This is a genomic window from Promicromonospora xylanilytica (assembly GCF_054782895.1).
The window spans coordinates 1-57421 of the sequence record NZ_BAAGRP010000070.1 but is presented as its reverse complement, the minus strand read 5'-3'; the positions used below and the strand labels follow the sequence as shown (position 1 = coordinate 57421).

48 protein-coding genes (1 of these 48 cut by a window edge) are annotated in these 57421 nt (G+C 70.4%); 25 read left to right on the top strand and 23 right to left on the bottom strand.

Features of this window, described 5'->3' with window-relative positions:
* Window positions 1-2858, top strand: the 3' portion of a protein-coding gene (locus ACYVK7_RS20770; RefSeq protein ID WP_460889615.1) for a S8 family serine peptidase. The gene continues 1159 nt to the left of window position 1, outside the view; only the last 2858 of its 4017 coding nucleotides appear in the window; its start codon lies beyond the left edge, outside the window; its stop codon occupies window positions 2856-2858.
* A 132-nt stretch (window positions 2859-2990) separates the two neighbouring features.
* Here the strand turns inward: ACYVK7_RS20770 and ACYVK7_RS20765 are convergent, their stop codons facing one another.
* Complete coding sequence (locus ACYVK7_RS20765; RefSeq protein ID WP_460889614.1) at window positions 2991-6809, bottom strand: phosphodiester glycosidase family protein; 3819 nt, start codon at window positions 6807-6809, stop codon at window positions 2991-2993.
* A 129-nt stretch (window positions 6810-6938) separates the two neighbouring features.
* The gene (locus ACYVK7_RS20760; protein ID WP_460889613.1) at window positions 6939-8348 is read right to left on the bottom strand and encodes an MFS transporter; all 1410 of its coding nucleotides are present in this window, start codon (window positions 8346-8348) and stop codon (window positions 6939-6941) included.
* Between the two features lie 70 nt (window positions 8349-8418).
* Between ACYVK7_RS20760 and ACYVK7_RS20755 the strand changes: the two genes are divergently transcribed.
* Window positions 8419-8871: a winged helix-turn-helix transcriptional regulator gene (locus ACYVK7_RS20755; RefSeq protein ID WP_460889612.1), complete on the top strand. Its 453-nt coding sequence runs from the start codon at window positions 8419-8421 to the stop codon at window positions 8869-8871.
* A gap of 120 nt (window positions 8872-8991) precedes the next feature.
* Here the strand turns inward: ACYVK7_RS20755 and ACYVK7_RS20750 are convergent, their stop codons facing one another.
* From ACYVK7_RS20750 to ACYVK7_RS20740, 3 genes are read right to left on the bottom strand one after another with little or no spacing between them, the layout of a single operon-like run.
* Window positions 8992-9720 (bottom strand): aminotransferase class IV, encoded by a 729-nt coding sequence (locus tag ACYVK7_RS20750; protein WP_460889611.1) that lies wholly within the window; start codon window positions 9718-9720, stop codon window positions 8992-8994.
* 16 nt (window positions 9721-9736) lie between these two features.
* Window positions 9737-10378 carry a response regulator gene (locus ACYVK7_RS20745; RefSeq protein ID WP_460889610.1) on the bottom strand — a complete coding sequence of 214 codons (642 nt, stop codon included), beginning with the start codon at window positions 10376-10378 and terminating at the stop codon, window positions 9737-9739.
* Complete coding sequence (locus tag ACYVK7_RS20740; protein ID WP_460889609.1) at window positions 10375-11475, bottom strand: sensor histidine kinase; 1101 nt, start codon at window positions 11473-11475, stop codon at window positions 10375-10377. Before ACYVK7_RS20740 ends, ACYVK7_RS20745 begins: the two co-directional genes overlap by 4 nt.
* Before the next feature lie 112 nt (window positions 11476-11587).
* Here ACYVK7_RS20740 and ACYVK7_RS20735 point away from each other — a divergent pair, with 112 nt between their 5' ends.
* Together ACYVK7_RS20735 and ACYVK7_RS20730 are read left to right on the top strand one after the other, a co-directional pair.
* Entirely contained in the window at window positions 11588-12325 is a 738-nt protein-coding gene (locus ACYVK7_RS20735; RefSeq protein WP_460889608.1) for an ABC transporter ATP-binding protein, read from the top strand.
* Window positions 12322-13089: an ABC transporter permease gene (locus ACYVK7_RS20730; RefSeq protein WP_460889607.1), complete on the top strand. Its 768-nt coding sequence runs from the start codon at window positions 12322-12324 to the stop codon at window positions 13087-13089. The genes ACYVK7_RS20735 and ACYVK7_RS20730 overlap by 4 nt, the downstream gene beginning before the upstream one ends.
* A gap of 3 nt (window positions 13090-13092) precedes the next feature.
* On the opposite strand, the gene ACYVK7_RS20725 is transcribed toward ACYVK7_RS20730, so the two are convergent.
* From ACYVK7_RS20725 to ACYVK7_RS20695, 7 genes are all read right to left on the bottom strand, one after another.
* Window positions 13093-13947 (bottom strand): helix-turn-helix transcriptional regulator, encoded by an 855-nt coding sequence (locus ACYVK7_RS20725; RefSeq protein WP_460889606.1) that lies wholly within the window; start codon window positions 13945-13947, stop codon window positions 13093-13095.
* Between the two features lie 71 nt (window positions 13948-14018).
* Entirely contained in the window at window positions 14019-15041 is a 1023-nt protein-coding gene (locus ACYVK7_RS20720) for a zinc-dependent alcohol dehydrogenase family protein (protein ID WP_460889605.1), read from the bottom strand.
* Window positions 15042-15170: 129 nt separating this feature from the next.
* The gene (locus ACYVK7_RS20715; protein ID WP_460889604.1) at window positions 15171-16553 is read right to left on the bottom strand and encodes a glycoside hydrolase family 125 protein; all 1383 of its coding nucleotides are present in this window, start codon (window positions 16551-16553) and stop codon (window positions 15171-15173) included.
* Window positions 16541-18838, bottom strand: a complete 2298-nt coding sequence (locus tag ACYVK7_RS20710; RefSeq protein ID WP_460889603.1) for a glycoside hydrolase family 3 protein — start codon at window positions 18836-18838, stop codon at window positions 16541-16543. Before ACYVK7_RS20710 ends, ACYVK7_RS20715 begins: the two co-directional genes overlap by 13 nt.
* Window positions 18835-19686: a carbohydrate ABC transporter permease gene (locus tag ACYVK7_RS20705; RefSeq protein ID WP_460889602.1), complete on the bottom strand. Its 852-nt coding sequence runs from the start codon at window positions 19684-19686 to the stop codon at window positions 18835-18837. The genes ACYVK7_RS20710 and ACYVK7_RS20705 overlap by 4 nt, the downstream gene beginning before the upstream one ends.
* 32 nt (window positions 19687-19718) lie before the next feature.
* On the bottom strand, window positions 19719-20657 hold the full coding sequence (locus ACYVK7_RS20700; RefSeq protein ID WP_460889601.1) for a carbohydrate ABC transporter permease: 939 nt from the start codon (window positions 20655-20657) through the stop codon (window positions 19719-19721).
* A 29-nt stretch (window positions 20658-20686) separates the two neighbouring features.
* Window positions 20687-21970, bottom strand: coding sequence for an ABC transporter substrate-binding protein (locus ACYVK7_RS20695; protein ID WP_460889600.1), 1284 nt, complete (start codon window positions 21968-21970; stop codon window positions 20687-20689).
* A gap of 155 nt (window positions 21971-22125) precedes the next feature.
* Here ACYVK7_RS20695 and ACYVK7_RS20690 point away from each other — a divergent pair, with 155 nt between their 5' ends.
* The 5 genes from ACYVK7_RS20690 (at window position 22126) to ACYVK7_RS20670 (ending at window position 27684) form a co-directional block, all read left to right on the top strand.
* A complete protein-coding gene (locus ACYVK7_RS20690; RefSeq protein WP_460889599.1) occupies window positions 22126-23175 on the top strand; it encodes a LacI family DNA-binding transcriptional regulator in 1050 nt (349 codons plus the stop codon).
* A gap of 57 nt (window positions 23176-23232) precedes the next feature.
* Complete coding sequence (locus ACYVK7_RS20685) at window positions 23233-24486, top strand: glycoside hydrolase 5 family protein (protein WP_460889598.1); 1254 nt, start codon at window positions 23233-23235, stop codon at window positions 24484-24486.
* 8 nt (window positions 24487-24494) lie between these two features.
* Complete coding sequence (locus ACYVK7_RS20680; protein WP_460889597.1) at window positions 24495-26105, top strand: N-acyl-D-amino-acid deacylase family protein; 1611 nt, start codon at window positions 24495-24497, stop codon at window positions 26103-26105.
* Between the two features lie 88 nt (window positions 26106-26193).
* Complete coding sequence (locus ACYVK7_RS20675) at window positions 26194-27219, top strand: 1-aminocyclopropane-1-carboxylate deaminase (protein ID WP_460889596.1); 1026 nt, start codon at window positions 26194-26196, stop codon at window positions 27217-27219.
* Window positions 27220-27273: 54 nt separating this feature from the next.
* Window positions 27274-27684 (top strand): DoxX family membrane protein, encoded by a 411-nt coding sequence (locus ACYVK7_RS20670; protein WP_460889595.1) that lies wholly within the window; start codon window positions 27274-27276, stop codon window positions 27682-27684.
* A 12-nt stretch (window positions 27685-27696) separates the two neighbouring features.
* On the opposite strand, the gene ACYVK7_RS20665 is transcribed toward ACYVK7_RS20670, so the two are convergent.
* The 3 genes from ACYVK7_RS20665 to ACYVK7_RS20655 all read right to left on the bottom strand — a co-directional run bounded on the left by ACYVK7_RS20665 (window position 27697) and on the right by ACYVK7_RS20655 (window position 31498).
* Complete coding sequence (locus tag ACYVK7_RS20665) at window positions 27697-28935, bottom strand: MFS transporter (protein WP_460889594.1); 1239 nt, start codon at window positions 28933-28935, stop codon at window positions 27697-27699.
* Window positions 28936-29030: 95 nt separating this feature from the next.
* Complete coding sequence (locus ACYVK7_RS20660) at window positions 29031-30275, bottom strand: MFS transporter (protein WP_460889593.1); 1245 nt, start codon at window positions 30273-30275, stop codon at window positions 29031-29033.
* A gap of 29 nt (window positions 30276-30304) precedes the next feature.
* A complete protein-coding gene (locus ACYVK7_RS20655; RefSeq protein ID WP_460889592.1) occupies window positions 30305-31498 on the bottom strand; it encodes a Bcr/CflA family efflux MFS transporter in 1194 nt (397 codons plus the stop codon).
* A gap of 85 nt (window positions 31499-31583) precedes the next feature.
* On the opposite strand from ACYVK7_RS20655, the gene ACYVK7_RS20650 reads away from it, so the two are divergent.
* Window positions 31584-32147: a CGNR zinc finger domain-containing protein gene (locus ACYVK7_RS20650; protein ID WP_460889591.1), complete on the top strand. Its 564-nt coding sequence runs from the start codon at window positions 31584-31586 to the stop codon at window positions 32145-32147.
* Window positions 32148-32196: 49 nt separating this feature from the next.
* On the opposite strand, the gene ACYVK7_RS20645 is transcribed toward ACYVK7_RS20650, so the two are convergent.
* Window positions 32197-32670 (bottom strand): MarR family winged helix-turn-helix transcriptional regulator, encoded by a 474-nt coding sequence (locus ACYVK7_RS20645; RefSeq protein WP_460889590.1) that lies wholly within the window; start codon window positions 32668-32670, stop codon window positions 32197-32199.
* 90 nt (window positions 32671-32760) lie between these two features.
* On the opposite strand from ACYVK7_RS20645, the gene ACYVK7_RS20640 reads away from it, so the two are divergent.
* Complete coding sequence (locus ACYVK7_RS20640) at window positions 32761-33384, top strand: NADPH-dependent F420 reductase (RefSeq protein WP_460889589.1); 624 nt, start codon at window positions 32761-32763, stop codon at window positions 33382-33384.
* Window positions 33384-34298 (top strand): VOC family protein, encoded by a 915-nt coding sequence (locus tag ACYVK7_RS20635; RefSeq protein ID WP_460889588.1) that lies wholly within the window; start codon window positions 33384-33386, stop codon window positions 34296-34298. Before ACYVK7_RS20640 ends, ACYVK7_RS20635 begins: the two co-directional genes overlap by 1 nt.
* Window positions 34299-34329: 31 nt before the next feature.
* Here ACYVK7_RS20635 and ACYVK7_RS20630 read toward each other — a convergent pair whose 3' ends face one another.
* The gene (locus ACYVK7_RS20630; RefSeq protein WP_460889587.1) at window positions 34330-34929 is read right to left on the bottom strand and encodes a TetR/AcrR family transcriptional regulator; all 600 of its coding nucleotides are present in this window, start codon (window positions 34927-34929) and stop codon (window positions 34330-34332) included.
* A gap of 119 nt (window positions 34930-35048) precedes the next feature.
* Here ACYVK7_RS20630 and bdeA point away from each other — a divergent pair, with 119 nt between their 5' ends.
* Complete coding sequence (bdeA, locus tag ACYVK7_RS20625) at window positions 35049-35927, top strand: bis(hydroxyethyl) terephthalate hydrolase (RefSeq protein WP_460889586.1); 879 nt, start codon at window positions 35049-35051, stop codon at window positions 35925-35927.
* Between the two features lie 99 nt (window positions 35928-36026).
* On the opposite strand, the gene ACYVK7_RS20620 is transcribed toward bdeA, so the two are convergent.
* Window positions 36027-36482 carry an SRPBCC domain-containing protein gene (locus ACYVK7_RS20620; protein ID WP_460889585.1) on the bottom strand — a complete coding sequence of 152 codons (456 nt, stop codon included), beginning with the start codon at window positions 36480-36482 and terminating at the stop codon, window positions 36027-36029.
* Between ACYVK7_RS20620 and ACYVK7_RS20615 the strand changes: the two genes are divergently transcribed.
* Window positions 36481-36750 carry a hypothetical protein gene (locus ACYVK7_RS20615; protein WP_460889584.1) on the top strand — a complete coding sequence of 90 codons (270 nt, stop codon included), beginning with the start codon at window positions 36481-36483 and terminating at the stop codon, window positions 36748-36750. The genes ACYVK7_RS20620 and ACYVK7_RS20615 overlap by 2 nt on opposite strands.
* A 33-nt stretch (window positions 36751-36783) precedes the next feature.
* Here ACYVK7_RS20615 and cutA read toward each other — a convergent pair whose 3' ends face one another.
* Window positions 36784-37119 (bottom strand): divalent-cation tolerance protein CutA, encoded by a 336-nt coding sequence (gene cutA, locus ACYVK7_RS20610; RefSeq protein WP_460889583.1) that lies wholly within the window; start codon window positions 37117-37119, stop codon window positions 36784-36786.
* Window positions 37120-37300: 181 nt separating this feature from the next.
* Complete coding sequence (locus ACYVK7_RS20605; protein ID WP_460889582.1) at window positions 37301-37702, bottom strand: hypothetical protein; 402 nt, start codon at window positions 37700-37702, stop codon at window positions 37301-37303.
* A gap of 277 nt (window positions 37703-37979) precedes the next feature.
* Between ACYVK7_RS20605 and ACYVK7_RS20600 the strand changes: the two genes are divergently transcribed.
* A complete protein-coding gene (locus tag ACYVK7_RS20600) occupies window positions 37980-40415 on the top strand; it encodes a glycoside hydrolase family 9 protein (RefSeq protein ID WP_460889581.1) in 2436 nt (811 codons plus the stop codon).
* Between the two features lie 66 nt (window positions 40416-40481).
* Here the strand turns inward: ACYVK7_RS20600 and ACYVK7_RS20595 are convergent, their stop codons facing one another.
* On the bottom strand, window positions 40482-42284 hold the full coding sequence (locus ACYVK7_RS20595) for a galactose-binding domain-containing protein (RefSeq protein ID WP_460889580.1): 1803 nt from the start codon (window positions 42282-42284) through the stop codon (window positions 40482-40484).
* Window positions 42285-42601: 317 nt separating this feature from the next.
* Here ACYVK7_RS20595 and ACYVK7_RS20590 point away from each other — a divergent pair, with 317 nt between their 5' ends.
* The 5 genes from ACYVK7_RS20590 to ACYVK7_RS20570 all read left to right on the top strand — a co-directional run bounded on the left by ACYVK7_RS20590 (window position 42602) and on the right by ACYVK7_RS20570 (window position 44804).
* On the top strand, window positions 42602-43171 hold the full coding sequence (locus ACYVK7_RS20590; protein ID WP_460889579.1) for an exonuclease domain-containing protein: 570 nt from the start codon (window positions 42602-42604) through the stop codon (window positions 43169-43171).
* Window positions 43172-43353: 182 nt separating this feature from the next.
* Window positions 43354-43569, top strand: coding sequence for a hypothetical protein (locus ACYVK7_RS20585; protein WP_460889578.1), 216 nt, complete (start codon window positions 43354-43356; stop codon window positions 43567-43569).
* Complete coding sequence (locus tag ACYVK7_RS20580; protein ID WP_460889577.1) at window positions 43566-44138, top strand: AAA family ATPase; 573 nt, start codon at window positions 43566-43568, stop codon at window positions 44136-44138. Before ACYVK7_RS20585 ends, ACYVK7_RS20580 begins: the two co-directional genes overlap by 4 nt.
* Window positions 44139-44163: 25 nt before the next feature.
* On the top strand, window positions 44164-44391 hold the full coding sequence (locus ACYVK7_RS20575; protein WP_460889576.1) for a hypothetical protein: 228 nt from the start codon (window positions 44164-44166) through the stop codon (window positions 44389-44391).
* Window positions 44392-44492: 101 nt separating this feature from the next.
* Window positions 44493-44804, top strand: coding sequence for a hypothetical protein (locus tag ACYVK7_RS20570; RefSeq protein ID WP_460889575.1), 312 nt, complete (start codon window positions 44493-44495; stop codon window positions 44802-44804).
* Between the two features lie 398 nt (window positions 44805-45202).
* On the opposite strand, the gene ACYVK7_RS20565 is transcribed toward ACYVK7_RS20570, so the two are convergent.
* Window positions 45203-45844, bottom strand: a complete 642-nt coding sequence (locus ACYVK7_RS20565) for an NUDIX hydrolase (RefSeq protein WP_460889574.1) — start codon at window positions 45842-45844, stop codon at window positions 45203-45205.
* Window positions 45845-46348: 504 nt separating this feature from the next.
* Here ACYVK7_RS20565 and mobF point away from each other — a divergent pair.
* The 4 genes from mobF to ACYVK7_RS20545 all read left to right on the top strand — a co-directional run bounded on the left by mobF (window position 46349) and on the right by ACYVK7_RS20545 (window position 53759).
* Window positions 46349-49864: a MobF family relaxase gene (mobF, locus tag ACYVK7_RS20560; protein ID WP_460889573.1), complete on the top strand. Its 3516-nt coding sequence runs from the start codon at window positions 46349-46351 to the stop codon at window positions 49862-49864.
* A gap of 218 nt (window positions 49865-50082) precedes the next feature.
* The gene (locus ACYVK7_RS20555) at window positions 50083-51180 is read left to right on the top strand and encodes a hypothetical protein (protein WP_460889572.1); all 1098 of its coding nucleotides are present in this window, start codon (window positions 50083-50085) and stop codon (window positions 51178-51180) included.
* A 177-nt stretch (window positions 51181-51357) separates the two neighbouring features.
* Complete coding sequence (locus ACYVK7_RS20550; protein ID WP_460889571.1) at window positions 51358-52350, top strand: hypothetical protein; 993 nt, start codon at window positions 51358-51360, stop codon at window positions 52348-52350.
* On the top strand, window positions 52347-53759 hold the full coding sequence (locus ACYVK7_RS20545) for an ApeA N-terminal domain 1-containing protein (protein WP_460889570.1): 1413 nt from the start codon (window positions 52347-52349) through the stop codon (window positions 53757-53759). The genes ACYVK7_RS20550 and ACYVK7_RS20545 overlap by 4 nt, the downstream gene beginning before the upstream one ends.
* 22 nt (window positions 53760-53781) lie before the next feature.
* Here the strand turns inward: ACYVK7_RS20545 and ACYVK7_RS20540 are convergent, their stop codons facing one another.
* Window positions 53782-54528: a hypothetical protein gene (locus ACYVK7_RS20540; protein WP_460889569.1), complete on the bottom strand. Its 747-nt coding sequence runs from the start codon at window positions 54526-54528 to the stop codon at window positions 53782-53784.
* A gap of 400 nt (window positions 54529-54928) precedes the next feature.
* Between ACYVK7_RS20540 and ACYVK7_RS20535 the strand changes: the two genes are divergently transcribed.
* The gene (locus tag ACYVK7_RS20535; RefSeq protein WP_460889568.1) at window positions 54929-57403 is read left to right on the top strand and encodes a DUF4365 domain-containing protein; all 2475 of its coding nucleotides are present in this window, start codon (window positions 54929-54931) and stop codon (window positions 57401-57403) included.
* Window positions 57404-57421 lie beyond the last annotated feature (18 nt).

Below are 57421 nucleotides of genomic sequence, written 5' to 3'. Positions count from 1 at the left end.
AGGTGCGCTCCTCGGTGCCCGGCGGCGAGTACGCCTCGTTCAGCGGCACGTCCATGGCGTCCCCGCACCTCGCGGGCGCCGTCGCGCTGCTCTGGAGCGCTGCTCCGGTGCTGGTGGGCGACATCGAGGCCACGCAGGAACTCCTCGACCAGACCTCCGTCGACGTCGCGGACGACTCCTGCGGCGGCACGCCGGAGGACAACAACGTGTGGGGCGAGGGCAAGCTGGACGTCCCCGCGCTGGTCGGGAACGCCCCGATCGACGGCTACGGCTTCGTCGGGGGCACCGTCACGGGGCCGGACGGCGAGCCGGTCGGCGGGGTCCGCGTGACGTCGGGCGACCGCTCCGACACCACGGACGCCGACGGCGCCTACCGCCTGGGCCTGGAGGAGGGCGCGCACGAGCTGAGCGCCTCCGCCTTCGGGTTCCTGGACGTGACCGCGCAGGCCGACGTGGTCGAGAGCGAGACCACCACCCTGGACCTGACCCTCGAGGCCGCGCCGACCACCACGGTGAGCGGCACCGTCACCGACGGGTCCGGGCACGGCTGGCCGCTCGACGCCAAGGTCTCCGTGCAGGGCGCTCCCAGCAGCGTCGTGGCCTGGACCGACCCGTTCACCGGTGAGTACTCGTTCGAGCTGCCGCAGTCGGCCACGCACACGCTGGTGGTGCAGCCGTCCGTGACCGGCTACGGGACGGCGACGCAGGCGGTCGAGGTGGGCACCGAGCCGGCCTCCGCCGACTTCGCGGCGTCCGTGCTCGCGCAGTGCACGGCGCCCGGGTACGCCCTGACCGGCGCGGGCGACGGGGTCGAGGAGTTCGAGTCCGGCGGCGTGCCGGAGGGCTGGACCGTCGAGGACCTGGCGGGCACCGAGCAGGTCTGGACCTTCGACGACACCGCGGGCGCGGGCAACCAGACCGGCGGCGAGGGGCTGTTCGCCGAGGTGAACAGCGACGCCTACGGTCCGGAGGGCACGCAGGACACGACCCTGACGTCCCCGGCCCTCGACCTGACCGACGTCGAGACGCCGCTCCTGACGTTCGACCAGAGCTACGTCGCCCTCGGTGACTACGCCGACGTGGACGTCAGCCTCGACGGCGGCGAGACGTGGGAGACCGCGCTGCACCAGACCGCCGAGGCCGAGGGCCGTACGGCCGTCCCGCTCACCGGTGCGGGCGGCCGGTCCGACGTGCGGGTCCGGTTCCACTACGGCGACGGCGCGTGGGCCATGTGGTGGCAGGTGGACAACGTCTCCGTCGGTGAGTGCCTGCCCGTCGACGGCGGTCTCGTGGCCGGGTTCGTGCACGACCTCAACACGGGCGACGGCGTGAACGGCGCCACCGTGACCGCGGCCGCCGGCGAGGAGTCCGGCTCCGGCGACCCGGAGAACCCCACGGTGGGCGCCGGCTACTACTCGCTGTTCACGACGGCGACGGGTGAGCAGCAGGTCGCCTACGCGGCGAAGGACTACACGAGTACCGAGGCGGCCGTGACCGTCACCGCCGACGCGATCACCCGCCAGGACGTGGAGCTGGCGGCCCCGCTGCTCACCGTCTCCCCGGAGGACCTGACCCGGCAGGTGCGGCTGGGCGGCACCAGGTCGGGCACGTTCACCGTGACGAACGAGGGCACCGCGCCCGCGGACGTCGAGGTGGCGCCCGCGTCGTCCGACTTCGAGATCCTCGGGTCGGCGGCCGGCAGCGGCGTCATCAAGGGTGCCACGGGAGACGTGACCGAGGTGAGCACGGCGTCGTCGGGCACGTCGTCGGGCACCGCGTCGTCGGGCACCGACGGGGCGCGGGCCCAGGCCGCGCAGGGCGACGACAACCTGGCCCGGAACGGCAAGCGTCCCGGCCGGACCGTGACACCGTCGGCCCCGCCGTCCCTCCTCGCGGAGGGCACCACCATCACGCACTCCTCGTCGCAGGACGTCACGCTGGGGAACTCGGTGGCCTGCACCGGTGGCCAGACGCAGTGGCTGCGCACCTTCACGCTGGAGGACTTCGAGATCCAGGGTGAGCTCGCCGTGACCAACGTGTCCTTCGGGGTGGAGATGGCCGCGGCGGACGCCGAGGTGACGGTCAACCTGTACGAGCTCGACGGCGACCTCGCGTACGCCAACATGACGGAGATCGGCTCGGCCACCGTGACCCTGGAGGCGCAGGAGCTCACGATGGTCGACGTGCCCGTCACGGGCACGGCGTCGGGCACGCTCGTGGTCGAGGTGGTGGGCGCCGGTGACTTCTTCATCGGGTCCAACGCCGAGCCGGAGACGGCGCCCTCGTACCTCGCGTCCGAGGAGTGCGGCACCCCCGAGCCCACGACGGTCGAGGAGCTGGGCTTCCCGGACATGCACACGGTGCTCAACGTGACGGGCGAGACCACGGTCGACGTGCCGTGGCTCGACGTCCAGCCGCCGGCGTTCGCGCTGGAGCCGGGCGACTCCGCGACGGTGCACGTCGACCTCGACAGCAGCCGCGTGGACCAGCCTGGCACCTACACCGCGGCCGTGGTCGCCGACGGCGGCACGCCGTACGACGAGCCGCGCGCCCAGGTGTCCCTGTCCGTGACCCCGCCGGCGAACTGGGGCAAGATCGCCGGCACCGTCACGGGCGCCACCTGTGACGACGAGACGGTCCCGCTCGAGGGGGCCTTCGTGGTCATCGACGGGTCGGAGTACGACGTCACGCTCGTGACCGGGGCCGACGGCGGCTACGCCCGCTGGATGGGGGTCTCGAACAACCGGCTGACGCTGCTCAGCTCGGCGAACGGGTACCCGCCGGAGACGAAGTCCGCGCGCATCGTCAAGGGTCGGACGGTGGTGCACGACTTCGAGCTGAACGAGTTCTGCAACTGACCCGCAACACCTTGCCGAGGTAGTCGTCTGGCGAAGTAGTCACGCAGCGAGGTAGTCACCCAGTTTGTGCTGGGTGACTACCTCGCTGCCTGTCTACCTCGCCAGACGACTACCTCGGCGGGGTGTTTGCTGTCAGGGGCGGGCCGGGCCGTCGTCCGTCGCGGCCCAGGTGAGCCTCGTGCTCGTGCCGGTGAGCGGCACCCGCACGGTGCCCTCGGCGCCGTGCGTCCGCAGGACGAGGTCCGCCGTCGACGTCACGTCAGGGCGCACCGGGTCGAACCGCACCCACACCTCGCACGTGCGGCCCGGGGCCAGCGTCCGGTCCGAGCAGCGGTCGCGCTCGACACGGAACGGGCTGCGCCGCTCGCCGTCGTCCACCGCCACCGAGCGGATCCGCGCGGGCGTGGTGCCCGTGCTGGTGACCGTCACCTTCTGCACCTGGCCGTGCGTGCCGACGGGCTGCGCCGTGAACACCGGTGCCTCGGCGGTGATCCGCGGCCCGGCGTTCGCCGCCGGGACCACCTCGATCGTCTCGGACGTCGTGACCGGATCGAGCGAGCCGGCACCGTCGTAGGGCCGCATCGCGTCGTTGCTGACCGAGACCGTCACCTCGCCGCGGCGCAGCGCCGTCAGGGTCCGGGTCTCCGGGTCGAGGACCGCCACCTTGCCGGACCGGCGGGCCGCCTCGACAAAACGCTCACCGGTACCGATCGCGAGGGTGCGCGACCCGCCCCAGTGCACCGACATCGGGTACCGCAGCGGCACCACCCGCGTGCCGGGCGCCACGCCGTTCGGCTGCACGACGTTGCCGCTGAGCTGCGCCGACGCCCCCACCTCCAGCGTCTCGGGCGTCTCCAGAGCGATCGACTGCGCGAAGGCGCGGACGTCGGCCTCCACCCACTGCTCGTCGGCGCTCTCGCGCGGGTCCACCGACCAGCTCACCCAGCCGGTGAAGCCGCCACGGTCCGGGCTGCCGTACGGACCCTTGCCCGACGAGGGCAGCACCACGTAGGGCACGCCCTCCTCCCGCCGCACGTCGACGATCTGGGCGTGCGACCCGACCATCACGGCACCCTTGTCCGTACGCTCCCTGAACCCGGTCAGCAGGTTCTGCACCAGCGCCACCTCGTTGCCGTCGCCGAGCTGGCTGGAGGCGGCCTCGTCCGGGTCGGCCACCGGGTGGTGCGCGAAGACCACGACGTTGCTCACCGACCGGTCCCGCTCGGCGCTCGCGAGCGCCTTCCGCAGCATCGGGAGCTGGTCCCACTCCGTGCCGCGCAGCGTGCCGTACGCGCTGGCGAGCAGCACGAACCGCGTGCCCTTGTGGTCGAAGGTCCGGTACGGCTGCCCGAACTCGGCGACGAACGGGTCGAGCGTCGCCTGCGTGTTGTTCAGGCCGTAGGACTCGTGGTTGCCCGGCACGTAGTAGCACGGCACGGTGCCGGCGCGCGGGTCCGGCGTGCTGTCCGCCGGCGGCTCCTCGCCCACCGGGACCAGGTCGCAGCCGGCGTCCTCGAGGACCTCGCGCGCCAGGGTGATGTCCTGGGGCAGGCCGCGGTCCGTGATGTCGCCGTTGAGGACCACGAGGTCCGGGTTCGTGGCCCGGATCGTCTGGAGAGCGCTGGTGGCGACCTCGGTCAGGTCAGGGTTGTCCGCGGTGAACTGCACGTCGGACAGCGTGGCGAACTGCCACGCGTCGCGGCCGTCGAGCGGCTCGCCGTCCGCGGAGACGAGCGGGTCCGGCTCCAGGTCGGGGCGGGGTGGCAGCTCGATCGACGTCGGGACGTCGGCCTCGATCCGGTCCAGCACGAAGGTGCCCGGCTTCTGCTGGGCGGCGTTGGTGTTGATCCCCTGGAAGCCGGAGACCGCGATCGGGTACGCCGTGCTGGACGGCAGCGTGAACGTCGCCTGCTGCCAGTCGTCCGACGGCGTCAGCCCGGTGCCGTAGACGCCGCCGCTCTTGCCCGTCGCGTCGACGTAGGCCAGGTAGGTGAGCCCGCTAGGCACCGAGATGCTGGACTTGAGGCGTACCCGCAGGCGCAGCGGCTGGCCGGGCACCGGGACGCGCGCGTCCGCCGACGCCGCGTAGACGCCGATGTTGCGCATCCCCTCGAAGTCGACCCGCAGGCCGTCGGGGTCCGCAGAGAACGTCGTCGCGCGCGTGCTCTGGTTACGCCAGCGGGCGAGCACGTCGTCGTCGAAGTCGTAGACGGTGACGTTCTCGACGCCGATGGTGATCGGGAGCCGCACCGTCTCGCCCGCGACGGACACCGTCAGGATCGTCGCCGCGTCCTTCAGCGGGGTGATCCGCAGGCCGCCGGCGGCCGGCTCGACCCGCACGACCTCCTGGTCGTAGTCGAGCTCCAGGTCGCCGGCCTCGATCGGGGCGGTGAAGCCCTGCCCGTCCCGTCCGGTCACGGCGACGGTCACGGCGGACGACGGCGTCGCGTCGGCGATCGACAGGCGGTCGGTCGACAGCTCGACGTCGTCCAGCGGGCCGAGCACCCGGACGTCCAGCGTGTCGCGCTCGCGGCCGGACCGGGCGCTGACCGTGATCTCCTCGCGGCCCTCGTACGGGGCCTCCAGGCGCCCGCCGGCCACCTTCGCGCCCCGCGCGTGCCAGCGGACGGCGGCCGGGTCCACCTCGACCGGCGTCTCGTGATCGTCCACGCCCTTGGCCACCAGGGTGCGGTGCAGGCCGGGGAACACGTTCACGTCGCCGTCGGCGGAGGCACCGCCCGGGGCCGGCTCCACCAGGAGATCGTGCAGACGCCCGTCGCCCGGCGCGACGAACACGCCGACGCCGTTCGGGTTGCTCCGCTCGTGCCCGTCCGACGGCACGTTCCGGACCGTCGCGTCCTGCTCGCCGAGGGCGCGCGCGACCATCGTCGTCGACCCGCCGCCGTCCAGGTTGACCGCCGTGTCCACACCGATCCGGACCAGGTCGCGCGCGGCCTTGTCCACGCCGACCCCACCCTTGCCGGTGCCGCCGGGGCCGTCCCACGTCGCCAGCACCAGGGTGCGGCCGTCGTCGCTGAACCCGAGCGCCGTGCGCGGCGCGATCGACGTCGTCAGACCGTCGACGACCTTGCCGTCGGACACGATGGTGCCGCCGTGGCCGAGCGCGAACTCCATGGTGCGGGCGATGTCGTCGGCGAGCTCGTACGTGAGGCCCACCGGGTCGCCCTCGCGCAGCGCGCGCAGGGCGTCGGCGGCGCCGTCCCGCCCGACCAGGGCGAACCCGCCCTCCGGGATCGGGCCGGAGCCCGCAGGACCGGACGGGTCGACCGACACGACCTCGCCGTCCACGACGACCACCTCCGCGACCCGGTCCACCGCGACGCCCGTGAACCCGCGGTTCCGGCTGGACTCGCCCCACACCGGGGTAAACGCGACCATGCCGTTCGCCGGCACGCCGCCGCCGTTCGCCGCGTTCACGGACAGGACCTTGTGTGGAGCCCCGGCCAGGTCGGCGCTCGCGTCGACGGCGAGGTCGACGAGCTGCGAGATGCCGTCGCGGCTCACGCCCACGTGGGACCGGCCGCCGATGTCGGCCGACTTTCGCAGGACGCCGCCCTGCACCTCCCCGCCGAGCGCTGCGTTGCTGTTCCCGATGTCGAAGAACTCGCCGTTGACGCCCGCGACGGCGCCCGCACGGTTGGCGGCGACGCTCAGCGGACCGCCCGACGCGACGGGGCCGGCCGTCAGCAGGTCGGTGCTGACGGCGTCCTCGGCCAGGTCGACGGTGAGGAAGCGGGAGTCGTACCAGCCGCCCTCGTCCACCGCCTTCAGGTGGCGCAGGCTGATGCCGGGGCCGATGTGCTCGACCGTGTCGGTCAGGGTGAGCTCGTCCGCCTGGGCGACGGACGGTGCTGCGGTAGCGAGGGTGGCCGCTGCGACGGCAGCGGCCAGGGGACGGGACCATCGGCGCATCGTGGCCGTTGCTCTCATGGCAGAACCTCAGGTGAGGAGGGAGCCCGGCGGAGATGCGCCGGCGCGCCGCGGTCAGGCCGCGGCGCACGGACACGATCGGGCTCCCCGGCCACGCGTCGATGAACGCGTCCTGGCAGACCGGTGAACTTATGCGGGAATCACCCGCCGCCCGCGGACCCAGGTGGCGATCCCGAGAGCGAGGGCCAGCGCGGCGCCGACGGCGGGGACCAGGAGAGCGCGGCGGTAGTCGGACCAGTCGGCGTCCGCGGCGTGCCCGTCGACCAGCACGATCGTCGCCACCGACACCCCGAGGGCGGCGCCGAACTGGAACGCCGTGTAGACCACGCCGCCGGCCACGCCGTGCTCGGACTCGGCCAGGCCTGCCGTGGCTGCTGCCGCGAGCGGCCCGTACACCAGCGCGAACATCACCCCGACCAGCGCCATGGACGGCAGGAGGTCCAGGTAGCCCCACGCCCCGTCGATGCGCAGCGCCAGGGCGAAGGCGATCGCCCCGGCCAGGATCCCGGCCACCATCACGGGCACGTTGCCGAACCGCTTGACCAGCCGGTGCGTGACCAGCGGCGCGAGGATCATGTCCAGGCCCATCACGGCGAACGCCAGACCGGTGGCGATCGGCGACCAGCCCCGGAACTCCTGCAGGTAGAGCGTGATCAGGAACTGGAACGCGAAGAAGGCCCCGATGACCAGCAGTCCGGCGAGGCTCGACCGCAGCAGCAAGCCCTCGCGCAGCACCGCGAGGCGCAGCAGCGGGTCGGCGACCCGGCGCTCGATCGCCACGAAGGCGGCGACCAGCACGGTGGCGGCCGCGAACGACGCGATCCCCGCCGTGGTGTCTCCGCCCTCGCCGATCACCACGACGCCGTAGATCAGTGCGACCATCGCCGACGTGAGGGTGACGGCGCCACCCGGGTCGAACCCCCGCCGGGGCAGCCCGGGGGCGGGATCCGGCCGGATGACGGCCCGCCCGGCCAGCCAGAGCGCGCCGCCCACGAGCACGGGCGCGAAGAACACCCAGCGCCAGCCGAGCTCGGTGAGGAAGCCGCCCGCGACCACGCCGAGCGTGAAGCCGCCCGCGCCGATCGCGCCGTAGATCGCCAGCGCCCGGTCGCGCAGCGGGCCCTCGGGAAAGCTGGTCGTGAGGAGGCTGAACCCCGCGGGGGTCATGAACCCCGCGGTCGCGCCGGTGACGAACCGGGCGACGACCAGCACCCAGGCCTCGCCCGCGAACCCGCCGAGGCCGGAGAAGACGACGAAGACGGCGAGCGCGACCAGGAACGTCCTGCGCCGGCCCAGCAGGTCCGCCGTGCGCCCGCCGAAGATCATGAACCCGCCGTAGGCGAGCACGTAGGCACTGATCACCCAGTGCGCGTCGGCGGTCGCCAGGCCGATGTCGGCGGCGATGGCGGGGACGGCGACGTTGAGCATCGCGATGTCGATCCCTTCGAGGAAGAGCGCGCCGCACACGACGGCCAGCACGCCCCAGCCCGTTCGTGTCACGTTCGGTGCCGGCCGTTCGGCCGCACTGACATCTGTCACCAGGATCTCCTCGCTCGGTTCCGCATGGTTACCACTTGTAACCATGACGATCCTTGGGCACGATCAGCAGATGGCACAAGAAGGCACTTTGACGTCACCCGGTTCTCTCGAGGGAACCATGGAGGCGGAGGCCGCGTGCAGGTTCGAGCGGGACCCGTTCCAGTGGGACGTCCGCGAGGACTGTCAGGTGCGGCAGATCCTGGACCGCATCGCCGACAAGTGGTCGCTGCTGGTGATCGCCCTGCTGGACGAGAAGACGCTCCGGTTCGGTGAGCTGGTGCGGGAGATCGACGGCATCAGCAAGCGGATGCTGACGGTCACGCTCCGCAACCTCGAGCGCGACGGCCTGGTCCTGCGCACCGTCTACCCGGAGGTGCCGCCGCGGGTCGAGTACGTGCTGACGCCGCTGGGGCGCACGCTGCTCGGCACCACCCAGGCCCTGGTCAGCTGGTCCGAGGAGCACCAGGAGCAGATCGCCGAAGCACGGCAGCGCTTCGAGGCGGCGCACCCCGGAGACGTCTGAGCCGGCGGGTGATGGCGGTCTGACAGTCAGCAGACCTGACGGGTGCGACCTGGGCATGCCTTGCCCGGCGCGCCGCCCCGGCTCGGCGACCCCGCGGCGAGCCGGACGACGTCCGAGCGCCTAGACCTCGTCCCAAGGGACCGCCGCGAGCCGTTCGACGACGCCGGCGACGAGCGGCCCGGCGTCGGGCAGCGTGAGGTCGTCGATCGACGCGACCGCGACCACACCGACGGAGCTGACCAGGAAGGCGCCGGCGAACTCCGCGAGGTCGCCGGGAAGGACCGGCCGGCGGGCCGACGGCGTGCTCGCCTCGACGAGGCGCATGGCGGTGCCGTGCAGGTGCGGCGCGTCCGGCCAGACGACGGTGCCGTCCGGCCGGAGGAACCCGATGTTCGCCGTCGACGACTCGGCGAGGGCGCCGTCGGGTGCGGTCAGCAGGGCGTCGTCGTACCCGTCGAGCCGGACGCGGCGGGCCCACTCCAGCTGCGCGAACCCGCCCAGGTGCTTGAGGTGGGCGAACGGCCGCAGGTAGGGGACCGACCGGAGGTGCTGCGGGGCGGCCGGCGGGTGGTGCGGGTCGCCGACGGACACCTGGACGTGCTCGGCGTCGCGCAGCATCACCCGCACCGAGGCGTCGGCGGTCCCGGAGAGGGCGTGCCGCACCAGGTCACGCACGCGGGCGCCCGGGAGCGTCCGGCCGAACAGCTCGCGGTGCGCGGCGTCGAGCCGGTCCAGGTGGTTCGTCAGTCCCTGGACGCCGCCGCCGCGGACCTGCATGGCCGTGAAGTGGCCGTAGGTGCTGAACAGCTCTGGTGCCGTCGCCGGGCGGCCGTCGGTCTCGATGCGCACCCTCGGGACCCTAGCGTCATCCCAGGATCCCCAGGCGGAGCGCCCGGAGCACGGCGTTGGTGCGGTCCCTGGCCGAGAGCTTGAGCAGGATGGTCGAGACGTGGTTCTTGACCGTGCCCTCGACCAGGGACAGCGCGCGGGAGATGTCGCGGTTGGTGTAGCCCTCCGCCATGAGGCGGAGCACCTCGAGCTCGCGCGTGGTGAGCGGCTGGGCCGGAGGCGCGTCGTCGGGTGTGGAGGGCATCGTACGGATGGCGCGCAGCATCCGGTCGGTGATCGACGGGGCGACCAGGGTCCCGCCGTCGGCCAGGGTGTGCACCGCCCGGGTGAGCTGCTCGACCGTCACGTCCTTGAGCAGGTACCCGCGTGCGCCGGCGCGCAGGGCGTCCAGCACGAGGGTGTCGTCGTCGAAGGTCGTGAGCACCAGCACGGGGATCTCCACGCGGTCCTCGGCGAGCCGGCGCAGCGTCCAGAGTCCGTCGTAGCGGGGCATGCGGAGGTCGAGCAGGATCACGTCCGGCCGCGTGGCGGTGACGACCTCCAGGGCAGCCTGCCCGTCGTCGGCCTCCCCGACCACGTCGACGGCGGCGATCTCCAGCAGCGTGCGGATGCCGTGCCGCACGAGGGTCTGGTCGTCGACGATCACCACCCGGGTCATGTCGGCACCCGCGCGATGACCCGGAACCCGTCGGTACCGTCGAACTCCACACCGCCGCCGAGCGCCTCGAACCGTTCGGTGAGGCCGCTCAGGCCGTTGCCGGGCACCAGCTCGTGGTACCCGCGACCGTCGTCGACGGCGGTCAGGACGACGCCGGGAGCCCGGGCGGCCACCTCGATCCACAGCTCGCGGGCGTCGGCGTGCCGCAGGGTGTTGGTGGCGATCTCCTGCACGGCACGCACGAGGGCCGCCGCCTGCTCCTCGTCGACCTGCACGTCGGGCGCCACGTCCACCGTCACCTCGAGGTCGGGCAGGTCGCGCACCACCTGGCGGAGCGCTTCGGTCAGGTCCGACGACGCCGTACGCAGCTCGCTCACCGTGTGCCGGACGTCGGAGAGCAGGTCGCGCGCCACCTGGTTCGCACGCTCCACGTGCTCGCGAGCCTGCTCGCCCTCGCGGTGCCGTGCTGCCTCCAGCTCCAGCGTGAGCACGGTGAGCTGGTGCCCGATGAGGTCGTGCAGGTCTCGTGAGATCCGCAGGCGCTCCGCGGTGCGGGCCGACTCCGACAGGAGCGCCGACGCGGCGCGCAGGTCGAGGTGCGCCTGGCTCAGCTCCCGGCGCAGCCGCTGCTCCCGGATGAGGGCCGCCGAGCTCAGCATGCTGGCCACCTGGATGAGCAGGTAGAAACCGAGGGTGATCACGGCGTCGAGGAGGTCCCGGTGCTGCAGGGTCATGACGAGCGCGAGGACCGCGGTATTGAGGCCGACGACGGCGAACCCCACCCGGAGCGGCACGATGTAGACGCTCACGGCGGCGACGATGACCAGCAGGACCGGCAGCAGACCCAGGTGCGGGGTGGTCAGCAGCACCGCCCAGGCGGCCACGACCGCCGTGGCGAACAGGCAGTACCGACGCAGGTCCGACCGTTCGCGGACGATGGCGAGCAGCAGCGCGACGAACAGCACCACGAACAGCGTGATCCACAGGGGACGCGGGATGATCGGATCCACCGCTCCGAACAGCGCCGGCCCGCCCACCGCGACCGCGACGGCGAGCATCACCAGCCCCGACCACTCGTCAGTCCCCAGCCGCCGCATGCGGCCCACCCTATGAGGCGGCCGCCGAGCCCGCCGGTGCCGAAAGTCATGGATCACATCCCTGACCATCGGCACGCGCGCACGCGGGGACCGCCCGCCTAGCGTCGTCGCCATGACCAGTGAAGAACCGGCGATCCACGCCGCGCACCTCCACAAGCGATACGGCGACAAGGTCGCCGTCGACGACGTGAGCCTGCGGGTCGAACCCGGCGAGGTGTTCGGCGTGCTCGGCACCAACGGCGCGGGCAAGACCACGACCGTCGAGATGATCGCGGGGCTGCGCAGGCCCGACCGCGGACACGTCACGCTCCTCGGCCTGGACCCGCAGCGCGACCGCGCCGCGGTGCGCCAGGTGCTGGGCGTCCAGCTGCAGCAGGCGTACCTGCACGGCGCGCTCACGGTGGCTGAGCTCATCGGCCTGTACCGCAGCTTCTATCCCGACCCACGCCCGTCCGGTGAGCTCCTCGAGCTGGTCGGCCTGACGGACAAGCGCGGCGTGCGCTTCGAGAAGCTGTCCGGCGGCCAGCAGCAGCGGCTCTCGATCGCCCTCGCGCTCGCCGGGCGGCCCAGGGCGCTGATCCTGGACGAGCTCACCACGGGGCTCGACCCGCGGGCCCGGCGGCAGATGTGGGCGACGATCGAGCACCTCCGCGCCGAGGGCGTCACGATCGTGCTGGTCAGCCACGCGATGGAGGAGGTGGAGCGGCTCTGCGACCGCGTGGCGCTGCTCGACGCCGGCCGGGTGCTCGCCGTCGAACCGCCCGCCGGCCTGGTCGCGCTGGCGGGCGCCCAGAACCTCGACGACGCGTTCGTCGCCCTCACCGGAAAGCAGCTGGAGGACGCCGAATGAGCACCGTGATCGAAACCCGCCGGCCCGGGGCACGCGCCTGGCTGACCCTCGTGGTGTGCGAGGCCAAGATGGTCGCGCGGGACACGTCCGGTCTGGTGGTCCCGATCGTCCTGCCGCTGCTGATCCTGGTGATGAGCGCCCGGGCCGCCGGCGACCAGGTCGTGGCCGGCGGGCTCACCGCCCTGGAGGCCTACGTGCTGCCGCTGGTGCTGACCATGGTGCTCGCCACCATCGGCATCATCAACATGCCCAGCTTTCTCGCGTACTACCGGCGCACCGGCATCCTGCGCCGGCTCGCCGTCACCCCGGCCTCCCCGGCCATGGTCCTGGTCGCCCAGGTGGTCGTGAGCGTGCTGCAGGCCCTCGTCGGACTCGCCGGGGCGCTCGCCGTGGCGTTCCTGGCCTTCGGAGCGCGTCCCCCGGTACACCTCGGCACGGCGGTCGCGGTCTACGCGCTCGCGATGGCGGCGATGTACGCCGTCGGCATGATCGTCGCCGCCGTCGCGCCCACCCCGAACTCGGCGGTGGCGATCGGGCTCATCACGTTCTTCGCGCTCGGCGCGCTCGGCGGCATGTTCGGCGGCCCCGGCAGCCTGCCCGACGGCGTCGCGGCGGTCGGTGAACGGCTGCCGTTCGGGGCCGCCGTGGCGGCGCTGTCCGCGGCCTGGGTCGGCGCGGGGGCCGACCCCCTCCACCTCATCAGCCTGGCGGTCGCGACCCTCGTCGGCGTGGTGACCGCGAGCCTGCTGTTCCGCTGGGACTGACGGTCAGTCGTCGGTCGCGGCCCAGCTCGCCAGCAGCGCGAACCTCTCCGCGGAGTCGGTGTCCGGGGGAGGGCTGTACGTGACGATCTGCAGCCCTGCCTCGCCGGGCATCCCGAACACGTCGAAGGCCACCGTGAGCAGGCCGACCTCGGGGTGGCGGAACGACTTGACCCCGGTGCGGTGCTCGTGGACGTCGTGCCCCGCCCAGTCCGTACGGAACTGGGGGCTGCGGGTGGAGAGCTCGCCGATCAGGGCGGTGAGCTCCTGGTTGAGCGGGTCGCGCCCGGCTTCGAGGCGCATGATCGCCGCGGCGGTGCGCCGGGCACCGGGCCAGTCGACGTAGTACTCCCTGGCGCGGCTGTCGAGGAAGATGAACCGGGCGATGTTGGGCGTGCCGTCGGTGTCGAAGTGCGGGGCGTACAGGGCCCGGCCCATCAGGTTCGCGGCGACGAAGTCCTGGTTCGAGTTGTGCACGATCGCGGGGACGGTCATGTTGTCGAGCACGCGCTGCACCGAGGTGCGTACCGACTGCGCGACCGGCTTGCGCGCACGAGCCACCGCGGCCGGGGCACCACGCGAGGTGGTACGGGAGAGGTCGAACAGGTACTCCCGCTCGGCGTCGTCGAGCCGCAGTGCTCGCGCGATGGCGCCGAGCACGCTCTGCGAGGCACCCCGGATGTTCCCGCGCTCCAGCCGCGTGTAGTAGTCGAGGCTGACGCCGGCGAGTGCGGCCACCTCCTCGCGGCGCAGCCCGGGTACCCGGCGCTCGCCGCCGCGGTCGGCGATGCCGGCCTGCTGCGGCGTGACGTTCGCGCGGCGGGAGACCAGGAAGTCACGCACCTCGTCCTTGGTGCTCATGGCACCACGATAGGTACCTCCTCGCGCCGGGTGGGAGGTTCCGCCGGACCCCCCCACCCGGCGCGCCGAGCTCACAGCGTGAGCAGCACCTTGGTGGCGCGGCGCTCGTCCATCGCCCGGTACCCCTCGGCCGCCTCGTCGAGCGGCAGGGTGAGGTCGAAGACCTTGCCCGGGTCGATGGCGCGGTCCCAGATGAGCCGGACCAGCTCGGGCAGGAACCGGCGCACCGGGGCGGGGCCGCCGTGGAGGTGCACGCCCGTGAAGAACAGGTCCAGCCCGTCGAGCTGCACGCCGTGCGTCACGCCGACGTAGCCGACGTACCCGCCCGGCCGGGCCGAGTGGATCGCCTGCCACATCGACTCCTGCGTGCCCACCGCCTCGACGACGCCGTGGGCGCCGTACCCGCCGGTGAGCTCCTTGACCCTCGCCGCGCCGGCGTCGCCGCGCTCCTCGACGATGTCGGTGGCGCCGAACTCACGGGCCAGCGCCTGCCGCTCGGGGTGGCGGCTGAACGCGATGATGCGCTCCGCGCCGAGCTGCTTGGCGGCCAGCACGGCCGAGAGCCCGACCGCGCCGTCCCCGACGACCGCGATGGTCCTGCCCGGACCGGCCTCGGCGGCCACGGCGGCGAACCAGCCGGTGCCCAGCACGTCGGACGCGGCCAGCAGCGACGGGACCAGGTCGGCGTCGGGCGTGCCGGGGGTGGCCACGAGCGTGCCGTCGGCCAGCGGGATACGGGCGAGCTCGGCCTGCGTGCCGACCGAACCCATCATCACGTTGTGGACGCAGCGGGACTGGTAGCCGGCCTGGCAGATCTCGCAGGTGTTGTCCGAGGCCACGAAGGAGCCGACGACGTAGTCGCCGACCTTGATGTTCCGTACGTCCTCCCCGACCTGCTCGACGATGCCGATGTACTCGTGGCCCATCGGGGTGGGGCCGTTCAGGGCCTCGATCCCGCGGTACGGCCAGAGGTCCGAGCCGCAGATGCAGGCGGCGGTCACCCGGATGACGGCGTCGGTCGGCTCGACGATCCTCGCGTCCTCGCGCTCCTCGACGCGGACGTCGCCGGGGGCGTGCATGACAACTCCACGCATGGGTGTCTCTCCTTGCTTCATCCCCGCGCCGATCGGTGGGCCACGGGTTCGGTGCTCTTGTCGGTACTCATCCAACGCCCGCACGCGTCCGGAGTGGGAGGCCCGGTCAGTACCCCTCAGTGCATGGAGCTAGACGCCGGAAGGCCGTGCGCTCCTGGGCCTACCAGGCGGTCCGTCGGTGGCCGCCTCGTCGGCGACGGCGAGCGCGAGCTCGCAGAACATCGAGTCGGCCCACGAGAACCACGGCCGCGAGAACGCGGTCGGGTCCGACGCGTCGAACGCCTCGTGCATGCGCCCGGTGCCGCCGTCGGTCCGCGCGAGGAGGCCGAGGATGCGGACGCGGTCCTCGGGCGTGCCGGTGAGCGCCTCGACCGCGAGCGCGATCGGCCAGACGCGCCCCGGCAGGGTGTGCGGGCTGCCGACGCCGCTCGCCGCCGTGCCGGTGACGTAGTACGGGTTGGCGGGGCTCAGCACGAAGTCACGGGTCTCGCGCCACACGGACTCGTCGAGCACGTCGGGCGCGACGAGCGGGAGCGACAGCAGCGACGGCGTGTTCGCGTCGTCCATGCACAGCACGCCGCCGAGCCCGTCGACCTCGTAGGCGTAGATGTGTCGACGGCCGTGCGCCGCACCGTCCCCGTCGAGCGTGGAACCCTCGCCGGAGGGCGCGTCCACCACGCCGAACCTCTCGACCCCCGCGACCAGCTCGCGGGAGAGCGCCCGGGCGTCGGTGGCCAGCGCGGCGTCGTCGAGCACCTCGGTGGCGATGTCGCCGATCGCGAGCAGCGCCTGCGCGGCGAACAGGTTCGCCGGGACGTTGTAGCCGTAGGTGCAGGCGTCGTCGGAGGGACGGAACCCGCTCCACGTCATGCCCGTCCGGCCGACGGCGGTGCCCCGGCCGTCGCGTGCGAGCGTCTCGGTCGGGATGTCGGTGTCGCGCTGGAACCGGTAGGCGGACGTGTCGTGGTCCTGCTCGACCCGCAGCTGCCGGGTGATCGTCCGCAGCACCCGGTGTGCGCGCTCGTCGAAGACGTCGGTGCGGCCCGTCGCGCGCCAGAGCGTGTGCGCGAGCGTGACGGGGTACGCGAGGCTGTCGATCTCGTACTTCTGCTCCCAGACGTGCGGGTCGTCGCAGACGTCGTCGGGCTCGTAGTGGGCGCCGGTCGGCCCGTCGTTGAAGGCGTTCGCGTACGGGTCGTGGTCCAGGCAGGCGAGCTGGCGCCGCACCACCGCGGCGACCAGGTCGGCGAGCGGCGGGCACGAGCCGAGGAAGCGCAGGTACGGCGTCAGCTGGGTCGTCGAGTCGCGCATCCACATGGCGGGGATGTCGCCGGTGATCACGAACGCGGTGCCGTCCGAGCCGAGGGTGATCGTGTCGGTCAAGGTGCGCAGGAGCGCGTCCTCGACCAGGTCGCCGACGCGGGCTCCCGACGCGGCGCGCACGCGGTCGGCGGCCTCCCGGAGCGTCGTCGTGATCGCGGGGTCCAGGCGGGTGGGTGTCACCGCTCCCATGGGGTGGTGCCTCTCTCGTCGACGACTCGGACCGACAGCGCGTCGGCGGGCGGGTCAGCGTCCGGCGTGCACCAGACGCTGACCAGGACGGGCGTGGCCACCGGCTCGCCGGTCGCCCACGACCCGAGCTCGTCCAGGCCGAGCTCGAATGCGACGGTGGTGGTGCCGCCTGCGGGGGCGGTCGTCCGTTCCACGGCGAGAAGCTGCCGCCGTCGCGGCCGGACGCCCGGCTCGTGCCGGCGACCGTACAACGGTACGGACAGGGAGACGTCGTCCGCGGCGGCGTTGGTGACCTCGACCGCGAGGCGCACAGCGGCGGTGCGCCCTCCAGAGCCTGTCGAAGGGCCGGCCAGCGCTGCGGCGCCGACCGACGGAGCCTCCCCGACCAGCCGGAGGGTCACGCCGTCGACCTGCGCGGTGCCGAGGCGGAGCGCCTGCCCCACTTCGGCGTCGACGTAGCCGCGCGCCGTCTCCAGCCGCTCGTCGTGCGCCACGGGCATGACTCCGTCGGCCGCGGGGAACGTCGCGGGGAGCCGCCCGGAGGCCACACGGTCGCAGAGCGCCGCGGCGATCGCCTCGCCGCCGGACGGCCCGGGGAACGGCACCACGACCAGCGCGTCGACGAGCGCGCGCAGCTCGGTGAGCGCCCGCGGCCGGCCGTCGACCACCACGCCGATCACCGGCGTACCCGACTCCCGCGCGGCCCGGACCACGGCGAGCTGTGCCGCGGGGATCGCCACGGACGACAGGTCGACGCCCTCACCGTTGGTCGTGTCGCTCGCCGGACCCTTGACCGCGCCGTTGTCGGCGAACTCGTCCTCGTAGGTGCGCCGGCTGGATCCGCCGAGCACCGCGACGCACACGTCCGCGCCCGAGCAGGCGGCTCGCACGTCGTCGAGGGCGCCGGCGTCGTCCAGCGGCCCGCGAAGGTCGCTGCCCCGTGCGTGGCGCACCCGTCCCGCGCCGAACCGCGCGACGAGCGCGGAGCGCACGGTCGAGGCGCCCGGGTCGGGGGCGTGCCGCGGCGGCGTGTAGTCGCCGAGCTGCGCCTCGAGGTCATCGGCATTCGGGCCGACGACGGCGAGCGTCGCGCCGGCGCGCAGGGGCAGCAGACCGCCGTCGTCGACGAGCACCACGGACTGCCGGGCGGCCCGGTCCACGAGCGCCACGACGTCGCGCTCGACGGGGACGCCGGACACCGGCTCGCCGAACAGGCCGAGCCGGTGCTTGAGGGCGAGGACGCGGTCGGCGGCCCGGTCGAGCGTGGCCTCGGCGACGAGCCCGCGGTCGACCGCCTCGTCCAGGTGGGTGAACGCCTCGTCCCAGAGGCTGAGGTCCACACCGGCCCGCAGGGCCAGGGCCGCGGCGGTGGCGGGGTCGGGCGAGCTGTCGCGCAGCCGGTCGATGGCGGTGCCGTCGGCCATGACGATGCCGTCCCATCCCCACTGCTCGCGGATCGTTCCCGTGAGCAGAGCCTCGTTCGCGCTGCACGGTATGCCGTCGACGTCGTTGTAGGCCGCCATGTAGCCCGCGACCCCGACGCGCGCGGCGGCGTGGGCGGGACGCAGGTGCGTCTCGCCGAGCTCGCGCCGGCCGACGGGCGCCCCCGACCCGTTGCGACCGCCGATGCCGCCGCCCTGGGCCGCGAGGTGCTTGGCGACGACCGCCACGTGCTGCGTGTCGATCGGGTCCCGCACCGACGTCGTGCCCTGCATGCCGCGCACCGTCGCGGCGACGAGCAGCGCGGCAAGGGCCGGATCCTCCGAGAAGCACTCCTCGGCGCGTCCCCACCGCGGGTCACGCAGCACGTCGAGGCCGGAGACGAGGGCGACGTGGGTGCCGCGGGCGCGGGCCTCCGCGGCGACCGCGGCGCCCAGCTCCTCGGTGAGCCCCGCGTCCATGCCGGCGCCGAGCGCGAGATTCACGGGCAGGGTCGTCCCGCCGAGCGCCATGAGCCCGTGCGGTGCCTCCTCGACGAACAGCACGGGGATCCCGTCGCCGTACGCGGTCACGTGGTCCTGGACGGCGGCGTACGCCTCCGCGCTGCGCTCCGGCGGGATGCCGTTGCCCCAGTGCACCGCCGACCAGGGGTCAGCGCGCAGGACTCCGTAGATCGCGCCGAGGCCGCCCCAGCGGTCGACCTCCCGCCGCAGCACGTCGGTGACGCGGGGCGCGCCGTCGACCCAGCGCACCGCCTCCCAGCCCTTGAGCCGCTGGTTGACCTGGCCGATGCGCGTGGCGCGGGGGAGCGAGGCGGCCCCGCCCGGCGGCTGGGTGGGCGTCATCCCTTGACCGCTCCCGAGAGCAGGGCGCGCTGCATCTGGCGCTGCAGGACCGTGTAGACGAGGTACACCGGCAGCAGGGTCACCAGGGTGCCGGCCATGAGCACGCCGTAGTCGGTGCCCGCGTCGACCTTCAGCGTGGGGAGCGCCACCTGGATCGTGCGTTGGGCGGTGTCCGGGCCGATGAGGATCAGCGGGTACAGGTAGGCGTTCCAGAACGAGAGGAAGTTGAGGAGCACCACCGTGGCGATCCCCGGGACGCAGATCGGCAGGTAGACCTGCCGGAGGACCTGCAGTGACGATGCGCCGTCCATCGAGGCGGCCTCCTCGAGCTCGCGCGGGATGGTCCGCATGAACGACGTGAGGATGATGACCGAGAGCGGTAGCGCGGTCGCGGGCAGGAGGAACACGATGAACGTGCGCGTGTGGAAGAGGCCGAGCGCCGCGGCGAGCAGGAACGTCGGGAACAGCGCGGCGAACGACGGGATGAGGAAGCCGAGGGCGAAGACGCTCTCGACGATCTTGCCGAGCCGGCCGGTGGCCCGGGCGAGGGCGAACGCCGCGGGCAGGGCGAGCAGCAGCGTGAGGACGAGCGCGCCGACGGTGGTCAGCACCGAGTTCGCCACGGCGAGGCCGAGGTCCGCCTGCTGGATCGCCGTCGTGAAGTTGGACAGGTCGATGCTGCTCGGCAGGGCGAGCGGGGACTCGAAGATCTCCTCGTTCGTCTTGAACGACGAGACGATGAAGTAGTAGAAGGGGACGACGAGCAGCGCGGCGTAGATCCAGGCGAGCGTTCCGCTCGTGATCGAGCCGATGCGGTCGCGCAGGGGAGGGGCGGTGCGCTGAGCCATGGGTGGCCTCCTGGGCGGTTCGAGATCGGGGATCAGTGCGTGGCGCGGAGCGTGCGGCGGATCGCCCACATCCCCACGAGCCCGATCACGAAGAGGATGACGCCGACGGCCTGGCTGTAGCCAAGGTCCGCCTCGACGAATGCTTTGCGGTAGATGAGATAGGCGAGCGTCGTGGTCGCGTTCTCGGGCCCGCCCTGCGTGAGCAGCAGGACGGTCTGCGCCGAGTTGAAGAGCATCGACAGGAACTGCAGCATCGCGACGACGCCGATGAAGTCGCGGGCGATCGGCCAGTACATCCGCCAGGCGAGGCGCCAGTCGTCGGCGCCGTCGAGCCGCGCCGCCTGCACCACCTCCTGCTCGACCCCGTCCAGGCGCGACGCGATGAGCACCGCCGAGTACCCGATGCCGCTCCACAGCTCCACGGCGATGATCGCGCCCAGCGCGGTGGTCGGGTCGGCCAGCCACTCGTTGCCCTCGAGGCCGAGCGGCCGGAGCGCGCCGTTGACGAGGCCGTCGGGGTTGAGCATCGCGTAGAAGACCATCGCCGTCGCCGGGGCGGAGATGAGGGCGGGGATGAACAGCAGGTACCGCAGCAGGCGGTGCCCTCGCGGCTTCTGCACGACGTAGAACGCCAGGAGGAAGGCGACGCCGATCATGATCGGCAGGCCGACGACGATCTGGATCGCGGAGTTGGTGGTCGCGACCCAGAACGTCTCGTCCGCGAAGACGCGGGCGAAGTTCTCGAGGCCGGCGGGCTCGGGCGTTGCGAGCATGCCGGGCCAGGAGAGGAACGCGATGGCGAACATCGCGACCACCGGCCCGATCATGAAGATCGCGTACCAGATGAGGGCGGGCAGGGCGAGGCCGGGGAACCGGTCGCGGATCGATCCGCGGCGGTGCGGTCGGGCGGCGGCGTCCGGTGTGCCGGCGTCAGGGGTGTCGCGGGGGCCCGCGTCGAGGAGGGCGGTCATGGTGGTGGGTCCTTTCCCAGCTCGAACGGTCAGGCCGCCTGGTAGGAGTGCTCGAACGCGTCGATGATGCGCTCGGCCGACGCCGACCCGTAGGCCAGTGCGGTGGCCTGGATCATCGGCTCGAACACCGCGTCGGGGATGAGCAGGTCGGGCAGCATCACGGGGGACACCTCGGTGTCCTTCAGCCGCGACGCCTGGGCGACGAGCGGGAAGTCCGTGCTGACGGTGTCGGTGACGCGGCTCATGTCGCGCCCGGACTCGAGGATGAACCTGTCCGTGACCTGCTCGCTGTACAGGTGCTGCACGAACGGCTTGATGAGGTCGAGCTTCTTCGCGCCGTTCTCGCTGATCCAGATGCCGTGGCCGTTGTAGCTCTTGATGACACTCGGGTGCTCCAGCACTCCGCCGCTCGACGGCTTGGGCCAGCCGCCCACGGTGACCTCTGCCGCACGCTCGGCCGGGACCAGGGCGAGGGCCGACGACATCGCGGGCACGATGGCGGCCTTCCGGGTGTTGAACTGGGTGAGCTCCGAGTCGGACGTGTAGCCCTGGACGTTGTCGACGAAGACTCCGGCGTCGCGCAGCTCGACGAAGTGCTCGACGCCGGCGATCGCGCCGGGGCTCTCGGAGATCTTCCCCGTCGAGAACACGGTGCGCGCCTCGTCCTGCGTGAGGAAGCCCTGCAGGATCTGCAGGAACATCTTCTGGCCGCTCCAGTCCGAGCCGCCGACGGTGACCGGGCCGATGCCCTTGGACCGCAGGGCGTCCGCCGCGGCGATGAGCTCGTCCGACGTCGTCGGGATGCCGACGCCGGCCTCCTCGAGCAGCCTGGTGTTGAACGAGACGGGCCAGTTCGTCCGCGTGAACGGGAAGGCCCGCAGCCGGCCCTCCTCGTCCGTCCACTCCTGGATCGCCTCGGGAATGATGAGGTCGCGCAGGCCCCAGTCGTCAAGATGGTCACCGACGGGCACCGTGGCGCCCTCGGGCGTCCAGGCGAGCGTGCGTCCCATCATGTTGACGATCGCGACGTCGGCCTCCTTGCCCGCGAGGGTGCTCGTCTCGAAGACGATGGGCAGGTCGGAGCCGTTCTTCAGCAGTGCGACCCGGCGGGCGGTGTCGCGCTGGTACGCCGCGACGACGTCCGAGAACGTCTGGGCCCCGGCGACGGCGCCGCTGATCTGCGTGTGCACGCTCAGCACGTTCGGGCCGCTGGACGCGGGCACGAGCGCCCCGCAGCCGGCGAGGAGAGGCGTGACGATCCCGCCACTGAGTGCTGCGGCCAGCAACGTGCGCCTGCTGATGCCGTCTGTCACGGGACCTCCTGGAACTGTCGATCTGGAACGACGATGTGTCGATCGAGGCGGCGGGGCACGTCCGCGTGCCGAGCCTTGTAAAGCGGTACACAATGTGACTGGCGGTGAATGTATACCGCTTTACTTTGGAGGGTCAACCCCCTAGTCTCGTGGCCGTGACCGAAACACCCCCGAAACGAGCGACGATCGCCGCCGTCGCGCGCCGTGCAGGCGTGTCCCCCTCCGCGGTGTCGCACGTCTTCAACGGTCGGCCGAACGTCTCTGCGGCCACCGCCGCGCGGATCCGGCAGGCGGCCGACGAGCTCAACTGGCGCCCGAACTACGCGAGCCGCAAGGTCTCGGGCCGCGGCGGCCGGAGCCTCGGCCTGGTGATCGCCCGCGCGAGCGACACGTTCGGTCGCGACCCCTTCTTCATGCGGCTCGTCGCCGGACTCACCGAGCCGCTCGCGGAGATCGGCTGGTCGCTCTCGCTCACGCTCGTGCGGGGCGACGACGAGGCCCGCGTCTACCGCGAGTGGTGGGCGGAACAGCGCGTGGACGCGTTCCTGCTCGTCGACGTCCGGGCGGACGATCCGCGGCTCGACCTGATCGGCCGGCTCGCCGCGCCCGCCGTGGTGCTCGGCGCGCCCACCGACGCGACGGTGCCGGCGGTGACGGTGCGCGACGAGGCCGCCTTCGAGGCGGTGCTCGCCCACCTCGCCGAGCTCGGCCATCGGCGCGTCGCCCGCGTCAACGACGCGCCGAACCTCGCTCACACCCGTGCCCGTGACGTGCGCTTCGCGACGGCGGCCGCCGGGCACGGCATCGAGCCGTCCTACGCCGTGTGGGACGCAGCCGCCGAGGACCCCGTGGCCGATCTCCTGGGCCGGATCGGCTCCGTGACGGCGATCATCGTCGACAGCGAGGTCATGGCAGCGGAGATCGTCGCCCACGCCCCCGAGATCGGGGTCAGCATCCCGGAGCGGCTCTCGGTGGTCGCATGGGAGGACTCCTGGGTCTCGACCCTCGTGCGCCCCCGCCTCACCGCGCTCGACGCGCCCGTCGAGGAGAGTGCACGCACCGCCGTCGGACTCCTGGAGCGTCTGGTGCGCGGCGAGGGGGCGATCTCGCAGACGGTAGGCGGCCGCCGCCTGATGACCCGCGACTCGACCGCTCCCGCCCCGTCGGATCCTGGCGCGATCGTCGTGCCCGGGACGGGCGGGTAGCCGCAAGGGCCGCGCCCACAGCCACGACCGAGCACTGCACACGGAATTGAGAGGGACTTGAACACGAACTCACCGCGCTTCGGCGTCAACTACACGCCGTCCCAGGACTGGATGTTCCAGTGGATGGCGATCGAGCCCGACGCCGTGCGTGCCGACTTCGAGGCGATCGCCGGCCTCGGCGTCGACCACGTCCGCGTCTTCCCGCTCTGGCCGGTGCTGCAGCCCAACCGCACCCTCATCCGACGCCGGGCACTTGACGACATCGCACTGGTGACCGACCTCGCGGGCGAGTTCGGCCTCGACGTCGCGGTCGACGTGATCCAGGGGCACATGTCGGGGTTCGACTTCGTACCCGCATGGCTCGTGAACTGGCACGCCGGGAACATGTTCACCGACCAGCCGGCGATCGACGCGCAGGCGGCGCTCGTGGCGGCGGTCTACGACGCCGTGCGCGACCGGCCCAACTTCCTGGGCCTCACGCTCGGCAACGAGCTCAACCAGTTCCAGCGGCCGAACCCGGCGGCGATGCCCGCCAAGCCCGCAGAGGTCACGCACTGGCTCCGTTCGCTGCTCGACGCCCCGCGCGACCGCGACCCGCGGCACGTCATGGTGCACAGCGAGAACGACCATCTCTGGTATCGCGACGAGCACCCGTTCCATCCGGTGCACGCCTCGCGTCTCGGTGACATGACCACCGTGCACTCCTGGATCTTCAACGGCACGGCTGCCACGTACGGGGCGCTGTCGCCGCAGTCGGTGCGGCACGCGGAGTGGCTGATGGAGCTGTCGAAGGCGTTCGCGACGGATCCCCGGCGGCCGGTCTGGCTGCAGGAGGTCGGCGCGCCCTCGATGAACCTCGTGGAGGCGGAGATGCCCGAGTTCTGCGAGCGCACCATCGAGGCGGCGCTCACCACCGAGGACCTGTTCGCGATCACCTGGTGGTGCTCGCACGACGTGACGCGCGACCTCGGTGACTACAAGGACCTGGAGTACTCGCTCGGCCTGCTCGACGTGCACAACCAGGTCAAGCCGCTCGGCCGGCGCTTTGCCGAGGTGGTCGCCGAAGCACGGCGCGACGCCGGGCGCGCGAGCGCTCCAGTCCGTGACGTGGCCGTCGTGGTCGGTGTCGACGCGGACGACGTGCCGCGCTCCCGGGCCGCCCTCGGGCCGGGCGGGGCCGTCTTCGAGCGCTGGCACGCGCTGCGCGAGGACGGCGTCGCCGTCGCCGTCGTGACGAGCGCGACCGCGGCGGACCCGGTGGCGCTCGAGACCCGCGGCATCAGCGAGCTCGTCCGCGTCGACCCGCGCTGAGGACCCGTATGAGCGACGAGCTGCTGCTGCGCGGCGGCCTGATCGTCGACGGTAGCGGCCAGGAGCCGGTGCCGGGCGACGTGCTGGTGCGCGGCGGGCGGATCGCCGGCGTGGGCGGCCGGATCGACGCTCCTGACGCGCGGGTGGTCGACGCCGACGGTCTGGCCGTCGCGCCCGGGTTCATCGACATGCATGCCCACTCCGACCTCGCGGTCCTCGCCGACGGAGACCACCGTGCCAAGGTCAGCCAGGGCGTGACCACCGAGGTGGTGGGCCAGGACGGGCTCTCGTACGCACCGGTGACCGACGAGACGATGGCCACGGTGCGCGAGCAGATCGCGGGCTGGAACGGCACCCCCGCCACGGTCGATCTCGCGTGGCGGTCGGTGGCCGGGTACCTCGCGGAGATCGACCGCCGCGGCAGCGCGACCAACGTCGCCTACCTGCTGCCGCAGGGCACCATCCGGATGAACGTCATCGGAACCGGCGACCGGCCCGCGTCGGCGTCCGATCTCGTCGCGATGCGCGCGCAGGTGGACCAGGGCATGCGGGAGGGCGCGTTCGGCCTGTCGTCGGGGCTCACCTACGTCCCGGGCGGGTTCGCGAGCACCGACGAGCTGGTCGCCCTGTGCGAGGTCGTCGCGAGGCACGGCGGCTTCTACGCTCCGCACCAGCGGTCCTACGGTGCGGGCGCCCTGGAGGCCTACGCCGAGATGGTCGACGTCGCCCAGCGGGCGCGGTGTGCCCTGCACCTCACCCACGCGACCATGAACTTTCCCGAGAACCGCGGACGGGCGGGGGAGCTGCTGGCGCTGGTCGACCGGGCGCTCGCCGGCGGCGTCGACGTCACGCTCGACTCCTATCCGTACCTGCCCGGCTCGACGACGCTGTCGGCGCTGCTCCCGAGCCGCGCGGCGATCGGAGGGCCCGAGGCGACGCTCGCACGGCTGCGCGACCCGGGGGAGCGGCACCGGATCGCGCACCAGGTCGAGGTGGTCGGCAGCGACGGCTGCCACGGCGTGCCCGTCGACTGGACCACCATCGAGATCGCCGGGGTGCGCGACCCGGCGCTCGGCGACCGGGTGGGCCGCACCGTGGCCCGGATCGCCGCGGACGAACGGCGGTCGCCGGCCGAGGTCTTCTTCGACCTGCTGGTTTCCGACCGCCTCGGCACGAGCATCCTGCAGCACGTCGGCGACGAGCAGAACGTCCGCGAGATCATGCGCCACCGCCGGCACACCGGGGGGAGCGACGGGATCCTCGTGGGTGCCAAGCCGCATCCCCGTGCGTACGGCACCTTCCCGCGCTACCTCGGGCGCTACGTGCGCGAGGAGGGCGTGCTGTCGCTCGCCGAGATGATCGTCCACCTCGCCGCCCGGCCCGCGGCACGGCTCGGCCTGCACGACCGGGGCCGGATCGCCGAGGGTTTCGTGGCCGACGTCGTCGTCTTCGATCCCGCGACCGTCTCGGACCGTGCGACGCCGGACGAGCCGCGCCTGACGGCCGACGGCATCCCGTGGGTGCTGGTGGGCGGGAAGCCGGTGGTCGAGGACGGTGAACGGACTCCTGCTCGTCCCGGAGGGGCGCTGCGGCACCGGAGCGCCGTCGAGGCAGGCTGATGCCTCGGCGCTCCTCGTAGCGTCATGGCGACTCAGGTATGTAATATATTGCATTCTCGCTATCGAGTGTCGCCGACGAGGAGTACCCATGGCCCTGGCCGACTTTCCCCGCCACCCGCTCACCTTCGGGCCGAGCCCGGTCCATCCGCTGCCCCGGCTGACCGCCCACCTCGGCGGCGCCTCGGTCTGGGCCAAGCGTGAGGACTGCAACGCGGGCCTCGCCTACGGCGGCAACAAGACCCGCAAGCTGGAGTACATCGTCCCGGACGCCCTCGCACAGGGCGCGGACACGCTCGTCTCGATCGGCGGCTACCAGTCCAACCACACGCGCCAGGTCGCCGCAGTGGCCGCGTCGCTGGGCCTGAAGGCAGTGCTGGTCCAGGAGAACTGGGTCGACTGGCCCGACTCCGTGGCCGACCGCGTCGGCAACATCATGCTCAGCCGCATCATGGGTGCGGAGGTGCGCCTGGACCCGGCCGGCTTCGGCATCGGGTTCAAGGACTCCTGGGCCCGTGCGATCGAGGACGTCACGGAGCGCGGCGGCACGCCGTACGCGATCCCGGCGGGCGCCAGCGACCACCGGCTCGGCGGCCTCGGGTTCGCCCACTGGGCCCACGAGGTGGAGCAGCAGGAGCGTGAGCTGGGCGTCTTCTTCGACACGATCGTGGTCTGCGCCGTCACGGGCTCGACCCTGGCAGGCATGATCGCCGGGTTCGCCGCGCTCGAGGAGGCCGGCGGCAGGCCCCGCCGGGTGATCGGGATCGACGCCAGCGCGAAGCTCACCGACACCCGCGACCAGGTCGCCCGGATCGCGCGGGCCACGGCCGAGCTGATCGGCGTCGAGCGGCCGCTGCGCGACGACGAGATCACCGTGCTGCCCGGCTGGGCCGGCGACAGGTACGGGATCCCGGTCGAGTCGACGCTCGACGCCATCCGGCTCACCGGCAGGCTGGAGGGAGTCATCATCGACCCGGTCTACGAGGGCAAGTCGATGGCCGGCCTCGTCGACCTCGTCACGAGCGGCGAGATCCCGGCGAGCTCCACCGTCCTCTACGCCCACCTCGGCGGGCAGCCCGCCCTCAACGCGTACAGCGGGCTGTTCACGTCCGGATGACGTTAAGGTTGAAGAAAGCGTGAGCGACACACTGCGTCCCCACCGGAGGCGACCATGGACGTCGTACTGCTGATCGCCCGGCTGCTCTTCGTGGCCCTCTTCCTGGGCAGCGCCCTCAACCACCTGACCCAGACGGACGGCATGGCCGGCTACGCGTCCGCCAAGGGCGTGCCGATGGCCCGACCGGCCACGCTCGGCAGCGGCCTGCTGATGCTGCTCGGCGCGCTGTCCGTGCTGCTCGGCATCTGGGGCGACCTCGGCGCGCTGCTGCTGCTCGCCTTCCTCCTCCCGACGGCGTTCCTCATGCACGCGTTCTGGCGCGAGGACGACCCGGCGACCAAGCAGGGCGAGATGGTGCACTTCAACAAGGACGTGGCGCTCGCGGGTGCCTCCCTGGCGTTCTTCTGGGCGTTCAGCCAGGAACCGGGCCTCACGATCACGGGCCCACTGTTCTCCCTCGCCTGACCGACGCGCCCCTCAGGCCACGTCCTCCAGGTCCTCCGGGTTGGGCAGACCGGCCAGGAACCGGAACGACACGAGGGCGATGATCGTCGCGAGCCCGCCGGCGATCAGGAACGGCGCCCGCAGGTCGACCCTGCCCAGCAGCCCGCCCAGCAGCGAGCCGAGCGGCATCGTGCCCCAGAGCAGGGTGCGCCAGGTGCCGTGGACCCGGCCGAGCAGCCGGCCCGGTACCGCGGCCTGGCGCAGCGACATGACCAGGATGTTCCACGCCGTGGTGCCGCCGGCGGACAGGAGGTAGCCGAACGCGACCACGCCGAGCACGGGGACGGCGCCCATCAGCACCAGCGCGGCCAGCGACAAGGTCTGTGCCACGGCCATCACGGGCCCGGCGCCGAACCGGGCCTTGAGCCGGTCGGCGAGCGCCGCGGCACCGAGCGACCCGACGGCGCCGGTCAGGATGAAGGCGCCGTACCAGGCTTCCGGCAGGCCGAGCCGGTTCAGCACGTACAGCACCATCGTGGCGGTGGCGGCGGAGAAGCACAGGGCGATCGCCACGCTGATGATCCAGAGCGTGCGCAGCATCGGGTCGCCCACGATGTACCGGAAGCCGTCGGTGAACTGCCGGTACCAGGCGACGTGCGGCTCGCCGGTCGGGTCGGTGCGGTGGGCGCCGGCGGCGGCGTGGGGGAGGAGCAGGGCCATGAGGCCGGCGACCGCGTAGGTCAGCACGTTGATGCCGAGCGGGACGATCACGGAGACGGCGAACAGCGCGGAGGTCAGCGGCCCGGACAGGAACCGTTCGACGACGATCTCGCCGGCCTCGATGCGCGAGTTGGCCCGGGGCAGGTCGGGCCGGGTGACGACGGAGGGCAGCACGGCGCGGAGGGCGCCGTCGTACACGGTCTCGAACGCCCCGTAGGTGAACATGACGGCGTAGAGCCACCAGATCGTCAGGGTGTCGGTGGCGTACAGGACCAGGAGGAGGGTGGCGAGGAGGGTCCGGACGCCGTTGGCGAGGGCCATGGCGCGCCGCCGGTCGATCCGGTCCAGCAGGATGCCCGCCGGGATGGAGAAGATCAGCCACGGCAGCATCGACACCGCCGCGATGCCGGAGACGAGCAGCGGGTCGTCGGTCAGCCGTGCGGCCAGCAGGGGAGCCGCTACCTTCGCTATGCCGTCGCCGAGGCTCGAGCTGACGTTGGCCACGACGACATTTCGCAACGCCCGCCCGAGCGGCTGTCTGTTCCTCACCACGCACGGAGCCTACGGCGGGTTGGCGGAGGCAGTTGCGGCGGTCTGCTGTCAGGAGATGCGCGAGACCTGGCGCCGCGGCCGGATCTCGACGCCGGTCACGGGCGTCCCGCCTGTGGCGGCAGCGCCCTCGCGACGAGCACCAGACCCACGCAGGCGACGAGGGCGACCACCGAGGTGATGACCCAGGGCAGCCCCGGGTCCACGGTGAAGCTGGCGGCGAAGACCCCGGGGGCGGCGATGTTGGCGATGGCAAAGCTGTACTGGAACCACGACAGGTAGGTGCTGCGTTGTCCTGGCGGCGCGGCGTCGGCGGCGTAGGCGATCGAGCGCGGCCCGTGCAGGAGCTCGGCCACGGAGTAGACGAGCACCGAGAGCACCAGGCCAGGCACGATCAGCGTCGCCGGCGTATCGATCCCGAGCGCCGCCGTGTACAGCCCCCAGGCGCACCAGATGAGTCCGGCGAGGACCATCACCCGCACGCGCGAGTACCTCCGGGTGAGACGCACCGCCGGCGCCTGCCCGAACGCGCTGAGTACCGTGTTGATCGCGAGCAGCGGGCCGACGACGGCGGCGGGCCCGGCCAGGCCGTCGACGACGTACACCCCGAGCCCGGACCCGAGGATGGTGCTGCAGAAGGCGAACAGCGCCCCGACGCCGATGAGACCGAGGTACGGCAACGAGGGGACGCGATGGGCCCGGGCCGGCGTGGTCGGCGTCGTGGCCGGCGTCGTGGCCGGCGCCGGCGTGCCGGCGGGATCCTGCCGGTTCGGCCGGTAACCAAGGAGCAGCAACGCGGAGATCACGAAGCAGGCGGCGTTGGTGCCGACGGCCAGCAGGTAGGGCAGGTCGCCAGGGATGAGGAGCAGCGCCCCGGCCGTCAGGGCGCCGAGCGCGTAGCCGGTGTTCTGCACCATGTTGGTCAGGGCGAACCAGCGGTCCTTGTCGTCGGCCGGTCCGGAGTCGGAGGCGTCGGCGATGACGGCGAAGACGGACGACCAGAAGGCTCGCTGGCCGATCGCGGCGACCAGGGTGCAGGCGGCGATCGCCGGGAGATCGCGGGCGACGAGCAGCCCGGAGAGGCCGACCGCCTGGAGGACCTGCGCGGCGAGCAGGACGTTCCGGCCACCGATCCGGGTCACCACCTGGCCGACGACCGCGGGCACGATCAGCGCGACGGCGAACGTCGCCGAGAGCGTGAGCCCCGCCTGCGCCAGCGGGATGTCGGCGACACGGGTCAGGAACAGGAGCAGCAGCGGCCCGCTGATCCCTGTGCCGATCGAGTCAACACCCAGCGCGACCGCGAGGGGGAGATGGCGGCGAAGTCCGGGCAGATCGAACACGGTACGGGTCTCCTGACGGGTCGAACGGCTCACGGTCGGTCTCGGACGAACATCAGGACGGCCGCCGTCGTCCCGACGAGGGCCGTGGCGGCCAGGACCACCGCGATCGGTGTGGCGTCCCGGAGCCCGATCACGCCCGCGACGGGCGCGACGAGACCGGCTGCCGCGAAGGTGCTGAAGCCGTAGACGGAGGTGGCGGTACCGGCCTGCGCGGACTGGTCGCGCAGCGCACGCCCGGCCGCACCGGCGAAGCAGCCGCCGCAGCCCGTGACGAAGAGCCACAGGCACACGAGCAGGCCCGCGATGCCAGCGCCCGCGTGCTCCAGCGGGACGATCGCGATCGCCGCGACGGCGGTGAGGGCAGCGAACCCGGCGAGCACCGGTGCGCCCGGCCGGCGCCGGTGGAGCACCGCGCTCGTCTGGACGCCGACGACGAGACCGAGCGAGTTCGCCAGGAACACGATAGCGAACTGCGTCGGCGAGATGCCGTGGACGCCCTGGAGCAGGAGCGGTGACGCGGCGACGTAGGCGTAGACGCCCGCGTAGGTCATGGCGCCGAGCAGCGTCGCGATGCGGAACCCTGGGTCACGCACGACGGCGAGCGCGCGCGAGAGCGAGGACCGGTCGTCTCCGCCGACGGCGCGGCCCGTCTCCGGTACGACCGCGGCCGTCACGGCCAGGACCAGGGCCGCGAAGACGCCGAGGACCGCGAAGATCCCGCGCCAGCCGACCAGCGGGAGCAGAGCCGCCCCGGCGACCGGCGCGAGCAGCGGGACCGTCGTCGTGACGAGCGTGATGCGCGAGACGAGCCGGACGAGCGCCGGCCCGTCGCTGACGTCGCGGGCTACGGCGAGCACGAGCACAGAGCTGCCGGCGGCCGCAACGCCCTGGACCACCCGCAGGACGGTGAGGACCTCCAGCGTCGGCGCCGCCGCGCACGCGAGGGTGACCACGACGTGCAGCGCCGTCGCGAGCAGCAGCGGCCGACGGCGGCCCACCCGGTCGCTCCACGCCCCCGCGACCAGGTTCCCGAGCGCGAGACCGACCGTCATGCCGGCGAGGGTCAGCTGCACGGCGCCGTCGTCCGCGCCGAACTGCCGCTGCAGGGCGGGGAACGCCGGGAGGTAGAGGTCGATCGACAACGGGCCGAGCGTCGTGAGCAGACCGAGCACGACCACCAGCAGCCCCGTCTGCCGCACCACGCCTGCACGAGCCGTCGTCATCATCCCTCCGTACACCATCGTCGGACGTTAGCCGGTGTCATGGTGGTCGATGCCAGGACACCGGTCAAGTGGTTACGCTGGTGTCATGCAGTCCGCCGGGAACGACTTCGACACGTGGGCGCCGCCCGCCGCCACGGTCGTGCGCGACTTCGTCAACAGCTACGAGCCGCAGGAGGACGCGGAGAGCCTCGACAGCGCAACGGCCCTCCGGGACTGGTTCGCGGCGCGCGGCCTCGCCTCGGCGAGCGCTCGCCTGACGTCGGACGACGTCGCCGCCGCCCGCCGGATCCGGGAGGGGCTGCGCGCCGTCCTGCTGACCCACGCCGGGCACGACGCCGACCCGGCGGCCCGCCGGGCACTCGACTCCGAGCTCGGCCGCATCCCGCTGCGCGCCGTGTTCGACACCGACGGCGGGATCCGGCTCGAGGGATCCGGCACCGGGTTCGAGCGGGGCATCGCCGGCGTGCTCGACGCCGTCCGCCGGTGCGAGGCGGCCGGCGACTGGGAGCGGCTCAAGGTCTGCGCGCGCGACACGTGCCGCTGGGCGTTCTACGACGCCTCCCGCAACCACGCCAGGCGCTGGTGCTCCATGTCCGGGTGCGGCAACTACGTCAAGATGCGCCGGCGCTCGACGCCCCGCGCACTGTGACCCCTCATGCTCCCCGGCCCGCCGCGCGCCGGGCGGCGGAGGCGGCGGGTCAGGGGGCTGGCGGCTCTTCTGCTAGGCGGGCCGTGATCGTGGCGGTGATACCGGCCAGCGCGTCGAGCTGTTCCGGCGTGAGCGCGTCGATGACCAGCCGCCGCGCCGTCGCGATGTGACCGGGGACGGAGCGGATCAGTTCGCGCCGGCCGTCGGCCGTGAGCCGGGCGTTGGTGGCGCGGCGGTCCTCCGGGCAGGGGGAGCGCTCGATGAGACCGCGCTTCTCCAGACGTCCGCAGACGTGGGACAGGCGGGGCAGGGTGGCGACCGTGGCCTCGGCGAGCTCGGTCATGCGCATCGTCGGCTCAGGGCTGAGCTGGAGCGTGGACAGCACGACGAACTCGAAGTGCGTGATCCCCGAGTCGCGCTGGAGCTGCCGGTCCAGCGCGGCGGGCAGCAGCTGGAACACGGCGGTCAGGCCCAGCCAGGCCGCCGACTCCTGGTCGTTCATCCGCGGTACGCGTCGTCTCACGAGCCCATCCTAACGATTGGTTGACGCAACAAGTAAATGGTGCCACACTCGGGTGCGTTGGTTGTAGTAACAACTATCTAGGGAGCGGACATGACCACGGTCACCGTCATCGGAGCAGGAAACTTCGGCAGCGTCGTCGCGGGCGTCGCCGCGAAGGGCGGGACGGGCGTGCAGGTGCTCGCTCGCGACGTCGAGAAGGCGCGTGCGGTCGCGGCCCCGCTGGGCGGTACCGCCGGAACGGTCGGCGACGAGGTGACGGGCGACGTCGTCGTGCTCGCCGTCCCCTACGGCGCCGTGACCGACGTGCTGAGCGCCTACCCGGGCGGCTTCGCCGGCAAGGTCCTCGTGGACGTCAGCAACCCTGTCGACTTCAGCACGTTCGACGACCTGGTGGTCCCTGCCGACTCGTCGGCCGCGAGGCTGCTGCAGGACGCCGCCCCCGACGCGAAGGTCGTCAAGGCGTTCAACACCAACTTCGGTGGCACCCTCGCCGCCGGTGAGATCGGCGCCGTGCCGACGACGGTGCTCGTCGCCGGCGACGACGCGACCGCCAAGGAGACCCTCGTCGACCTGGCCACCGCGGCCGGTCTGCGCGCCGTCGACGCCGGCTCGCTCAAGCGGGCGCGGGAGCTGGAGGCGGTCGGGTTCCTGCAGATGACTCTCGCCGGGGCGGAGAAGATCTCCTGGACCGGCGGCCTCGCGGTGGTGTCCTGATGGGCGAGCACCGCACCGCGCCGGCGTGGCAGCAGCACGGCGTGGCCACGCCGGGTGCGGCGCCGGACGGTACCCGGATGAACACCGTGGAGCTGCTCGTGCGCGACCTCGACGTCATGACGGCGTACTACCAGCAGGCCGTCACCCTCGACGTGCTCGACCACGCCGGTGCCACGGCCACGCTGGGCCGTGGCGGCGTGCCGATCATGGTGCTGCGCCAGGAACGGGACCTGCCGGGCGCGGATCCCCGCGGTGCGGGGCTCTATCACACGGCCATCCTCTTCGAGGACGAGCGGCGTCTGGCGGCGTCGCTGGCCTCCATGGCGCAGCGCGTGCCGCAGACCTACACCGGTAGCGCCGACCACCTGGTGAGCGAGGCGTTCTACTTCACCGACCCGGAGGGCAACGGCGTCGAGCTGTACCGCGACCGCCCCCGCGAGGAGTGGACCGTCCACCCGGACGGCACGGTGGCGATGGCCAGCGAGTACCTCGACCCGAACCAGTTCCTGCGGCAGTGGCACGAGCCGGAGGCTCCGGACGCCGGCGCCTCCGCCGCCATCGGGCACGTCCACCTCCAGGTGGGCGACCTCGCGTCCGCGCAGCGGTTCTACGTGGACACGCTCGGGTTCGACGTCACCGCGCGGCTGGGGGACTCCGCCCTGTTCGTGTCGGCGGGCGGCTACCACCACCACATCGGCATGAACACCTGGCGCAGCGCCGGCGCGGCACCGCGCGCCGCGTCCCTCGGGCTGGGGGACGTGCGGATCCTCGTCCCCACCCGGACCGACGTCGAGGCCCTCGCCGACCGCCTCCGGTTCCACGGTATCCAGACCGCCGACGACGGGGAGACGCTCCGCTTCGCCGACCCGTGGAACACGCGGCTGGCGGTGTCGCCGGAGGGCGCGGGCTCCTGAGCATGGTTCAGCAGGCCCCCGCGTGCCGGAACTACCGGTTCGGCGGGGGCCATCGGGCGCTGCGGCTCTCCAGCTCCGCGGCCACGTCGTCGAAGGCCGCCCGGACGCGCTGCTCGTCGTCGGTGGTGAGGAGGTCGGTGAGCAGCCCCCGCAACGTGGCCAGGAGGGACGTGGCCAGGGCGGTGGCCTCCGCCTCGGGGCAGCCGTGCCGCACCAGCCCCGCGGCGAGCAGGTCCGTGCGCTGCTTCATCGACCGGGCCACCGCGTCCCGCAGGGCTGGGTTGTCGTGCATGGCGTGGCCGGTGATCGCGATGAACAGCCGGACATAGGGCCGCCCGTCGTCCGACGTCGCCCGCCGCCAGATGGTCTCCAGCGGCGCCGGGTCGTCGTCGGCGAGGTCCGGGAGCGCGAGCGAGCGGGCCAGGACCAGGTCGACGATCTCGGCGACCAGCCCGTCCTTCGTCTCGAAGTGGTGCACCAGCGTCGCGTGGCTGACGCCGACCGTCTGGGCCACCTTGCGCAGCGACAGGCCGGCCAGGCCATGGTCGAGCGCGTGGTCGGTCGCCGCGCGCAGGACCTCGCCGCGGCGGTGCTCGAAGCGCAGCTTGCGGCCGTCCACGTGCTCGTTCACGGTACCGACCCTAGCCATAGGTGGGTGCATCAATCTCCAGAATGTCTTGACCGGTTGGTAGAGCTACTTTATCGTCATTCGGGTCAGTCGCTGTCTTGTCGATCGCAAAGGGGCAATTCATGAGACATCTGATCCGCAAGGTCGGTGCAGCGCTCGTGACCGGGCTGCTGCTCGCCGGCACCGCCGTCGTCGGTATCCCGGTCGCCTCCGCCGCCGACGACAACCCGTACGAACGTGGTCCCGACCCGACCGTGTCGAGCATCGAGGCCCGGCGGGGTTCGTTCGATGTCGCGGAACGCAGTGTTTCGCGCTGGGCCGTCACCGGATTCGGTGGCGGCACCATCTACTACCCGACCACGACCGCCGCCGGAACGTTCGGCGCGGTGGCGGTCGCCCCCGGCTACACCGCTTCGCAGTCCACCATGGCCTGGCTCGGCCCGCGGCTGGCCTCGCAGGGGTTCGTCGTCTTCACCATCGACACGAACACCACGTCGGACCAGCCGTCGTCACGGGGCGACCAGCTGCTGCGGGCACTGGACTACCTGACGACGCGCAGCGCCGTCAGCGACCGGATCGACGCCGACCGGTTGGCCGTCATGGGCCACTCGATGGGCGGCGGGGGAGCGCTGGAGGCGGCCAAGGACGAACCGTCGCTGCAGGCAGCCATCCCGCTGACGCCGTGGAACACGGACAAGACGTGGCCGGAGGTGAGCACGCCGACCCTCGTCGTCGGCGCGGAGAACGACTCGATCGCCTCGGTGCGGCGGCACGCCGAGCCGTTCTACGAGTCCCTGCCCGGTTCCGCCGACAAGGCCTATCTGGAGCTACGCGGCGCCAGCCACTTCGCGCCGAACACGGACAACACGACGATCGCCAGGTACAGCATCTCCTGGCTCAAGCGGTTCGTCGATGATGACCTGCGGTACGACCAGTTCCTGTGCCCTGCGCCGTCCTCGAGCATCGCGATCAGCGAGTACCGCAGCACCTGCCCGTACTGATCCGGACGGGTGGCGGCGGCACGCCGAGAGAAGGGTCGGGTTCTCCTCGTCGAGCGCCCGGCCCTTCATGGCGCGTGGCCCCGCCGGCTCGGACCTGGTTCACGGCTCGAGGTACGCGGCGAGGTTGGCCAGGGACGACGTGAGTCCCGCGGCGTGATCCCTGGCGCGAACTCCGTCCGGAACGTCCTGTGCGTCGATCTCCACGACGGTTCCCTCGGCGTGGTCCCGCAGGTTCCACGCCATGCGCATCGTTCCCTGGAACGACGGGTCGTCCGACTCGAAGTCGATGTCCTGCACGACCTGCTCGCCCGGGACGACCCGTGCGATCCGAACCTCCGACACGTCAGAGTCCGTCGACGTCTTGCCGGGCGCGTCGGCAGCGTCGTCGTACGTCAGCACGAGGCGGTAGGAACCGCCCTCGCGCAGGTCGAACCGCTCGAACCGGCCGTGCATCCCGTGCGGAGGCAGCCAGCTCCCGGTCGAGGACCTCGAGGCGGGCGCGTACACGACCGCGGTGGCCTGACGGCGGTCGGGTCCGTGGCAGACTCCACGCATGGTGATCGGAAAGGCGGACCGGCGGCAGAGCAGAAGCTCACGCGCCACCGAGGTCTTCGGCAGCCAGGCCCCCGCGGCGCTCGACGCGCTGGCGCTGCTCGACCTGGCGTGGCACGACTGCTACGGGGAGCCATCCCCGCCGGAGCGGGTCATCGAGGACATCTGGGTGGTCGCGAACGGCGATCTCGCGCAGTTCGTCTCCGCCGCCCACCTCGCGGTGGTCGACTTCCGGGACCTGCGCATGAATGCCGACGACATGCGCCGCTGACCCGGGCCCGTCCCGCAGGCGGGCGACGCGCGGTCACTCCTGCCGGGTCTCGTCCCGGACCCACTCCAGGTACCGCCTGTGCCCGTCGATCACCGGCGTCACCAGCACCTCGGGTACGTCGTAGGAATGCTTGCTCACGATGTGCTCCGTGAGCCGGCCGGCGAGGGCCGCCGTCGTCTTGAACGTGACCCGCCACTCTTCGGCCTTCTGCACCGCGCCGTCCCAGCGGTACACGCTCGTCAGCGGGCCCTCGACCTGTGCGCAGGCCCCGAGCCGCGCCTCGATCGCCGACGAGGCGAGCCGCTCCGCCTCCTCCACGGCGTCGAACGTGGTGGCTACCTGTACGAGCTCGACCGGGTTGTTCGCCATGGCAGCGAGCGTACCGACCACCCGCCGTGGGATCGCCCCTGAGCGTGCGATCTGCAGGGGTGCCAGGGCTGCCGGGAGTCGCGCACCGATGGAGCGGGCGACGGAAAGCCGCCGGCTCTCGCGGTGCGAGGGCCGGCGGCCTCCTTTCTCGATCGCCCCGGGGCCGGGGCCACCGGGTGGGTTACAGCAGCACAGAGACGACGGCGTTCGCCACGACGGTGGTGTTCACGTCGGCGTCGACCTCCACGACGGCGTCCACGATGGCGCTCACGAGCACGTCCACGTCGACGTCGGCGTCCACGCTGGCCTCGCCGGTCACCTCCACGACGGCGGCGACGACGGCGTTCGCGATCACCGTGGCGTTCGCGTCGGCGTCCACGGTCAGCACAGCGGTCACGACGGCGTGGGCGATCACGTCGGCGTCCACGGACGCGTCCGCGTCGAGGTCCAGGTCGATGATGGCGGAGAGCGTGGGCTCGATCGGGTCAGCCTGGGCCGGGAGTGCGGCGAGGCTCATGCCGGCGAGTGCGATGGCCGAGCCGGCGATGATGCGGTGGCCCGTCTTCCTGAGAACCGAAACCATGAATCTCTCCTCCTACGTACGGTGACATCGGCGAAGGGATGATCTCCCCGGGAATGATCGTAGGTAAATCTGCGCGAACCACATCTTGAGTGACAAATGACGGTGATATGTCGAATTGGTTTGAGTTGCCGGATGTTTATCCCGATCGACTACCGAGTCCTCCTCCTCTCGGTGTCTTAAACGAATCAGTTCTGGGGCAAGGGGTGCCGCGTCGAACCCCGCCCCGGCTACGGTGACGACCTTCCGGCTTTGGAAGCGCTCTCACCGAGGAGTCAGCGTGAAGACAAGACAGCAGCGACGACGTGCGGTGCTCGCGGCAGTGGCATCGCTCGCCCTGGTGGGCGTCGTGATACCGGCCACGGCCCAGGCCGACGACGGCACGGAGATCCTGACCAATCCCACGTTCGACGGCGGCATGGCGCCCTGGTGGGTCGCCGGCGGCGTCGAGTTCGCCGAGACCGAGGCCGGCATGTGCGGCGTCGTGCCCGGTGGTGGCCAGCAGTGGGACGTCATCGTCGGCCAGGGGGACGTCTCCGTCGCGGCCGGCGAGACCTACACGATCGGTGTGACGGCGAGCGCGGTCCCCGCGGCATCCGCTCGCGTGCTCGTGCCCGACCCGGAGGCCGAATGGCCGCCCCTGTACTACGCGGACATCGCCCTCGGCGCGGACGGGCAGGCCTTCACCGAGGCGTTCGAGCTCGCGGCCGACGCCGAGACCGAGGTCCAGGTCCAGCTCGGCGGCAACGCCGGGGACTTCGAGCTGTGCCTCGACGAGGTCTCGCTGCTGACCGGCGGTGACGTCGAGGAGTACGAGCCCGACACCGGCCCCCGGGTCCGGGTGAACCAGGTCGGCTACCTGCCGGACGGTCCGAAGCGCGCCACGCTCGTGACCGACGCGACCCAGCCCGTCGCCTGGGAGGTGGAGGGGCCGGACGGCGCCGTCGTCGCCTCCGGCGAGTCCACACCCGAAGGGCTCGACGAGTCGGCCGGCCTCGACGTGCACACGATCGACTTCTCCGGCGTCACCGCGACCGGCACCGGCTTCACGCTCGCCGCGGACGGCGAGGTGTCGTACCCGTTCGACATCTCCGCCGACCTCTACGACCGGCTGCGCGCCGACTCCCTCGGCATCTACTACACGCAGCGTTCCGGATACGAGATCGTCCCGGTCGAGGTGGACGGGGAACAGCTCAAGACCGAGTACGCGCGCCCCGCGGGCCACGTGTCCGAATTCGGTGGCGGTGACGTCAACCAGGGGGACGTGAACGTGCCCTGCCTGCCGCCGAGCGGCGCCGTCGACCACCAGGGCAATCCGCAGCTGGGCGGCGACGACCACTACGGCGAGAACGGCTGGGCCTGCCCGGACGGTTACGCCATCGACGCGTCCGGTGGTTGGTACGACGCCGGGGACCACGGCAAGTACGTCGTGAACTCCGGCATCTCGGTGTACCAGCTGCTGTCCGCCTACGAGCGCACGCAGCACGCCGACACGGTGACCGACGGCGCGCTCGGCGACTCCACGCTGGTGATCCCCGAGCGGGACAACGGCGTGCCGGACATCCTCGACGAGGTGCGCTCGAACCTCGACTGGATGCTCAGCATGCAGGTGGCCGACGGCGTCGAGATGACGATCGACGGACAGCGGGTCGATGCCGGCGGCCTGGTGCACCACAAGCTCCACGACATCGCCTGGACCGGCATGAACACCCTGCCGAGCGAGGACCCGATGCCGCGCTACGTGCACCGGCCGTCGACGGCGGCGACGCTCAACACGGCCGCCGCGGCCGCGCAGGCCGCCCGCCTCTACGCCGAGTACGACGCGGCGTACGCCGACGAGCTGCTCGCCGCGGCGAGGCGCGCCTGGGACGCCGCGGTGGCCAGTCCGGAGATCTACGCGCCGGACACCAACAGCCTCGACCCGAACCCGGGCGGCGGCCCGTACAACGACACGTCCCTGGGCGACGAGTGGTACTGGGCGGCCGCGGAGCTGTTCCTGGCCACGGGCGAGGCCGAGTTCTCCGAGGCGGTGCTGGGCTCGGAGTACCACGTCGGTGGCGCGGAGGGCGACATCTGGCGGCCGTCCGGCTTCGACTGGGGCTTCACCGCGGCGGCCGCGCGGCTCGACCTCGCGACGGTGCCGAACGACCTGCCCGGGCATGCGGACGTGGTCGACTCCGTGATCGAAGGGGCGGACCGGTACGTCGCCGTGCAGCAGGACGAGCCGTTCGGTCACGCCTACCACCCGGGGGACTACGGCTGGGGCTCGAACCACCAGGTGCTCAACAACGCGGTGGTCATCGCGACCGCGTACGACCTGACGGGGGAGGACCGCTACCGTGCCGCGGCACTGGAGTCGTTCGACTACGTCCTGGGTCGCAACGCGCTCAACAACTCCTACGTCAAGGGGTACGGGACCACGTACTCGGAGAACATGCACAACCGCTGGATGGCCTCGGCCGACCGGCTGCCGCCGCACCCTGACGGGATGATGGCGGGCGGCGCGAACTCGGCGATCCAGGACCCGGTCGCCCAGGAGAACCTCCAGGGTTGTGCCCCGCAGTTCTGCTACATCGACCTCGTCGACTCGTGGTCGACGAACGAGATGACGATCAACTGGAACGCGCCGCTCGGCTGGCTCGCGTCCTGGGCGGACGACATGTCGGGCGCCGGGTCTCGTGAGCACTGCGGGGGTACGCACGGCGGTCGGGGCTGACGCTCCGTGGGGGCCGGGGCGCGGCTCGAGGAGCGCGCCCCGGCCCCCTGCTGAGGAGCTTCCTGGTCAGTGCTGGGTGTTCACCGCCTTCAGCGCGTCCTTGTACTCCTCGAGGTCGGCCCACGTCGCGTCCGCGTCGAGGCGCGCGGCCTCGGCGTCGAGCAGCAGGCCGCCGACCGTGCCGCCCGCGGCGGCCGGGTCCTCCAGGGCGACCGAGCCCGCCGCGACGTTGAGCCACAGCCCGAGGAGCTGCCGGTCGAAGAGGTCGACCCGCTCGTCGTGGTTCGCCGCCCACAGCACCTGCACGGCGTCGTCCGGCGTGGTCAGGTCGACGGCCTCGGCGAACACGTCGCTCTGCACGCGCGTGTCCGACAGGAAGCACCGCAGCTCGTCGGCCGTGTAGTCCGGTTCACTGACCTCTCGGTACTGCGAGGCCCAGTACCCGGCGCCCCGGATCGCGGGCTCCGGCGTCGGCTCACCGGTGCTCGGCGTGCCGTAGACCTCGAGCTCGTAGACGGAGAAGCCCCACTGCGTCGCGCGCTCGGTGGCGTAGAGGCGCACGTACCGGCCCGTACCCGAGACGTCCAGCTCGTCGATGAAGCCGTCACCGTCGGTGACGGTGTGCACCGTGGTCCAGGTCTCGCCGTCCGGTGAGGTCTGGATCTCGTACCCGGACGCGAACGCGGTCTCCCAGTCGATCACGACCTTGCTGAGGTCGTAGCTCGCGCCGAGGTCCACCGCGATCCACTCCGGCTCGCTCCACCCGCTGCCCCACCGGGTGCCGGCGTTGCCGTCCACCGCCATGTCGCCGGTGCGAGCCGGGTCGTCGATGCTGGACGTCGTCACCGGCCGGCCCAGCGCCAGCGACTCCCCGCTCGCGTCCTCGCACTGGTCGTCGCCCTCGCCGTCGGACAGGAAGCAGCGCAGGTACTGGTACGACTCCGCGGAGGTCTCGAACGACGGCGCCCAGTCCCACTCGTAGGTGTAGTACTCCACGTACGGTTCGGCCGCGGCGATGATCGCCGGTAGGTCGAGGTCGCCGCTGCCGAGGGCGACCTGCCTCATGTCGCCCTCGGCGTCGACGTTCACGGCGTCCTTGACGTGGAGCAGCTCGATGCGGTCCCCGTACTCCTCGATCCACGCCGGTACGTCGAGGCCGGCGTCCGCGGCCCAGCCGACGTCGAGCTGGAACGTGACGTAGCGCGGGTCGGTGTTCTCCTCGATGACCTGCCAGGCGCTGACCATCTCGCCCGTCTCCGGGTGCGGGTAGCGCGTGGTGAACTCGCTCTGGTGGTTGTGCAGCGCGATCTTGTTCGCGCCGTTCTCGTGCGCGTACTTGCCGAGCCGGTTGACGTGCTCCGCGGTCGCGAGCGCTTCCTCGTAGGTGCCGTAGCCGCCACCCATCCCGCCGGTGCCGATGTAGTCCTGGCCCAGTGAGACGGCGTAGGCGACCGTGTCGGGCCACGTGTCCCAGCTCGTGCTGCCGTGGCTGGAGGACACGTCGAGGCCGTGCCTGTCGAGGATCGCCTGGTACTCCTCGACCGGCATCGAGTAGGGCTGGTCGTACGGCTCGACGTTGGTGAAGCCCGCGTCGGCCACCTCGCCGAGCACGCGGTCGATGGTCTCCGGGGACGGTGTCCCGGACCCGAGCTCACCGACGTGCGTGTACAGCTGGATGGAGATCTTGGAGTCGGGCAGACCGGCGTCATCTCCGCAGGCGACGGCGGCCGTGGTGGTCGGTGTGGTGCCAGCGAGGGTGGAAGGGGCGGCGACGGCCGGGGCCGCGGCGAGCGTGCCCGCGAGGAGCGCACCGCCCGTCAAGGCCGCGCCGAGGCGCCGCGCGCGCGGCGAAGGTCGTGAGATCTGCATGGGTGCTCCGATTGACGACTCTGTCGAATTATGGCGACGACCATGCAACTTTTGCCGCCATGCGTGCAAAAGAAGTTTGGTGGGCGGCCGGTAGCGTGTCAAGGGTGGGTGAACCCCACCCCGTCGTTGCGACGGCGACTCTCCGTGGGAGGCGATCCTGGACACGGTGTGACGCCGGTGGCTGAGCCGCGGGTCCAGCTGTGTTGACGCAGTCAGGTTGTCGCGCCGTCGCAGAGTGACCAGCCCGGTGCGGAAGTTGTGCTTGTCCTCGGCGTTTGGCCGCTGACCTGGGTCCTCGCCGTCCTACGATGCCCGGCATGCCCCACGCCGCCCTCGCAGGCCTCTCGTTCACTGCCATCGACTTCGAGACCGCCAACCCGAAGCGGGCCTCGGTCTGCGCCGTGGGGGTCGTCAAGGTCCGGGACGGCGTCGTCGTGGACTCGCTCGACACCCTGGTCCAGCCGCCGCCGGGCCATCAGTCGTTCGGCCGCTACAACGTGGCGGTCCATGGGATCACTGCGTGGGACGTGGTCGGCGCACCGGCCTGGGACGTCGTCTACACGAAGGTTGCCGAGTTCGCCGGCGGGGACACGCTCGTCGCGCACAACGCGTCCTTCGACCGCTCGGTGCTGACGCAGGCGAGCGAGGCGTACGGGATCTCCGTGCCGCGGTCGCGGTGGCTGTGCACGCGTGACACGGCGCGGTCCGTGCTGGACCTCCCGTCCTACAAGCTGCCTGACGTCTCACGAGCGCTGAACATCGCCGCTCACGACCATCACGACGCCGGGGCTGACGCGCGGCAGTGTGCGCTCGTGCTCGTCGAGCTCTGCCGCCGACTGGGTCCGAACGGGTTGGGCCTGATGCGGCAGCACGTCAGGACATGGTGAGCGGGGGATCCGTTACGTCTCGTCGCCGTCGATCTTTGACCCCCTGGTCGAGGATGTAGCCCGTACTCACCGCGGGATCTGGAGTTGTGCCCGGGTTGAATGATGTGAGGGCAACGGTTTGCGATGATGCGCGCCCAGCGGATCGAGCACGTGGGAGCTCGGGCACGGGCAGGTTGGACGTCGTGACTGTCGATGGATTGACACGCGAGTCGCTCGTCGCCACGGACGATGGTCGCTGGAGCCGCGGCGCCGCCAGCATCCAGGACCGGCTGACACAACGCGGGGTCCGGCACGCACGCATCGAGATCCGTTCGGGCCGCCACGACTTCCCCCATACCGCCCGCACCACGGCGTACGACTTTCTCACCGCCACACTGCACGGGGTCGAAAACCCGTGACCGGCAACGACTCGACGCGCCTTGTCATCCTGCGCGGCCCCTCCGGATCAGGGAAGTCCACCGTCGCGCGTGAACTGCGTGAGCGGATGGGCCGTGGCACAGCACTCATCGAGCAGGACTACGTGCGCAGGAAGCTGCTGTGGGAGAAGGACACCCCTGGTGCCGTCAACATCTCGATGATCGACACGCTGTCCCGCCACGCACTCGACGCTGGGTGCAGCGTCGTGATGGAGGGCATCCTGCACGAGGTGAGGTACGGCGGCATGCTTCGGGCTCTCGTCGCCGACCACCAGGGCATCAGTGTGGCTGCGTACCTCGATGTGCCGTTCGACGAGACACTACGGAGGCACGCCGGCCGCCCCCAAGCTGCGGAGTTCACGCCCGAACTCATGGCCCAGTGGTGGGCGGAGGACGACCGCCTCCGCGTCGCGGGGGAGATAGTCATCGGACCACGGACCGCTGCCCAAGAGATCGTCGACCGGCTCCTCAAGGCCCAGCTTGGGCTTGTGCCTGAGGGTGATTGCCGACGCGGAGAAGGACCGGTGCAGCGCAAATGGCTCGGATCGTGACCGGCTCCGTCGGTATGGTCGTGGCATGCCGCTTGTTCGCATCGAGATCTCCGTCGATGGGCGCGACGAGGCTCGCCGGATCATGGCGCGCTTCGCCGACGGCAAGACGGACCCGGTCATCGAGCAGGAAGTCCTGGCCGCTGTCTGGAAGCAGGGCCGTGTGCCGCGCGGCCGGCCGGTCTGCCTGGGCATGACCAACGGGCGGCCGGTGCACCTCAAGTTCGACGTCGATGTGACGCCCGAGATCAGATAGCGCCCGTCCCGGACTGATGCCAGCCCCACGGGTTCTTGTCGGTCGTCCCGAAGACAGGGTCAGTCGGCCTGCCTACTGGTTTTCGTGGTGTGGGCGCGGCCGTGTCGTCCCACGGACGCCACCAGGAGGGCGAGGAGCTCTTCAACACGACCGCCGGCGGCGTGGTCGAGCACCCGGAGTCGGGGGAGGCGGTCTGGTGCGACGAAACGGGTGGGACCTGCCGACGCTGGAACGGGCGGCAGCGCCGCCTCATCACGCTCACCGACCCCACCACCTCTGCGGTGTTCATCCTCGACGTCGTGACCGGTCACGCGAGGTCCCGCCCGCCGCCATGGATGTGGGCGGGCGCGGCGATGCTGGCGGTGCAGCTCAGCTCGGCGCTCGCGATCGGGCAGCGCCACCTGAGACGATGACCTGCGGTTATGTCTCAGACGTCCGATGTCGGCGCGTCCAAGTCCCGGCCCGGCCGACCCGGGGAGACGACCGCACCGGATCGAGGCACGAACCGGTGCGGTCGCCGGGCTCGCGAGGTGCGCGACCGGAGACGCCGCCGTCGCGCCGCTTCCAGCCCTCCAGAATGCATGAAGCCCAGGCCAGAAACTTATCCTGACCTGGGCTTCCGCGCTCTGAGCGGGCGACGGGAATCGAACCCGCGTATTTAGTTTGGAAGCCCTGCCGGATGGCGATCGGATGATGCGGGCCAAACGGCCAAAAGTGGCCGCTGACCTGGTCTTATTGTAATGCTGGAGTGGGTCCGTGTGGGGTCGGGACTGGCCCTTATTGGCCCTAACTAGGGCCAGTTTGGCGGAAGTTAGGGCCAATAAGGGCCAGTCCCGCGAGCCTCCGTCGACGGCTGGCCGGTGTCCAGCCCGGCTAGGACCGCAAGGAGGCCAACGAGGGTTCCAGAACCCAGCACGTCTCTGGTCTGGATGAGCCCGGAGATTCGTGTCAGGGGAACCCACGCGATCAGGGCTGCCTCTTCGGCGTCCGTCGGCTCGCCGATCTGCTCGGCGCCATGGAAGACGAAGACCTCATGCGGCGTGTCGACCATCCCGGGCATCGGCTGGAAGCCCGCGACCGGACGTCCCTCACCACGGGGCTTCCACCCTGTCTCCTCGATCGTCTCCCGTACGGCAGCAACCTGGGGCGTCTCGCCGCTTCCGACGATCCCACCCGGGGCATCCCAGCCGATCTGGTCCGTAGCGAACCGGTGGCGCCGCATCAGCAGCACGTGGTCGCCGGCGTCATTCAAGATGATCGCGGTGGCCACCGTCTGGAGCCGCACCACGTGGTGCCAGAACCGGTGGCCGTCGGGCGGTTCGATCTCCACCTGGACGAGTCGAACCCACGGGTTGTCGTAAACCACCCGCTCCCCGAACACCTGCGTCAGCGGCACACCGGCATTGTCTTCGCTCACGCGGTCACTCTGACACGGCAGTGACAGCAGCTTCATCGCCCACCCACCTTGCCGATTGGGCCACACCTAATGCAGATCGAGGTACGTAGGCGAGCGATCGCGTTCAGCAGCAACAGGACTCGGACAACCCTCCTGCCGCAGGCGGCCAGCCGCGAACCTATTTGCACGGCGAGGCACCCCCTTCGATGACGCATGGCGTCGACGTCACGAGGCCGCCAGCCCTGCCTCAGGGGAGTGTGCCTCGTGGCGCGTCCCGTGAATCAGGGGCATGCCAGGGGACTCACGCCCATGTTCCGCGGCCTCGGCAGCGCAGCCACGGTCGCTAGCGGCGCGTCGACTTACGGGCACGCGACGGCGGAGACGAGACCGTGCGACTGAGATGGCACTACGACTGCGCGGCCAGGGCAGCCGAGCGGATGGAAAGCGGGTCCCGCGGACCGCCCGACATCGGGTCACGCCTCTTGCAGATCGAGGCCCTAGAGCAATTTAGCCCGCCTTGGGTGCGGGCTGCACACCTCGTGTTGAGGAGGTGTGCGGCGTATGGCTGTGACGATTGCCGTGATGTCGGGCGGGGACGGGTATTCGTACTTCATGAGGTCGGTCGCGGCCGGTGATGGTGACCGGTCGATGAGTACCCCGTTGACGCGGTACTACACCGAGACGGGCACGCCGCCCGGCCGGTGGATGGGTTCCGGTGTCGTGAGCCTGGGCTCGAACGAGCTGGGGCGCCTGCTCGTGGGGGACATGGTGACCGAGGAACAGATGGCCCGGTTGGCGGGCAAAGCCCTGGACCCGATCACGGGGGAACGGCTCGGCCGCGCCTACCCGGTGTACGGACCCAACGCGGGCGGTAAGTCTCGGCGTGCGGTGGCGGGGTATGACTTCTCGTTCGCGCTGCCGAAGTCGGCCTCGATCTTGTGGGGTGTGGCCGATGCCGGGGTCCAGGAACAGATCGTGGCGATCCACCACGCGGCGGTGGCCGAGGTCTTCGCGTTCATGGAACGCGAGCTGGCCGCGACCCGGACCGGAGCGTCTGTCGTCGGGAACGCGACAAGCGCGGCAGGGGAGGGCGGCGCGGTGGCGCAGGTCGGTGTCACCGGCCTGATTGGCATGGCGTTCGATCACTGGGACTCACGGACCAATGACCCGCACCTGCACACCCACGTCGTGGTCTCCAACAAGGTCAAGACCGTCCTGGACGGGAAGTGGCGGTCTTTGGACGGGCGGGGGCTGCACGCCGCGACGGTCGCGATGTCGGAGCTGCACGAAGCAATCGTGATGGACCACCTGACCCGCACCTTGGGTGTCGGGTGGGAGCTGCGGCCCAGGGCCGGGCAGGGCCGCAACCCGGGCTGGTCGATCAAGGGCGTTCCGGATGGTCTGATGGTGGCGTTCTCGCGCCGGTCGGTACAGGTCAACACTCGCGCTGACGAGCTGATCGCGGAGCACGTCGCGAAGTACGGGCGACGCCCCAGCAGGCCCACGATCAACAAGTACCGGCAGCGGGCCAGCCGCGAGACCCGCCCGGACAAGACGCACCACTCTCTGGCCGATCTGGCCAGAGCGTGGCGGCTGCATACTGCCCAGATCCTGGGCCGCGACCCCGGTACGTGGGCCAGCGACCTCGTGTCCAAGGCGCCGCCTCGAGTGCTGCGAGCCGATGACGTCCCCCTGGACTTGATCGATGACCTTGCCCAGATGGTGGTGGTCGTGGTTTCGGAGAAGCGACCGACGTGGCGGCGCTGGAACCTGTACACCGAAGCGGCCCGGCAGACCAAGGCTCTGCGGTTCGCCTCCGCGGATGACCGGATAGCTGTGCTCGCGGCGATCACGGACCGGGCCGAGGGCGGCTCGGTGCGGTTGACGCCGCACGACCTGGCCGTCACCCCTGAGGAGTTCCGCCGCCCAGACGGAAGCAGCATCTTGCGACCGAAGGACTCAGCCCTCTACTCCTCGCAAGCCCTGCTGGACGCCGAAGCACGACTCCTGGACCGGGCCGGCACCCGCACGGGCCCGACCATCAGCCTGGACGCGGTCGAACACGCCACCACCACGGGCGGTCCCGATGAGCGGACGTGGGTGGTCTCAGGCGAGCAGGCTGAAGCCATCGCCCGTGTTGCCGTCTCGGCTCGGCAGGTGGACCTGCTGGTCGGCCCGGCAGGAACCGGGAAGACGACCACCATGCGCGCCCTGCGCGCCGCATGGGAGCACGAGCACGGCCCCGAGTCCGTCGTCGGGCTCGCGCCGTCGGCGGCTGCCGCAGCGGTCCTAGCCGATGATCTGGGGATCGCGTGCGAGAACACGGCCAAGTGGCTCTACGACCACGTCCACCAAGCCGCCGTATTCCAGCCGGGGCAGCTGGTCATCGTCGATGAGGCCACGCTCGCCGGGACCCTGACCCTGGACCGCATCACCGCACACGCCGCCGAGGTAGGGGCGAAGGTGCTGCTGGTCGGTGACCCGGCCCAGCTCCAGGCCGTCGAGGCCGGCGGAGCGTTCGCACTGCTCGCCGCCAGCCGGGAGGCCGAAGACGGGGTGCCGGAACTGACCGAGGTGCACCGGTTCACTCACACGTGGGAGAAGCACGCCTCCCTCGCGCTACGCCACGGACACGATGAAGCGATCGACGCCTACATGGACCACGGGCGGGTCCGCGACGGCGACGCACAGGACATGGTCGAGACCGCATACGTCGCGTGGCAGGACGACCTCGCCGACGGCAAGACCTCCGTGCTCGTAGCCTCGGACAGCGAGACCGTCCGGGCGGTCAACGAACGCGCCCGCGCCGAACGACTCCGGACCGGAGCCACCGACCCCGGCCGGACCGTGCGCCTCGCTGACGAACTCGAAGCTTCAGCGGGGGACCGGGTCATCACCCGGCGCAACGACCGCCGCCTGCGCACCAGAAACGGCTCATGGGTGCGCAACGGCGACCGATGGACCCTCGTGAAGGTCCGTAGTGACGGTTCGGTCGTCGTACGCCGACCCGATGCCGAGTACGGCAACACGGTCGTGCTCCCCGCGGCGTACGCGGCCGAGCACCTGGACCTCGGCTACGCGGTGACCACCCACCGCGCCCAAGGGCTCACGGTCGACACCAGCCACCTCATCACTGGGCCAGGCATGACCCGGGAGAACTTGTACGTCGGCCTGACCCGTGGCCGGGAGAACAACACCGCCTACGTCATCACCGACACTCCCGTCGAGATCACGTCAGACGACCACGAGGACCCCACACCCCGGAGCATCCTGGCCGGGATCGTCCGCACGGTCGGAGCCGAGAAGTCCGCGACCCAGGTCGGCAAGGACGAGGCGGAGCGGTGGGGGTCGGTCGCGCAACTCGCCGCCGAGTACGAAACCCTCGCCGCAGCTTCACAGCGCGACCGCTGGACCAGACTGCTTCACCACAGCGGGCTCTCACCCCAGGACGCGGACCAGGTCATCACGGCGCCCGCGTTCGGCGCCCTGACCGCAGAGCTGCGTCGAGCGGAAGCAGACGGGCACGACGTCGAACAGATGCTGCCCTGGCTGGTGGCCCAGCGTGCTCTGGGCGACGCCGACGACCCAGCAGCCGTCCTGCACCACCGCCTCGCCACCACCGCTGCCCAGCCCGCTCACTCCGATGGGCTGACCATCCAACGACCCACACCCCGCCGGATCGCCGGACTCATCCCCGAAGCCGCCGGACCCATGACAGACGAATACCGGCAGGCGCTCCAGCAGCGGGAGGCGCTGATCGAGCAACGCGTCACCGACCTCGTCCAACGCGCCACGCGCGACCATGAATCCTGGCTCCCCAGACTTGGCACCGAACCAGGCGACACCGGAGCCCGGCATACCTGGCATGCCGCCGTTCGCTTGATCGCCGCCTACCGCGACCGTTACGGCATCACAAGCAGCGCGCCACTCGGAACCGACTCGGTTTCTACAGATACTCAGGCGGTCGACGCCGCGCGCGCTGCCGCTGCACTGCGACGTCCGGCCAGAACTACGCAGACGACATTCCGACGCGACGACAGCCCCGGCCGTAGACGCGAAACCGGAGTGACGCTCTGAATGCCGATCCGACCAGTCGCGCCCTCGAAGCCCTGACTGCCGCATCGATCACCAGTCGCGGTGTCCGGGCGTGAGCCGGGCGAGTCGCCGCCGGCCATGCTTCGCCGACAGACCCAAGAAGAGCCGTGGCAGTGCTGCCCGAGGTGCCATCGATGCAGGGCGCCAGCTCCGGTCGTGTACTTCGAGGTATGGCAACGCGGCGATGTCATCCTTGAGGCATGGCGGCTGATTCATGGAGTCCGGACTGGCGCAGATTGGACTGCCTTGCCGGCTGCGGTGAGGTGGTCAAACGGGCCCGCCACTCGTGGGTGGAGATAGGCGGTACCCGCTCGGGTCGCTGGTTGATTGGGACGCGCGTCGACGTGGGCCGCATGTTCGCGGACCCTCTGCCTCCGCCGAACGACGAGCAGCTGTACATGCTGGGCGTGGCGCACAGCTCCTGTCTCCCGACCGCGGTTGCGCTTCTCCGCGCACGCAGTACCCAACTGGCTGACGACCTGACCGAGATGGACGTCGAGCCGATCATCGGCGGCCGCGTGCACGAGAACTGGCTGCCGGCTCCGCCGGGTCGCTGCCCTTTCTGCTTGGACCCAGAGGCGCAGTTCACGGACGAGGACATCTACCCTAAGTGGCTCGTGCGCGAGATGGAGCAGCACGGTATTCGGAGCACAGACCCGAGGCAGCGGCGTATCAGCTGGCCCACGACACCTGTCTGCCAGCGCTGCAACAACACGTGGATGTCGGTTCTTGAGAACGACGTCAAGGCCGTCCTCATCCCGCTGTTCCACCAGGTGAGATCGCTCGACGAGCACGCCCAAGGTCGACTCGCTCTGTGGGCGGCCAAGATGGCCGTCCTCATGGACGTGGCGAGCGGCAACATCGTTCCGCATGGAGCCGGCCAGGGTCTGGAGATCTATCGCCGACCGCATCACGGCATGCATGTCTGGATCGCGGCCTACCACGACACGAATCCCTTGGCTTTTGTATCGCGCCCGATCTACATGCCCGGGAACGATCGGAAGAACGCGTTTCTCGGCCTGTGTGTCACGTTCTCAGTCGTCAAAGTTGCGTTTCAGGTCTTCATCCCCTTCTCCGACGGGGATCTCTCGCCCCTTGAGGACTTTCACGGCTCTGTCCTGCAGATATGGCCCCCCATTAGTACCCTGCTGGACTGGCCACCTCCGTTCCGGTTCGATCAGACCTCTGTCCAGGCACTCGCAGTGAGAATCAACGACAACCGCGAAGACGTGACGATGGAGGTGAACCTCAGCGCGGCGGAACGGGTGAAACGAGCGCCTTCGGAAGGTCAGGGGTGAAACTCGTGTCATGTGCGGTCCTGGGACTGACGAGATCAGCGCGTCGACCTGGTCGCCGTCGGTCAACTCCGGGTCGCGCGTGGCGTCCAACTGTTGAGCGGGTAGCAGCAGCGCGATCTCTGGAGACGTCGTCCTACAGGGATGCCGGTGTCGGTGGCAGACCGTACGCTTCCCGACATGACGGACTGGGCGGCACTAATACGGGACGACCCTGACAAGGCCGCGCGGGAGTTGCATAGGGGCGCTGAGCGAGGGCTCGCCGTCGCTGCCGCCCGCCCAGGCTTCGCCGAGGTGGGTGAAGCCCTGACCAAATTACACACCGCACTCGTGGCCTCTATGTGGGTCGGTGAGTTTCCGCTCGTAGAGGGCTCGGTGCTGGTGCCGCGACGCGGAGCACGCGGCGATAGCTGGGACCGAACGTGCATCAATGTCAACGGAGACAACCGCCTGGTCCTCGAGGTGGCGGACGGGTATGCCACCGCGGTTCGCGACCATGTGCTCGGCCTTGGTCGGGTGGCCGAAGCGGGTGGCCCCTCGCGCTCCCTGCTCGCCCTGGCCCGAGTCCTGCTCGACGCATCGGTACATCTCGACTTCCTGCTCAACGATTCGATAGACGAACGAGAACGCTGTCTCCGCGCGGCAAATATCCGACTGGAGGCACTGCGACAGGAGGTTGCTGACGCACGTGACGACGTCGAAGAGCGCAACGACGCAGAAGGCGAGCGCGATCTGCTCATCGCAGCAGCACTCAAAGACGGGTTCGAACGAGGCACAATGACCGACAAGAAGACCGGGAAACAAAAAGAGACCTGGTTCCTGCATCCGCGCCATCGGCTCGACGACGTCCTTCGCGACGCCGTCGGCGGCGGCCACCAGGACTCATGGAGGGTCTTGTCGTCAGCAGTCCATGCGCAAGAGCGCCCTGTGTTGCGTTTCGCCCTTGGCCTCGGCCGAGTCTCGGCCGGTCCTCACGCGAATTCCATGGTCATTGCCCACCTGATGATCCCGATTATCCTTGCTACTGAGGCGATCAAGGTAGTTGAGAGCTATTACGGACCTGCCGGGCCACCGGTCGATCAAGGCATCGTGAACCGGGCCCTCGAAATCGGATCTTTCGCCGCAGGCATGCGGGACGAGGAAATCCGACGGCATCTGGGGTTCGACCAGTGAACACACTTGCATTCGACGCGCCACGGTCCTGGCGCGGGCACTGGGGTATTCCGGGCGGCGAAACGGAATATGCGGGAGTCCTCTCGTACGATCCCCGGGACGGGCTACGGCTGGAACTGGTCGGCATCTTGCCGTCAGGCCGTCAGATTGAACTCCCGTCAGGTCTTGTCGCGACGGTGCCGGATGATGGAATATTCGAGGTTCTGGTCGGCGTGGTAGACGGGCGACCTATCACGCTCCTTGACTGTGTCTCGCAACGAACGCAGGGAGTACCGTTTGGCAGCGGCAGCGGGGGTGAACAGGACCTCTCAGTCGCCTTCGCGCTCTTTGGCATCCGCCTCGAGACGGCGGATGAAACGGCTTTTGACCGTGTCGACTCGCGAATTGAAGGGCTTACGGCGTGGGCAGGGCAGTCGGCAATCACGATTTCTTCAACCAGGGGAAAGCCAGATAACGTCGGAATGCTTCTTCCTGACGCTCAGGTGGCGCAGGTTGGCGACGAAACCTATCGAATTGACCACTGGGCGCTCGGCTTCAATCCGGTGCACCGTGCTGATGGCACATCTGTCGGGGTCCGTCACGAGGCGCACCTCACAATCGACGCCAAAGCGCCAGCGGCATGGAAAGAACTGCACACCAAAGCTGGGCAGGTCGTCGAACTAGTTTCACTTGCGCGGCGCGCCCGAGCGGGATTCTTGTCGTTTCGGATCCGTCGCGCAGAAAAGGGCACCAGCCGCTCCGCGCCGGCTTGGGTAGACGTGCTTTGGAATCAACGAGTCAGTGCGCCCAACGATGGCCGCGTTGCCTTCACGTCGGCCGAGATAGGGTTCCAAAATCTCATGGTGACGTGGTTAGCCCGGCGAACGGACCTTATCAACGCCACCGATTTAGTCCAGGCGGTCTGGGACAATGGGGGGTACCTGGAGTCCTCCGTCCTAGCCGTGGCTACCGCCGTCGAGTCACTTGGTTCTACCTACGACCTTCCCCGGAAGATGCCGGATGGAGAATTCAAGCAACTGATTGCTGAAGTGGTCGCAGCAGCACCCCTGGACCAACAGGGCTGGTTGCGTGGGGCCCTCAGCGGGATGAACGGACCGTCTCTTAGGGGCAAGGCGTTGGCCATCGCGAACCGGCTTCCGAAACCAGTGCAGGACCAATTACTTCCATCCCCAGAGATATGGGCCCGGAAACTGGTACGCGCACGAAACGACCTGAGCCATTCAGGAAATACCAAGGCTACATGGGAGGTCCTGGCGTCACTGCGCCAGGTCACGTCAGCGGTCATCTACCTAGCGCTTCTCACTGAACTGGGCTTATCAGACGAGCAGGTTGGGTCCGCGCTCGACACCGACCCCTATCTTCGGTACGCATGCCGACGGGCGGCCCGTGATCTTGGCCCTGTCCTTTGAGCAGGTGGTTGTGACGTACCGATCAGGTGATGTCCTGGATGAGGACTGGTCTAGCGAGCAGAATGGACGCGGTTCCGATCCCTGCATCGGGCTGGACGTCAGTGGTGATGGCGACGATCCGAGCGTCGTGGACGCGGTCGTGGATCCAGGTTGTTGGGGCGCCTGGGAGGGCCAGCTCGTGTGAGGCTCGCGTGGTCTGCCCCCAGGCGAACTGTGCACGTTCGCCGGGTTTCGGGAAGTAGGCATCCTCATAGTCATGGATGTGCTGGTCGACCGCTGGGCCGTCGAGCCCAAGCTCGGCAGCGACGATCCGGGACAGGCAAGCCGGGTCAGACGGGTAGTCGTGGCCGATCTCGCTGAGGTGGCGTGGCTGCCAGCGTCGCGTGGCGAGGTTGTCGAGCGAACCAACCAGTACCAGTTCGCGCGGCGCAGCCTTGTTGCGGCCGAGGACGGTGCTGTGGGCCCAGAAGGCGGAAAGGTGGGCGCGGCCGGCGAAGAAGAGGAAGGGCATCACGCCAACGCCCAGGCTGGAGACTCGCACATCGAGCAACTGGCCTTGGTGACCAGCTTGGTGCGGATCCCGTAGGACATGACGCCGACGACGCTTGCTTACCCGCAGCGCCCGGTCGACATTATCGGTGAAACCAGCCTCGACCGTGCTCTCGACCGCACCAGTCACGATGCGTTCCAGTCCGAACTTGCGCACGGTCTGCGTCACGCGACTGTTCTCGATCTCGTGCAACGCGCGAGTGGACTCGTAAAGCGCCATGGGGCGGCACCCTTCTCGGTGATGGAGGCTCGCGAGCGAAGCACTCGGTTGCGGTCGACATCGTGCCAGGGGACACCGACACCAGGCCCGACGTAGGGCGCGCGGGAACTGCGCCGACGAAAAAGAACGCTCGGATCGCGGATCGTGGCTGTTGCACGCCCCATCAGGGGTGCTCGGTCGAGGGGCCGCAACCGAGGTGAACTGGAGGCGTGGAAGGGCGAGATGTATCAGCGTGTGGTCGGCGTCGTTAGGAACACGCGAGAGTTCTGTGCGGCCAGCTCGCCTGTCGTAGAGCGCTGCATGATCTGGTGCCCACCCGGTCAGCGGCATGTCGTAGCACGGTGGGTGATCTTCCCTGGCGCTCATGGAGTGACACCAGCGGTCGAGTTACTGTCCGTCTGTGCGGGCGCCGATCAATGAAGCGACAGGCACTTCGGGTGAGACCGAGGTGCACGGGGAGTTCGAGCGGCTCGGCTGGGCCGCGGTCCACGACAGCCGGCATGACACTGGAACGGACCTGTTCCTACGGCCGCGTGATGCGCGGCGGTTCGAGTTGGGCGTCGTAATGGGTGCGCAGGTCAAGACGGGCCCATCGTTCTTTCGAACGCCACGCACCGATGACGCCGGCAGTATTGACGGCTGGTGGTACGCGGAGTCGGATCGAAAGCACTTCGACCTCTGGTTGAACCATGCACTTCCGCACGTCGTGATCCTGCGAGATCAGAAGACCGACACGTCGTACTGGGCGCATGTGAGGGATGACGCGGTCATACCCACCGGCAAGGGCGCGAAGATATTCGTCCCGATCGTGAACACGATCGATGTCGAACACAATGACGAGCTATTGAAAATCGCCATGACGCAAGGCTCCTCAATGGGGCTGGAGGGCAGCGCCTGGAACCAAGCCTCGGTCTTGCCTCGGGATCGGCTGCGGTACGCCCTGATCGCGCCTCGTGTCATATCGCCCCATCCGAACCGCGGCGCTGTCGACGTCGATGGGGCAGAAGGGCTGGCCGGACAGGTCCTCTGCCGACGCGAGCTGAACTTCCAACTCGGCAGAGAGACTTCCGCAGTTCCTCCCGAGGAAAGATCGATGGGCTGGTACGGCCCGAACCTTGACGAGGCCAGCCGATCAACGCAGTGGGCGTGGCGGGCCACCGCAGCGCTGCACAATTGGATCGTCTCATTCGATCTGGAGTCCGTCGCAGCGCTTTTCGAAGTGGCGACGACCGATGAAGAAACTGCGGCTGCGGCTGCCATGCTTGCAGGAGTCCACCTTGAAGGTGGCGCACCTGACAGGGCTTTGGAAGTCCTTGATGTGGCGCTTGGCGCCGATACCGCGTGGCCCGCAGATCACGCTTGGCTGCAGGCACTCCGGGCGTGGTCTCTACTGGAAATCGGGAAGCGCGAGCAAGCAATCGATGCGGCATTCACCGTCCTCAAAACTAGGCAGGGAATGCCGACCGATTTGACAGTTGCAGCACTCGCCGGGTCGGCGACTAATGTCCTGTTCAGTGCATCGGGTTGGCATGGGTCGCCTTCGAATCGTTCACCGTCAGAGGACCAACCAAAGGCAACCCTAGGTGAATTGATCGGAAACAGCGATACGGCCGTGAGTTGGTGGAGGTCCCAACTGCTGGCGTGGGCGCTTCCTCATGAAATTGACGGAGTGTTCAAGAAATGGGCCAACGACAAGTCGATCAGCTTCGCCGGTGCCGACAGTGTTCACACCCATCTGCGCTCCGCTTCCCTGATCTCCATTTTCTCGGCTGACGGACCGGCGTGGGGCGACGCAATAGCCTTGCTTGCAAAACATCTCCTTGCGGCAGGTGCGGAGGACGAGACGGCCACCCTCCTAGCTGCATTGCGGCACGGCGCAACTCCCCACGAAGTCGAACTCGCAGTATCGAATGTAGTACGGGAGGGGCCCGCGACAGCCGCGCGGGACGCGGCCGCAAGGATCGATCCTGCCCGATCGACATCCTCGACAGCGGCGGCCGACTTAGCGGTAATCCGGGCGGCGGGGCCAGTGCTCGACCCGCAGCAAGCAGATGACTTGTGTCATTGGATTATTGAAGAGCTGAGCGACCCCAGTGACTATCGCACCAGAGTGGGAGAAACTTTCTGGGTTGAACATGAGTTGACGAATACGCTTCGGCAAGTCGTGGGAGCCGCAAGCGACGAAGGGGCTCGCCGGGTCGTCGACTTCCTCGTCTCCGCCGATCATGATCAGAACCTCTTGGTCCAGCAAGAACTGGCACGGGCGATACGCAATGTGCCACTGGACGCATGGACCCCAGACGATCTAATGCGCGCGGCCCAGGCATACGAAGAGTCGACAGGCGAGATGCGTTCTGCGTTTCAGCGAGTCCTATGGAAGCACAACGAAAAAGTCCGTGCCGACGTGATAGAGGAGGCCTCCTCCGGAGCGACGGGCGCGCTTAACGGCGTCAGTGACGTCGAGGATCTTCCGAGGGGCGCTTGTATTGCACTGATAAGTGCCTTGGCAGATGAGACGACGAAACTGTGCGAAGGTCTGGCCACCGGTCAGCCTCTCGGATCCAGAAGTGTCTCGAGTCTCGTGTTAATGAATTTGTGGCACCCGGATCATGCTCAATGGGATCCGGTGATCCAAGCATTGCGCGAGGAACGTTTATTCGCCGTCAACATCGAGGCTGCGCTGCGACTTATCGCAGATCGGAGTGACAGGATTCCCGTGGGGGTGTCTGATTCTCTGATTGAAGCAGTGCGTCCCGTCCTTTATCGGGATCCGGACCGATTCGGCGATGCCCGCGGAGCCGCGTTCGAGGCAGGGCCCCGGCAAAGTCATGACTGTAGGAGTGCGTGGATGGGCCGGTCGATGTCTCTGGCGTGATGGCGCAGGGCTTGGGCG

What these genes read in the sequence shown, in the direction of transcription:
- ACYVK7_RS20615 (WP_460889584.1), top strand. Translation starts at nt 36,481, where the DNA reads ATGGTGATCGGAAAGGCGGACCGGCGGCAGAGCAGAAGCTCACGCGCC.
- ACYVK7_RS20740 (WP_460889609.1), bottom strand. Translation starts at nt 11,475, where the DNA reads ATGCGGCGGCTGGGGACTGACGAGTGGTCGGGGCTGGTGATGCTCGCC.
- ACYVK7_RS20540 (WP_460889569.1), bottom strand. Translation starts at nt 54,528, where the DNA reads ATGGCGCTTTACGAGTCCACTCGCGCGTTGCACGAGATCGAGAACAGT.
- ACYVK7_RS20555 (WP_460889572.1), top strand. Translation starts at nt 50,083, where the DNA reads ATGGCGGCTGATTCATGGAGTCCGGACTGGCGCAGATTGGACTGCCTT.
- ACYVK7_RS20755 (WP_460889612.1), top strand. Translation starts at nt 8,419, where the DNA reads ATGGCACAAGAAGGCACTTTGACGTCACCCGGTTCTCTCGAGGGAACC.
- ACYVK7_RS20675 (WP_460889596.1), top strand. Translation starts at nt 26,194, where the DNA reads ATGGCCCTGGCCGACTTTCCCCGCCACCCGCTCACCTTCGGGCCGAGC.
- ACYVK7_RS20655 (WP_460889592.1), bottom strand. Translation starts at nt 31,498, where the DNA reads ATGACGACGGCTCGTGCAGGCGTGGTGCGGCAGACGGGGCTGCTGGTG.
- ACYVK7_RS20550 (WP_460889571.1), top strand. Translation starts at nt 51,358, where the DNA reads ATGACGGACTGGGCGGCACTAATACGGGACGACCCTGACAAGGCCGCG.
- ACYVK7_RS20620 (WP_460889585.1), bottom strand. Translation starts at nt 36,482, where the DNA reads ATGCGTGGAGTCTGCCACGGACCCGACCGCCGTCAGGCCACCGCGGTC.
- ACYVK7_RS20605 (WP_460889582.1), bottom strand. Translation starts at nt 37,702, where the DNA reads ATGGTTTCGGTTCTCAGGAAGACGGGCCACCGCATCATCGCCGGCTCG.
- ACYVK7_RS20640 (WP_460889589.1), top strand. Translation starts at nt 32,761, where the DNA reads ATGACCACGGTCACCGTCATCGGAGCAGGAAACTTCGGCAGCGTCGTC.
- ACYVK7_RS20730 (WP_460889607.1), top strand. Translation starts at nt 12,322, where the DNA reads ATGAGCACCGTGATCGAAACCCGCCGGCCCGGGGCACGCGCCTGGCTG.
- ACYVK7_RS20705 (WP_460889602.1), bottom strand. Translation starts at nt 19,686, where the DNA reads ATGGCTCAGCGCACCGCCCCTCCCCTGCGCGACCGCATCGGCTCGATC.
- ACYVK7_RS20720 (WP_460889605.1), bottom strand. Translation starts at nt 15,041, where the DNA reads ATGCGTGGAGTTGTCATGCACGCCCCCGGCGACGTCCGCGTCGAGGAG.
- ACYVK7_RS20590 (WP_460889579.1), top strand. Translation starts at nt 42,602, where the DNA reads ATGCCCCACGCCGCCCTCGCAGGCCTCTCGTTCACTGCCATCGACTTC.
- ACYVK7_RS20710 (WP_460889603.1), bottom strand. Translation starts at nt 18,838, where the DNA reads ATGACGCCCACCCAGCCGCCGGGCGGGGCCGCCTCGCTCCCCCGCGCC.
- ACYVK7_RS20765 (WP_460889614.1), bottom strand. Translation starts at nt 6,809, where the DNA reads ATGAGAGCAACGGCCACGATGCGCCGATGGTCCCGTCCCCTGGCCGCT.
- ACYVK7_RS20745 (WP_460889610.1), bottom strand. Translation starts at nt 10,378, where the DNA reads ATGACCCGGGTGGTGATCGTCGACGACCAGACCCTCGTGCGGCACGGC.
- ACYVK7_RS20670 (WP_460889595.1), top strand. Translation starts at nt 27,274, where the DNA reads ATGGACGTCGTACTGCTGATCGCCCGGCTGCTCTTCGTGGCCCTCTTC.
- ACYVK7_RS20700 (WP_460889601.1), bottom strand. Translation starts at nt 20,657, where the DNA reads ATGACCGCCCTCCTCGACGCGGGCCCCCGCGACACCCCTGACGCCGGC.
- ACYVK7_RS20565 (WP_460889574.1), bottom strand. Translation starts at nt 45,844, where the DNA reads ATGAAGCTGCTGTCACTGCCGTGTCAGAGTGACCGCGTGAGCGAAGAC.
- ACYVK7_RS20680 (WP_460889597.1), top strand. Translation starts at nt 24,495, where the DNA reads ATGAGCGACGAGCTGCTGCTGCGCGGCGGCCTGATCGTCGACGGTAGC.
- ACYVK7_RS20575 (WP_460889576.1), top strand. Translation starts at nt 44,164, where the DNA reads ATGCCGCTTGTTCGCATCGAGATCTCCGTCGATGGGCGCGACGAGGCT.
- ACYVK7_RS20725 (WP_460889606.1), bottom strand. Translation starts at nt 13,947, where the DNA reads ATGAGCACCAAGGACGAGGTGCGTGACTTCCTGGTCTCCCGCCGCGCG.
- ACYVK7_RS20595 (WP_460889580.1), bottom strand. Translation starts at nt 42,284, where the DNA reads ATGCAGATCTCACGACCTTCGCCGCGCGCGCGGCGCCTCGGCGCGGCC.
- bdeA (WP_460889586.1), top strand. Translation starts at nt 35,049, where the DNA reads ATGAGACATCTGATCCGCAAGGTCGGTGCAGCGCTCGTGACCGGGCTG.
- mobF (WP_460889573.1), top strand. Translation starts at nt 46,349, where the DNA reads ATGGCTGTGACGATTGCCGTGATGTCGGGCGGGGACGGGTATTCGTAC.
- cutA (WP_460889583.1), bottom strand. Translation starts at nt 37,119, where the DNA reads ATGGCGAACAACCCGGTCGAGCTCGTACAGGTAGCCACCACGTTCGAC.
- ACYVK7_RS20635 (WP_460889588.1), top strand. Translation starts at nt 33,384, where the DNA reads ATGGGCGAGCACCGCACCGCGCCGGCGTGGCAGCAGCACGGCGTGGCC.
- ACYVK7_RS20650 (WP_460889591.1), top strand. Translation starts at nt 31,584, where the DNA reads ATGCAGTCCGCCGGGAACGACTTCGACACGTGGGCGCCGCCCGCCGCC.
- ACYVK7_RS20735 (WP_460889608.1), top strand. Translation starts at nt 11,588, where the DNA reads ATGACCAGTGAAGAACCGGCGATCCACGCCGCGCACCTCCACAAGCGA.
- ACYVK7_RS20715 (WP_460889604.1), bottom strand. Translation starts at nt 16,553, where the DNA reads ATGGGAGCGGTGACACCCACCCGCCTGGACCCCGCGATCACGACGACG.